At 53.3% G+C, this 57,671-nt stretch carries 51 protein-coding genes (2 of these 51 cut by a window edge); 36 read left to right on the top strand and 15 right to left on the bottom strand.

Going from position 1 to position 57,671, the window contains the following annotated elements:
- Nucleotides 1-557, bottom strand: the 5' portion of a protein-coding gene (gene moeA, locus RE418_RS23200) for a molybdopterin molybdotransferase MoeA (protein WP_089180698.1). The gene continues 682 nt to the left of window position 1, outside the view; 557 of the gene's 1,239 nt are visible here — the first part of the coding sequence; it begins with the start codon at nucleotides 555-557; its stop codon lies off the left edge, out of view.
- Nucleotides 558-714: 157 nt separating this feature from the next.
- On the opposite strand from moeA, the gene RE418_RS23195 reads away from it, so the two are divergent.
- From RE418_RS23195 to RE418_RS23160, 8 genes are all read left to right on the top strand, one after another.
- Nucleotides 715-1,251, top strand: a complete 537-nt coding sequence (locus tag RE418_RS23195) for a DUF924 family protein (RefSeq protein ID WP_089180699.1) — start codon at nucleotides 715-717, stop codon at nucleotides 1,249-1,251.
- Between the two features lie 356 nt (nucleotides 1,252-1,607).
- Nucleotides 1,608-2,564 (top strand): isoaspartyl peptidase/L-asparaginase family protein, encoded by a 957-nt coding sequence (locus tag RE418_RS23190; protein WP_089180700.1) that lies wholly within the window; start codon nucleotides 1,608-1,610, stop codon nucleotides 2,562-2,564.
- Nucleotides 2,565-2,583: 19 nt separating this feature from the next.
- Nucleotides 2,584-4,458, top strand: a complete 1,875-nt coding sequence (locus RE418_RS23185; protein ID WP_089180701.1) for a dipeptide ABC transporter ATP-binding protein — start codon at nucleotides 2,584-2,586, stop codon at nucleotides 4,456-4,458.
- 23 nt (nucleotides 4,459-4,481) lie between these two features.
- A complete protein-coding gene (gene gsiB, locus RE418_RS23180) occupies nucleotides 4,482-6,017 on the top strand; it encodes a glutathione ABC transporter substrate-binding protein GsiB (RefSeq protein WP_089180702.1) in 1,536 nt (511 codons plus the stop codon).
- A gap of 52 nt (nucleotides 6,018-6,069) precedes the next feature.
- Nucleotides 6,070-6,990 (top strand): glutathione ABC transporter permease GsiC, encoded by a 921-nt coding sequence (gene gsiC / locus RE418_RS23175; RefSeq protein WP_025302141.1) that lies wholly within the window; start codon nucleotides 6,070-6,072, stop codon nucleotides 6,988-6,990.
- Nucleotides 6,991-6,999: 9 nt separating this feature from the next.
- Nucleotides 7,000-7,908, top strand: coding sequence for a glutathione ABC transporter permease GsiD (gene gsiD, locus RE418_RS23170; protein ID WP_169540348.1), 909 nt, complete (start codon nucleotides 7,000-7,002; stop codon nucleotides 7,906-7,908).
- An 81-nt stretch (nucleotides 7,909-7,989) separates the two neighbouring features.
- A complete protein-coding gene (locus RE418_RS23165) occupies nucleotides 7,990-8,232 on the top strand; it encodes a type II toxin-antitoxin system CcdA family antitoxin (RefSeq protein ID WP_079449478.1) in 243 nt (80 codons plus the stop codon).
- Nucleotides 8,233-8,234: 2 nt separating this feature from the next.
- Complete coding sequence (locus RE418_RS23160) at nucleotides 8,235-8,543, top strand: CcdB family protein (RefSeq protein ID WP_049208872.1); 309 nt, start codon at nucleotides 8,235-8,237, stop codon at nucleotides 8,541-8,543.
- Nucleotides 8,544-8,582: 39 nt separating this feature from the next.
- Here RE418_RS23160 and fghA read toward each other — a convergent pair whose 3' ends face one another.
- The 3 genes from fghA to RE418_RS23145 are packed head-to-tail and all read right to left on the bottom strand — an operon-like array spanning nucleotide 8,583 to nucleotide 11,515.
- Nucleotides 8,583-9,425, bottom strand: a complete 843-nt coding sequence (gene fghA / locus RE418_RS23155; RefSeq protein ID WP_015377214.1) for an S-formylglutathione hydrolase — start codon at nucleotides 9,423-9,425, stop codon at nucleotides 8,583-8,585.
- 14 nt (nucleotides 9,426-9,439) lie between these two features.
- Nucleotides 9,440-10,564 carry an S-(hydroxymethyl)glutathione dehydrogenase/class III alcohol dehydrogenase gene (locus RE418_RS23150; protein WP_043142415.1) on the bottom strand — a complete coding sequence of 375 codons (1,125 nt, stop codon included), beginning with the start codon at nucleotides 10,562-10,564 and terminating at the stop codon, nucleotides 9,440-9,442.
- Nucleotides 10,565-10,594: 30 nt separating this feature from the next.
- Complete coding sequence (locus RE418_RS23145; RefSeq protein ID WP_089180703.1) at nucleotides 10,595-11,515, bottom strand: LysR family transcriptional regulator; 921 nt, start codon at nucleotides 11,513-11,515, stop codon at nucleotides 10,595-10,597.
- A 105-nt stretch (nucleotides 11,516-11,620) separates the two neighbouring features.
- On the opposite strand from RE418_RS23145, the gene RE418_RS23140 reads away from it, so the two are divergent.
- From RE418_RS23140 to RE418_RS23105, 8 genes are all read left to right on the top strand, one after another.
- Entirely contained in the window at nucleotides 11,621-12,778 is a 1,158-nt protein-coding gene (locus RE418_RS23140) for a YbfB/YjiJ family MFS transporter (protein ID WP_043142422.1), read from the top strand.
- 243 nt (nucleotides 12,779-13,021) lie between these two features.
- Complete coding sequence (gene folE, locus RE418_RS23135) at nucleotides 13,022-13,687, top strand: GTP cyclohydrolase I FolE (RefSeq protein ID WP_004938969.1); 666 nt, start codon at nucleotides 13,022-13,024, stop codon at nucleotides 13,685-13,687.
- A 79-nt stretch (nucleotides 13,688-13,766) separates the two neighbouring features.
- Nucleotides 13,767-14,939, top strand: coding sequence for a DUF418 domain-containing protein YeiB (yeiB, locus tag RE418_RS23130; RefSeq protein WP_043142424.1), 1,173 nt, complete (start codon nucleotides 13,767-13,769; stop codon nucleotides 14,937-14,939).
- A 126-nt stretch (nucleotides 14,940-15,065) separates the two neighbouring features.
- Nucleotides 15,066-16,103: an HTH-type transcriptional regulator GalS gene (gene galS, locus RE418_RS23125; protein WP_043142428.1), complete on the top strand. Its 1,038-nt coding sequence runs from the start codon at nucleotides 15,066-15,068 to the stop codon at nucleotides 16,101-16,103.
- 264 nt (nucleotides 16,104-16,367) lie between these two features.
- Nucleotides 16,368-17,360, top strand: a complete 993-nt coding sequence (gene mglB, locus RE418_RS23120) for a galactose/glucose ABC transporter substrate-binding protein MglB (protein WP_025302149.1) — start codon at nucleotides 16,368-16,370, stop codon at nucleotides 17,358-17,360.
- Between the two features lie 99 nt (nucleotides 17,361-17,459).
- Nucleotides 17,460-18,968 carry a galactose/methyl galactoside ABC transporter ATP-binding protein MglA gene (gene mglA, locus RE418_RS23115; RefSeq protein ID WP_004938959.1) on the top strand — a complete coding sequence of 503 codons (1,509 nt, stop codon included), beginning with the start codon at nucleotides 17,460-17,462 and terminating at the stop codon, nucleotides 18,966-18,968.
- An 11-nt stretch (nucleotides 18,969-18,979) separates the two neighbouring features.
- A complete protein-coding gene (gene mglC / locus RE418_RS23110) occupies nucleotides 18,980-19,990 on the top strand; it encodes a galactose/methyl galactoside ABC transporter permease MglC (protein ID WP_004938953.1) in 1,011 nt (336 codons plus the stop codon).
- Nucleotides 19,991-20,225: 235 nt separating this feature from the next.
- Nucleotides 20,226-20,618, top strand: a complete 393-nt coding sequence (locus tag RE418_RS23105) for a tautomerase family protein (protein ID WP_043142430.1) — start codon at nucleotides 20,226-20,228, stop codon at nucleotides 20,616-20,618.
- Between the two features lie 126 nt (nucleotides 20,619-20,744).
- Here RE418_RS23105 and sanA read toward each other — a convergent pair whose 3' ends face one another.
- The 8 genes from sanA to metG all read right to left on the bottom strand — a co-directional run bounded on the left by sanA (nucleotide 20,745) and on the right by metG (nucleotide 30,500).
- On the bottom strand, nucleotides 20,745-21,488 hold the full coding sequence (sanA, locus tag RE418_RS23100) for an outer membrane permeability protein SanA (RefSeq protein WP_004938948.1): 744 nt from the start codon (nucleotides 21,486-21,488) through the stop codon (nucleotides 20,745-20,747).
- A 169-nt stretch (nucleotides 21,489-21,657) separates the two neighbouring features.
- Entirely contained in the window at nucleotides 21,658-23,355 is a 1,698-nt protein-coding gene (locus RE418_RS23095) for an NAD-dependent malic enzyme (protein WP_025302151.1), read from the bottom strand.
- A 221-nt stretch (nucleotides 23,356-23,576) separates the two neighbouring features.
- Nucleotides 23,577-24,461, bottom strand: coding sequence for a cytidine deaminase (cdd, locus tag RE418_RS23090; protein WP_025302152.1), 885 nt, complete (start codon nucleotides 24,459-24,461; stop codon nucleotides 23,577-23,579).
- 137 nt (nucleotides 24,462-24,598) lie between these two features.
- Entirely contained in the window at nucleotides 24,599-25,294 is a 696-nt protein-coding gene (locus RE418_RS23085; protein WP_019454415.1) for a CidB/LrgB family autolysis modulator, read from the bottom strand.
- Nucleotides 25,291-25,698, bottom strand: a complete 408-nt coding sequence (locus RE418_RS23080; protein WP_049208868.1) for a CidA/LrgA family protein — start codon at nucleotides 25,696-25,698, stop codon at nucleotides 25,291-25,293. The genes RE418_RS23085 and RE418_RS23080 overlap by 4 nt, the downstream gene beginning before the upstream one ends.
- A gap of 138 nt (nucleotides 25,699-25,836) precedes the next feature.
- The gene (locus RE418_RS23075; protein WP_089180704.1) at nucleotides 25,837-27,051 is read right to left on the bottom strand and encodes an MFS transporter; all 1,215 of its coding nucleotides are present in this window, start codon (nucleotides 27,049-27,051) and stop codon (nucleotides 25,837-25,839) included.
- Nucleotides 27,052-27,182: 131 nt separating this feature from the next.
- Nucleotides 27,183-28,250, bottom strand: coding sequence for a sugar ABC transporter substrate-binding protein (locus RE418_RS23070; RefSeq protein WP_049205821.1), 1,068 nt, complete (start codon nucleotides 28,248-28,250; stop codon nucleotides 27,183-27,185).
- Between the two features lie 222 nt (nucleotides 28,251-28,472).
- The gene (gene metG / locus RE418_RS23065; protein ID WP_043142437.1) at nucleotides 28,473-30,500 is read right to left on the bottom strand and encodes a methionine--tRNA ligase; all 2,028 of its coding nucleotides are present in this window, start codon (nucleotides 30,498-30,500) and stop codon (nucleotides 28,473-28,475) included.
- 159 nt (nucleotides 30,501-30,659) lie between these two features.
- Here metG and apbC point away from each other — a divergent pair, with 159 nt between their 5' ends.
- Entirely contained in the window at nucleotides 30,660-31,772 is a 1,113-nt protein-coding gene (gene apbC / locus RE418_RS23060) for an iron-sulfur cluster carrier protein ApbC (protein WP_043142439.1), read from the top strand.
- A gap of 44 nt (nucleotides 31,773-31,816) precedes the next feature.
- Here apbC and RE418_RS23055 read toward each other — a convergent pair whose 3' ends face one another.
- Nucleotides 31,817-32,446: a phosphatase PAP2 family protein gene (locus RE418_RS23055; protein WP_025302159.1), complete on the bottom strand. Its 630-nt coding sequence runs from the start codon at nucleotides 32,444-32,446 to the stop codon at nucleotides 31,817-31,819.
- A gap of 230 nt (nucleotides 32,447-32,676) precedes the next feature.
- Here RE418_RS23055 and udk point away from each other — a divergent pair, with 230 nt between their 5' ends.
- The 4 genes from udk (at nucleotide 32,677) to dcuC (ending at nucleotide 37,430) form a co-directional block, all read left to right on the top strand.
- Nucleotides 32,677-33,318 carry a uridine kinase gene (gene udk, locus RE418_RS23050; protein WP_004938922.1) on the top strand — a complete coding sequence of 214 codons (642 nt, stop codon included), beginning with the start codon at nucleotides 32,677-32,679 and terminating at the stop codon, nucleotides 33,316-33,318.
- A gap of 125 nt (nucleotides 33,319-33,443) precedes the next feature.
- Nucleotides 33,444-34,025, top strand: a complete 582-nt coding sequence (gene dcd, locus RE418_RS23045; protein ID WP_019454407.1) for a dCTP deaminase — start codon at nucleotides 33,444-33,446, stop codon at nucleotides 34,023-34,025.
- A gap of 44 nt (nucleotides 34,026-34,069) precedes the next feature.
- Nucleotides 34,070-35,902, top strand: a complete 1,833-nt coding sequence (gene asmA, locus RE418_RS23040) for an outer membrane assembly protein AsmA (RefSeq protein ID WP_043142441.1) — start codon at nucleotides 34,070-34,072, stop codon at nucleotides 35,900-35,902.
- Between the two features lie 175 nt (nucleotides 35,903-36,077).
- Nucleotides 36,078-37,430, top strand: coding sequence for an anaerobic C4-dicarboxylate transporter DcuC (gene dcuC, locus RE418_RS23035; protein WP_089180705.1), 1,353 nt, complete (start codon nucleotides 36,078-36,080; stop codon nucleotides 37,428-37,430).
- Between the two features lie 31 nt (nucleotides 37,431-37,461).
- Here the strand turns inward: dcuC and RE418_RS23030 are convergent, their stop codons facing one another.
- The gene (locus RE418_RS23030) at nucleotides 37,462-39,045 is read right to left on the bottom strand and encodes a TerC family protein (RefSeq protein ID WP_043142445.1); all 1,584 of its coding nucleotides are present in this window, start codon (nucleotides 39,043-39,045) and stop codon (nucleotides 37,462-37,464) included.
- 609 nt (nucleotides 39,046-39,654) lie between these two features.
- On the opposite strand from RE418_RS23030, the gene galU reads away from it, so the two are divergent.
- The 14 genes from galU (at nucleotide 39,655) to RE418_RS22960 (ending at nucleotide 55,988) form a co-directional block, all read left to right on the top strand.
- Nucleotides 39,655-40,551, top strand: a complete 897-nt coding sequence (galU, locus tag RE418_RS23025) for a UTP--glucose-1-phosphate uridylyltransferase GalU (protein WP_043142457.1) — start codon at nucleotides 39,655-39,657, stop codon at nucleotides 40,549-40,551.
- 53 nt (nucleotides 40,552-40,604) lie between these two features.
- On the top strand, nucleotides 40,605-41,498 hold the full coding sequence (locus tag RE418_RS23020) for a sugar phosphate nucleotidyltransferase (protein ID WP_089180706.1): 894 nt from the start codon (nucleotides 40,605-40,607) through the stop codon (nucleotides 41,496-41,498).
- A 274-nt stretch (nucleotides 41,499-41,772) separates the two neighbouring features.
- Nucleotides 41,773-42,909, top strand: a complete 1,137-nt coding sequence (locus tag RE418_RS23015; RefSeq protein WP_049296027.1) for a polysaccharide export protein — start codon at nucleotides 41,773-41,775, stop codon at nucleotides 42,907-42,909.
- A gap of 17 nt (nucleotides 42,910-42,926) precedes the next feature.
- Nucleotides 42,927-43,361, top strand: a complete 435-nt coding sequence (locus tag RE418_RS23010) for a protein-tyrosine-phosphatase (RefSeq protein WP_049296029.1) — start codon at nucleotides 42,927-42,929, stop codon at nucleotides 43,359-43,361.
- Nucleotides 43,362-43,376: 15 nt separating this feature from the next.
- Entirely contained in the window at nucleotides 43,377-45,572 is a 2,196-nt protein-coding gene (locus RE418_RS23005) for a polysaccharide biosynthesis tyrosine autokinase (RefSeq protein ID WP_049295284.1), read from the top strand.
- 63 nt (nucleotides 45,573-45,635) lie between these two features.
- Nucleotides 45,636-46,745, top strand: a complete 1,110-nt coding sequence (locus tag RE418_RS23000; RefSeq protein WP_089180707.1) for a glycosyltransferase — start codon at nucleotides 45,636-45,638, stop codon at nucleotides 46,743-46,745.
- 336 nt (nucleotides 46,746-47,081) lie between these two features.
- Nucleotides 47,082-48,065: an EpsG family protein gene (locus RE418_RS22995; protein WP_049295286.1), complete on the top strand. Its 984-nt coding sequence runs from the start codon at nucleotides 47,082-47,084 to the stop codon at nucleotides 48,063-48,065.
- Nucleotides 48,066-48,096: 31 nt separating this feature from the next.
- Entirely contained in the window at nucleotides 48,097-49,086 is a 990-nt protein-coding gene (locus RE418_RS22990) for a glycosyltransferase family 1 protein (protein WP_072070336.1), read from the top strand.
- 4 nt (nucleotides 49,087-49,090) lie between these two features.
- Nucleotides 49,091-50,548, top strand: a complete 1,458-nt coding sequence (locus RE418_RS22985; RefSeq protein WP_049295287.1) for an MOP flippase family protein — start codon at nucleotides 49,091-49,093, stop codon at nucleotides 50,546-50,548.
- An 11-nt stretch (nucleotides 50,549-50,559) separates the two neighbouring features.
- Nucleotides 50,560-51,519, top strand: coding sequence for a polysaccharide pyruvyl transferase family protein (locus RE418_RS22980; RefSeq protein WP_072070337.1), 960 nt, complete (start codon nucleotides 50,560-50,562; stop codon nucleotides 51,517-51,519).
- Nucleotides 51,446-52,513: a glycosyltransferase family 2 protein gene (locus tag RE418_RS22975; RefSeq protein ID WP_089180708.1), complete on the top strand. Its 1,068-nt coding sequence runs from the start codon at nucleotides 51,446-51,448 to the stop codon at nucleotides 52,511-52,513. The genes RE418_RS22980 and RE418_RS22975 overlap by 74 nt, the downstream gene beginning before the upstream one ends.
- Before the next feature lie 5 nt (nucleotides 52,514-52,518).
- Entirely contained in the window at nucleotides 52,519-53,712 is a 1,194-nt protein-coding gene (locus RE418_RS22970) for a cellulase family glycosylhydrolase (RefSeq protein ID WP_089180709.1), read from the top strand.
- Nucleotides 53,713-53,739: 27 nt separating this feature from the next.
- Complete coding sequence (locus RE418_RS22965; RefSeq protein ID WP_049295289.1) at nucleotides 53,740-54,885, top strand: glycosyltransferase family 4 protein; 1,146 nt, start codon at nucleotides 53,740-53,742, stop codon at nucleotides 54,883-54,885.
- A 98-nt stretch (nucleotides 54,886-54,983) separates the two neighbouring features.
- Nucleotides 54,984-55,988, top strand: coding sequence for an acyltransferase (locus RE418_RS22960; RefSeq protein ID WP_049295290.1), 1,005 nt, complete (start codon nucleotides 54,984-54,986; stop codon nucleotides 55,986-55,988).
- 50 nt (nucleotides 55,989-56,038) lie between these two features.
- On the opposite strand, the gene RE418_RS22955 is transcribed toward RE418_RS22960, so the two are convergent.
- On the bottom strand, nucleotides 56,039-57,106 hold the full coding sequence (locus RE418_RS22955) for a glycosyltransferase family 1 protein (protein WP_089180710.1): 1,068 nt from the start codon (nucleotides 57,104-57,106) through the stop codon (nucleotides 56,039-56,041).
- A 528-nt stretch (nucleotides 57,107-57,634) separates the two neighbouring features.
- Between RE418_RS22955 and RE418_RS22950 the strand changes: the two genes are divergently transcribed.
- A protein-coding gene (locus RE418_RS22950; RefSeq protein WP_089180711.1) for a DUF4214 domain-containing protein crosses the window boundary here: on the top strand, nucleotides 57,635-57,671 show its 5' portion. It continues 2,603 nt past the right edge of the window; the window shows 37 of its 2,640 coding nt (coding positions 1-37); the start codon lies at nucleotides 57,635-57,637; its stop codon lies beyond the right edge, outside the window.

Here is a 57,671-nt window from a genome sequence, read left to right as displayed (position 1 = left end):
GAGAACACCGCCACCTTCAGCTTACGCATTACCTGCACTTCGGCGACCCCGAGCGAGGCCAGCAGCGGCAGCTGCGCGGCGCCCAGCTTCACGCCGGCCGGCAACACGCTGGCGCCTTGGCGAATGTCTTCACCCGCCAGACGGATATTCTGGCCGACTTCTGCCGGGGCGGTAAAACGCACGCCCTGCTCGCTCACTTCTGCCTGCTCCTGCATGATCACCGCGTCCGCCCCGGCCGGGATCGGCGCGCCGGTCATGATGCGCACGCAGCTGTTGGCCGGCCATTCACCGTCGAACGGCGCGCCGGCGAAGGCTTTCCCGGCGACCGGCAGCGGCGCATTGGCCGCCAGATCGGCGAGGCGCACCGCATAGCCGTCCATCGCCGAGTTGGCGAACGGCGGCACGTCGAGCGGCGAGACCACCGGGGCGGCGGTGATGCGGCCGGCGGCGGCGGTCAGGGCGACGGATTCGGTCTGCTGCAGCGGGGCGATCTGCCCGAGCATTTTTTCCAGCGCTTGCTCCAGGGAGATGAGATCGGAAGTATGGCAATGATCCATAAGGGGAACTCCGTAATCAGGGTGCGCATTGATAGCGACAAAGTGCGGGTATTATGGCAGAGAACGCCGGGGGGGAGAACGGGTTATGCCCGCCATCTTTCGCACTGCGCCGGAAGCGCGAACGGGTATAAACTGGGTAAAACAGAGGAGAATCATGATGCATAAACAGGTTATCGAGTTCTGGTTCGACGAGATCGAACCGGTGATGTGGTTCAAAAAGGACGACGATTTCGATCGTCTGCTGCACAGCCGTTTCGGCGAAATCTGGCGGGCGGCGGCGGCGGGGGAGCTGGCGCACTGGCGCGACACCATCGAAGGACGCCTGGCGGAGGTGATCGTGCTCGATCAGTTCAGCCGCAACCTGTTCCGCGGCACGCCGCAGTCGTTTGCCTGCGACGGCATGGCGTTGATTCTCGCGCAGGAGGCGATCCGCAGCGGCGAGTGCGAACGGCTGAGCCGCGAGCAGCGAGGTTTTCTCTATCTACCGTTCATGCATTCGGAATCGCCGCTGATCCACCAGCAGGCGCTGGTGCTGTATACCGAGCTCAATAACGGTGACCAGTTGGAGTTCGAGCTGCGGCATAAGGCGATCATCGATCGTTTCGGCCGCTACCCGCATCGCAATGCGATATTGGGGCGCACCAGCACGCCGGAAGAAGAGGCCTTTTTACGGCAGCCCGGCTCGGGTTTTTAATCGTTGGATTATCTGCGCCCGGCCGGGTAAAAACAGCAGGCCGGGCGCCGCAATAAGCGTGACTCAGCGCGAACGTTTATTTCATTACGCTCTACCGCTATTTCCTCTCGCGAAATTACCAATAATCCCAGCCGCACCACCAGCGGTTTACTGCTTTTTATAACCTGCTGTTTTTATTCCAATAAGCTATTTCAAGGTGCGAAATGGTCTAAGCGCGCTACGCTAAAAGCGGGACGTGGACGTTATGCTGTACTTCCACTGTAGGACTAAATAGAGTCGAAAAGACTGAATAATAATGATACCGCGCTCAGCTTATTCGCTGCGCAACGGCGGGATTAACACAGGGTGTCAGGCAAATGAGCAAACCAGTGATTGCCATTCATGGCGGCGCGGGCGCAATTACCCGGGCGGCGCTGAGTGCGGAAAAAGAACGGCAGTATATCCAGGCGCTGTCCGAGATCGTGGCCGCCGGGCAGGCGGTATTGGCACAGGGCGGCAGCGCGCTGGATGCGGTGACCGAAGCGGTGCGGCTGCTCGAAGAGTGCCCGCTGTTCAACGCCGGCAAAGGCTCGGTGTTTACCCATCAGGGCACCCACGAACTGGATGCCTGCGTGATGGACGGCCGCACCTGCGACGCCGGCGCTGTCGCTGGCGTCAGCCATATCCGCAACCCGGTGCTGGCGGCGCGCGCGGTGCTGGAAAACAGCGAACACGTGCTGTTTGCCGCCGAAGGCGCCGAGAAGTTTGCCGCCGCCCACGGCCTGGAAATGGTTACTCCCGACTTCTTCTTTACCCAAGAACGCTTTGATCAGCTGCACCGCGCCCAGGCGGAGCAGGGCCGGGTATTGCTCGATCACGACGGCGCGGCACGGGCCGGCGATCCGCTCGATCCCGATCGCAAATTCGGCACCGTCGGCGCGGTGGCGCTGGATGCGCTGGGCAACCTTGCCGCCGCCACCTCCACCGGCGGCATGACCAACAAGCAGGCAGGGCGAGTGGGCGACACGCCGATTATCGGCGCCGGTTGCTATGCCAACAACGCCACCGTGGCGGTCTCCAGCACCGGCACCGGCGAGATCTTCATGCGCGGCGTGGCGGCCTATGACGTCTCCGCCCTGATCGAATACGGCGGCCTCAGCCTGCAGGCGGCCAGCGATCGGGTGGTGATGGAGAAGCTGCCTGCACTGGGTGGCAGCGGCGGCATGATCGCCGTCGATCGCCACGGCAATATCGCGCTGCCGTTTAACTGCGAGGGGATGTATCGCGGTTTTGGTTATGTCGGCGATGCGCCGTCCGTCGGGATTTATCGCTAAGCGTTCACCGGGAGGGTGTATGACCGACGTTTCATTCCGGCCCGCCGGCGACGGGTTGTCATTGCCGCCGCAGCGGGTGCTGACGGTGCGCGATTTGAGCATCCGTTTTCCTCAAGCGGACGGCGCCGTGGAAGCGGTGCGCAACCTGTCGTTCGATCTCGATCGCGGCGAGACGCTGGCAATCGTCGGTGAGTCCGGCTCTGGCAAATCGGTGACTTCACTGGGACTGATGCGGCTGGTGGAGCAGGGCGGTGGGCGCATCGTCAGCGGCGCCATGACGCTGCGCCGGCGCGACGGCGCGTTGCTCGAGCTGGCGCATGCCTCGCAGAGCACGCTGCGCACGGTGCGCGGCGCCGACATGGCGATGATCTTCCAGGAGCCGATGACCTCGCTCAACCCGGTATTTCCGGTCGGCGAGCAGATCGCCGAATCGCTGCGCCTGCATCAGGGCATGGACCACCGCAGCGCGCGTCAGGAGGCGCTGCGCATGCTCGATCTGGTGCGCATTCCTGAGGCCAAAGAGGTGCTGGGGCGCTACCCGCATCAGCTTTCCGGCGGCATGCGCCAGCGGGTGATGATCGCTATGGCGCTCTCTTGCAAGCCGGCGTTGCTGATTGCCGATGAACCCACTACCGCCCTCGACGTCACCATTCAGGCGCAGATCCTGCAGCTGATCCGCGTGCTGCAACAGGAGATGCAGATGGGGGTGATCTTCATCACTCACGACATGGGCGTGGTGGCAGAGATAGCCGACCGGGTGCTGGTGATGCGCCGCGGCGAGCAGGTGGAACAGAATCGAGTGCGTGAATTATTCGCCGCGCCGCAACAGGCCTATACCCGGGCGCTGCTGGCGGCGGTGCCGAAGCTGGGGGAGATGGCCGATCGGCCGCTGCCGGCGAAGTTTCCGCTGGCGGATGGCGAGGGGGATACGGCGCCGCAGGATACCGTGCCGCCAGACGCTGCGCCGATCCTGCGGGTGGAGCATCTGGTCACACGTTTTGATCTGCGCGGCGGGTTGTTCAATCGGGTCACTCGCCGGGTGCACGCGGTAGAAAACGTCAGTTTCGATCTTTACCCTGGCGAGACGCTGGGGCTGGTGGGCGAGTCCGGCTGCGGTAAGTCCACCACCGGGCGCGCTTTGCTGAAGCTGGTGGACAGCCAGAGCGGCACCATCACCTTCGCCGGGCGGCGGATAGACCAATTGAAGGGGTCGGCGCTGCAGCATCTGCGGCGCGATATTCAGTTCATCTTTCAAGATCCTTACGCCTCGCTCGATCCGCGCCTGACGGTCGGTTTCTCCATCATGGAGCCGCTGTTGGTGCACAACGTGATGCGCGGCCGTGAGGCGGAACGGCGGGTGGCCTGGCTGCTGGAACGCGTCGGTCTGCAGCCGGAGCATGCGCGCCGCTATCCGCACGAATTTTCCGGCGGCCAGCGCCAACGCATCTGCATCGCGCGCGCGCTGGCGCTGAACCCGAAAGTGGTGATCGCCGATGAAGCGGTCTCGGCGCTGGACGTGTCGATTCAGGCGCAGATCGTCAATCTGCTGCTCGATCTGCAGCGTGAGTTCGGCATCGCTTTTCTGTTCATTTCACACGACATGGCGGTGGTGGAGCGTATCAGCCACCGGGTGGCGGTGATGTACCTCGGGCAAATTGTCGAGATCGGCCCGCGGCAGGCGGTATTCGACAATCCGCAGCACCCCTATACCCGCAAGTTGATGGCGGCGGTGCCGGTAGCCGATCCCGCTCATGCCCACAAACGGCAGCCGCTGCCGGCCGATGAGATCCCGAGCCCAGTGCGCGCACTGGGCGATGAACCCGTTACCGCACCGCTGGTGCAGGTTGGCGCCGGGCACTTTGTCGCCCGCCACCCGATCGCCGGTGCTTTTTAAAGACCTCAGGAGAGACAAGCGACATGAAGCACACATTCAAACGCAATGCGCTGTTGGCCGCCATACTGCTGGCGGCGGGAACCGGCCCGGTTTGGGCGGCGAAGGACGCGGTGATTGCCGTGGCGTCCAATTTCACCACTCTTGATCCTTACGACGCCAACGACACGCTGTCGCAGGCGGTGGCCAAGTCTTTCTATCAGGGGTTGTTCGGCTTCGACAAGGACATGAAGCTGGTGAACGTGCTGGCGGACAGCTATGAGGTCAGCAAAGACGGCCTGACCTATACCGTCAAACTGCGTCAGGGCATTAAATTCCACGACGGCACCGCGTTCAACGCCGAGGCGGTGAAGGCCAACCTCGATCGCGCCAGTAACCCGGACAGCCACCTCAAGCGCTACAACCTGTTCAAGATGATCGACAAAACCGAGGCGGTGGACGCCAATACGGTGAAGATCGTGCTGAAGGCGCCGTTCTCGGCGTTCGTCAACAATCTGGCGCACCCGGCGGCGGCGATCATCTCCCCGGCGGCGCTGAAGCAATACGGCAAAGAGATCGGTTTCCACCCGGTCGGCACCGGGCCGTATCAGTTCATGACCTGGAACCAGACCGATTTCGTCAAGGTGAAGAAGTTCGACGGCTACTGGCAGCCGGGGCTGCCGAAGCTCGACAGCATCACCTGGCGCCCGGTGGTGGATAACAACACCCGCGCGGCGATGCTGCAGACCGGCGAGGCGACCTTCGCCTTCCCGATCCCTTACGAGCAGGCCAAGGTGCTGGAGGGCAACGCCAAGCTGGACGTGGTGGCTGCGCCGTCGATCCTGCAGCGTTACATCAGCATGAACGTCACTCAAAAGCCGTTCGACAACCCGAAGGTGCGCCAGGCGCTCAACTACGCGATTAACAAGGACGCGCTGATCAAGGTAGCGTTCGCCGGTTATGCGGTGCCGGCGGAAGGGCCGGTGCCGCCGGCCATCGATTTCGCCGCCCGCTACAAGCCGTGGCCGTACGATCCGGCCAAGGCGCGCGAGCTGTTGAAAGAGGCCGGCTACCCGAACGGCTTCACCACCACGCTGTGGTCGTCCCACAACCACAGCACCGCGCAGAAAGTGCTGCAGTTCACCCAACAGCAGCTGGCGCAGGTGGGGGTGAAAGTGACGGTGACGGCGATGGATGCCGGGCAGCGCGCGGCGCAGGTGGAGAGCGTCGGGGTGAAAGACACCGGCGTGCGGCTGTTCTACACCGGCTGGTCGGCCTCGACCGGGGAAGCGGACTGGGCGCTGTCGCCGCTGTTCTCCACCCAGGCGGCGCCGCCGAAGCAGTTCAACACCGCGTTCTACAGCAACCCGCAGGTGGACAAGGATCTGACCGACGCGCTGGCGACCACCGATCGCGCCGAGAAGCAGAAACTGTATCAGGATGCACAGGATCGCATCTGGGCCGACGCGCCCTGGATCTTCCTGGCAACCGAACGTCTGTTGTCGGCCAACAGCAAACAGCTGAGCGGCTTCTACGTGATGCCGGATACCTCGTTCAACTTTGATAACGCCGATCTGAAATAAGGCGCCCATCCCCGCCTGCGGCCAGACGGCGGCAGGTGGGGGAAGGAATGAGATGCTCAATTATTTTCTGAAACGACTGCTGGGCCTGATCCCGACGCTGCTGATCGTGGCGGTGCTGGTGTTCCTGTTCGTCCACCTGCTGCCGGGTGATCCGGCGCGGCTGGCGGCGGGGCCGGAGGCCGACGAGGCGGTGGTGCAGCTGGTGCGCAAGGATCTGGGGTTGGATAAGCCGCTGCCGCAGCAGTTCGCGCACTTTTTCGTCAACGCGCTGCGGGGCGACTTCGGCATCTCGATGGTGTCCAAGCGCCCGGTGAGCGAAGAGATCGCCTCGCGCTTTATGCCGACCTTCTGGCTGACCGTCGCCAGCATGCTGTGGGCGGTAGCGTTCGGCCTGGCGATCGGCGTGGTGTCGGCGGTGTGGCGTAACCGTTGGCCGGATCGTCTCGGCATGACGCTGGCGGTATCGGGGATCTCGTTCCCGGCCTTTGCGCTCGGCATGCTGCTGATGCAGGTGTTCTCGGTCGAGCTGGGGTGGCTGCCGACGGTGGGCGCCGACAGCTGGCGGCACTACATTCTGCCTTCTATCACCTTGGGGGCGGCGGTGGCGGCGGTGATGGCGCGTTTTACCCGCGCTTCGTTCGTCGAGGTGTTGCAGGAGGACTACATGCGCACCGCGCGCGCCAAGGGCGTGCGGGAAAGCGTGGTGGTGATGAAACACGGCCTGCGCAACGCGATGATCCCGGTAGTGACCATGATGGGGCTGCAGTTCGGCTTCCTGCTCGGCGGTTCGATCGTGGTGGAGAAGGTGTTCAACTGGCCGGGGCTGGGGCGCTTGCTGGTGGACTCGGTGGAGATGCGCGATTACCCGGTGATCCAGGCCGAGGTGCTGCTGTTCTCGCTGGAGTTCATCCTGATCAACCTGCTGGTGGATATGTTGTACGCGGCGATCAACCCGGCGATTCGTTACCAATGAGGAGGCGGCATGATTAAGCATTGGCGGCGCAACGCCGCACTGAAGGCGATGCCGCTTATCGACCCCAACGCGGTACGCACGCCGTGGGGCGAGTTTTGGCGGCGTTTTCGCCGCCAGCGGGCGGCGCTGGTCGCCGGCCTGTTGGTGCTGCTGCTGATTGCGGCGGCGCTGCTGGCGCCTTATCTGGCACCGTTCGATGCGGAAAACTATTTCGATTACGACCGGCTGAACGAAGGGCCTTCGCTGATGCACTGGCTGGGGGTGGATTCCCTCGGACGCGATATTTTCAGCCGCATCCTGATGGGCGCGCGCATTTCGCTGGCGGCCGGGGTGTTCTCGGTGCTGGCGGGCGGGGCGATCGGCACCCTGCTGGGGCTGCTGGCCGGTTACTATGAAGGCTGGTGGGATCGCCTCACCATGCGCGTCTGCGACGTGCTGTTCGCGTTTCCCGGCATTTTGCTGGCGATCGGCGTGGTGGCGATCATGGGCAGCGGCATGGCCAACGTGATCGTCGCGGTGGCGATCTTTAGCATTCCGGCCTTCGCCCGCCTGGTGCGCGGCAATACGCTGGTGCTGAAGCACCTGACCTATATCGAGTCGGCGCGCAGCATCGGCGCCTCGGACTGGACCATCATCCTGCGGCACATCCTGCCAGGCACCCTGTCTTCGATCGTGGTCTATTTCACCCTGCGCATCGGCACCTCGATCATCACCGCCGCCAGCCTGTCGTTTTTGGGCCTGGGCGCCCAGCCGCCGACGCCGGAGTGGGGGGCGATGCTCAACGAAGCGCGCGCCGATATGGTGATCGCGCCGCACGTGGCGATCTTCCCCAGCCTGGCGATATTCATCACCGTGCTGGCGTTCAACCTGTTGGGTGACGGATTGCGCGACGCGCTCGATCCGAAATTGAAGGGGTGAGGGCATCGCTGAATTGGCATACCCCTGTTTTACGAGTATAATTGATGAAAATTTGACCCGTGTATATTACAGGGATGAGGTATGGATATGGCAAATAGCAATGTGACGAAAAAGACAGTCAACGTAACCATCGATCGCGATCTTTTCCAGCGCGCAAAATCCCTGGGCGTCAATGTGTCATCCGTATTGACGGACGCATTGAGCGTCCGCGTCAGGGATATTGAGATTCAACAGTGGCGCGAGCAAAATCGCGCGGCGTTAGAAGAACTTAATCGTATCACTGAAGAAAATGGTTTGTTGTCTGATGAATATCGGACATTTTAAATATGCAATTTACCGTATATGACAATACGTATCCGGCATCAGCCTATCCCTACTTACTGGACGTTCAAAGCGATCTTATTGATGTCCTCTCGACCCGGTTAATGATCCCCCTTTATGCTTTGGATAACGTCAGGGTTAAAATTTCTGCACGTTTATGCCCGGAGATTGAGGTCAACGGCGAAAAGTTTCTTGTTATGACGCATGAGATGGCTGCCATACGTATTTCGCAGATTGGGAAGGCCGTTGGTAATGTCAATGAGCACAGGAATCAAATTAAAGCCGCTATCGATTTTCTGATTGATGGCTTTTGAATAAATCCGGACGGGTTAATAACCGCCCGGATTTTTTTATTAGCGGAACAGGTGCTCGGCGTGGAAGCGCAGGTGATCTTCCACGAAGGTGGCGATGGTGAAGTAGCTGTGATCGTACCCCGGCTGAATGCGCAGCGTCAGCGGCCAGTCGCGCTGGCGCGCCAGCTCGGCCAGCCGCGCCGGCTGCAGCTGATCGGCCAGGAACTGGTCGTCATCGCCCTGGTCGATCAGGACCGGCATTTTTTCCGCGCCGCTGGCCAGCAGATGGCAGCTGTCGTACTGCAGCCACTGGCTCTCGTCGCTGCCCAGATAGGCGGTGAACGCCTTGCGGCCCCACGGCACCTGGCACGGGTTGACGATCGGCGCGAACGCCGATACCGAGCGGAAGCGCTGCGGATTGCGAAATGCCATCATCAGCGCGCCGTGGCCGCCCATCGAGTGGCCGAAGATCGACTGACGATCGCTGACGCTGAAGTGCTGTTCGATCAGCGCCGGCAGTTCGGCGCTGATGTAGTCGTACATGCGGAAGTGGCGATCCCACGGCGCCTGGGTGGCGTTCAGGTAGAACCCGGCGCCCTGGCCCAGATCGTAACCTTCGTCGTTCGGCACCTCGTCACCGCGCGGGCTGGTGTCCGGCATCACCAGCACCAGGCCCAGCTCGGCGGCGATGCGCTGCGCGCCGGCTTTCAACGTGAAGTTCTCGTCGTTGCAGGTCAGCCCCGACAGCCAGTACAGCACCGGCGGCGGGTTGTCATCGCGCGGCGGCGGCAGGTAGATGCTGAATGTCATGTTGCAATTCAGGCTCTGCGCCGCGTGGCGATAACGCTGTTGCCAGCCGCCGAACATGCGGTGCTCTTCGAGAAGTTCCAATGACAGCGTCATCTCTGCCTCCTGGCTTATTTGTCGAAGTGGATGACGGAACGGATCGATTTGCCTTCGTGCATCAAATCGAACGCTTCGTTGATCTGCTCCAGCCCCATGGTGTGGGTGATAAAGTCGTTCAGCGCGAATTCGCCGTCCAGATAGCGCTCGACGATGCCCGGCAGCTGCGAACGGCCCTTGACGCCGCCGAATGCCGAGCCGCGCCAGACGCGGCCGGTGACCAGCTGGAACGGCCGGGTCGAGATTTCTTCGCCGGCGCCCGCGACGCCGATGATCACCGATTCACCCCAGCCCTTGTGGCAGCACTCCAACGCGGAACGCATCACGTTGACGTTGCCGATGCACTCGAAGGAGAAGTCGACGCCGCCGTCGGTCAGCTCGACGATCACGTCCTGAATCGGTTTGTCATAGTCTTTCGGGTTGATCAGATCGGTAGCGCCCAGCTTGCGCGCCAGATCGAACTTGCTGGTGTTGATGTCGATGCCGATGATGCGGCCCGCGCCGGCCATCTGCGCGCCGATGATCGCCGACAGGCCGATGCCGCCCAGGCCGAAGATCGCCACGGTGTCGCCCGGCTGCACTTTGGCGGTGTTCATCACCGCGCCCATGCCGGTGGTGACGCCACAGCCCAGCAGGCACACTTCTTCCAGCGGCGCTTCCTTGTTGATTTTCGCCAGTGAAATCTCCGGCACCACGGTGTATTCGGAGAAGGTGGAAGTGCCCATGTAGTGGAAGATCGGCTTGCCGTCCTTGAAGAAGCGGGTGGTGCCGTCCGGCATCAGGCCTTTACCCTGGGTGGCGCGGATCGCCTGGCACAGGTTGGTCTTGCCGGATTTACAGAATTTGCACTCGCCGCACTCCGGGGTGTAAAGCGGGATCACGTGGTCGCCGACCGCCACGCTGGTCACGCCTTCACCGACCGCTTCCACCACGCCGCCGCCCTCGTGGCCGAGGATTGCCGGGAACACGCCTTCCGGATCTTTGCCGGACAGGGTGTAGGCGTCGGTGTGACAAACGCCGGTGGCGACGATCCGCACCAGCACTTCGCCTTTTTGTGGTGGCATCAGCTCGACTTCTTCGATCTTCAGCGGCTGGTTCGGGCCCCAGGCAACGGCGGCGCGGGTTTTGATCATCTCCATCATAGTCTCCTCAGTGGTTTTCTTTTTAAATCAGGCGATATCGACAACGTCTGATAAATCGTTGGGGGTGCTTTCATCAACAGCGGCGATTTCCGTCTGTTCAATAATCAATTCTTTCAGCGCGCGCACGTTCGGCCCGAACGCGTCGCGGCGCCACAGCAGCCAGGTGGCGGTGTCGGCCACGTCCGGCGGCAGGGTGTGAACCCGAACCCGCTCATGGCCCGGCAGCAGGCTGAGCACCGAATGCGGGATCATCGCCAGCCCGGCGCCGCTGGCGACGCAGGCCAGCATGGCGTGATAGGACTGGATCTCCATGATTTGCCCCGGCCGCGCGCCTTCGCGCTTGAACCAGGCCTCCAGCCGCAGGCGGTAGGAGCAGCTGGCGCGAAAGGCGAACAGCGTTTCGCCGTTGACGTCTTTGGCGCTGTGGATCGGCGCGTGATCGAGACCGGAGATCACCACCATATGTTCAGGATAGGCGATGCAGCCGTTCAGCTCGTCATAGGGCACCGGGCCGTCGACCAGCGCTGCCGCCAGCGTGCCGGCGCGCACCCGATCGGCGATTTCGCCGGAGGTGCCGGTAGTCAGCGACAGAGACACCTGCGAGAAACGCTGGTGGTAAGCCGCCAGCAGCGAGGGCAGGCGGGTGGCGGCGGTGCTCTCCATCGAGCCGAGGGCGAAGTTGCCCGCCGGTTCGCCGGCGTGGGTGATGCTCATCGCCTCGTCGCTGAGCGCCAGGATGCGGTTGGCGTAGCACAGAAAGTTATGGCCCATCGGCGACAGGCGCAGGCGCTGTTTTTCGCGGATAAACAGATCGGCGCCCAGCTCCTGCTCAAGCTGGCGCAGCCGGGTGGTCAGGTTCGACGGCACGCGGTGCAGCTGCTCGGCGGCGCGGGCGACCGAGCCGGTTTCCGCTACGCAGCAGAACATGCGAAGCTGGGTCAGATCCATAATATTCTCGTTTCGTGATGAACTTGATTAGTATTATTCAGTTTTTGTGAGTTTAATACTGCGGCATGATACTGGCAACTTTCTTTTAACCTTTTGGATACCGGTATGGCTTTACGTATTGCCTTGAGCGGTTTTGCCGCGCTGATCGTCGCAATGGGCATTGGCCGCTTCGCTTTCACCCCGCAGGTGCCGCTGATGATCGCGGAACATCAGTTCAGCCTCACCGGCGCCGGGCTGGTGGCGGCGATCAACTATTTGGGCTACCTGTGCGGCGCCTACGACGCGATGCGCGCCACGCGCCACGTCGAGCGGCGCCTGTGGCTGGGCGTATGGGGCGCGATGGCGCTGACGCTGCTGTCGGCGCTGGCGCAGGATGCATGGACGCACGGCGCGCTGCGCTTCGTCATCGGCTGGGCCAGCGGCTGGGCGATGGTGCTGGTGGCGGCCTGGACCAACGAGCGGTTGGCGCACTACGGCCGGCCGGCGCTGAGCGCGGCGGTATTTGCCGGGCCGGGCGCCGGCATCTTCCTTAGCGGCATGCTGGCGGTGGGCATCAACGCGCTGGGGCTGACGGCGGCGCAGGCCTGGCTGGTGTATGGCGGGCTGGCGCTGGTGCTGGTCGGGGGGATTAGCGCCTTTCTGCCGCGCAGCGGCGAGCTGCATCGCCCGGACGTGGCCCCGGAGCCGCTGCTGCTGACGCCGGCGCTCAAACGCCTGGTGTGGAGCTATAGCCTGGCCGGCTTCGGCTACATCCTGCCGGCGACCTTTTTGTCGCAGATGGCGGCGGCGCGCTTTCCCGCCAGCCTGTTCGCGCAGTTTGTCTGGCCGGTGTTCGGCGGTGCGGCGGTGCTGGGGATTGTCATCGGCATTCTGACCCGCCATCGGCTAACTACCCAGACCCGGTTGGCGATCACGCTGTGGATACAGGCGTTGGGCGTGCTGAGCGCCGAAGCGGTGCCGGGCGTGGCCGGCCTGGCGCTCGGGGCGGTGCTGACCGGCGGCGGCTTCCTCTGCGTGGTGCAGCTCGCCCTTCAGCACGGCCGTGAACTGGCGCCGCGCCATGCGCGCTACATGGCTGGATTGCTGACCACCGGTTATGCGATCGGCCAACTGGTCGGGCCGATGCTGTCGGCGCTGTCGACCGCCATGACTCATCGGCTGGAGCCGGCGCTGTACGTGGCGGTGGCGGCGCTGTTGGTGGCCGGTGCGCTGGTAGTGAATACCCCGGCGCGGCGGTTGGCGCAAAAAACGGCGATGCGCTGATTAAAATCCATACAAAAAAAGCGGGATCCCGCAGCCGGCCTGATTGTGCTAAATGCGAATATTTCACCTGCGGATGAAGCACAATCACTGGATAATCGCCGCGCTCTCATCTACAGTGGGGCAAAATCTTGACCGGGTTCACGTTATCCATCACGAAAACTCTGCCGTCACGAGAGCAAGCAATTCGCCGGCCGCACGCCCTACCAGGCCGCCGGCGGGTTCCGTCCGCAGGAGAACAAATACATGACATCATTAAGTAAAGAAGCCGCGCTGGTGCATGCGGCACTGGAAGAGCGTGGTCTGGAGACACCGCTGCGCGGGGAAGTGCTGGATCGCGAAACGCGCAAGCGTCGCATCAAAGAGCACATGACTGAAATCATGCAGCTGCTGAATCTCGATCTGTCTGACGACAGCCTGGCGGAAACGCCGCATCGCATCGCCAAAATGTATGTCGACGAGATCTTCTCCGGGCTGGACTACGCCAACTTCCCGAAAATCACCGTCATCGAGAACAAGATGAAAGTGGATGAGATGGTGACGGTGCGCGATATCACGCTGACCAGCACCTGCGAGCACCACTTCGTCACCATCGACGGCAAGGCTACCGTGGCCTATATCCCGAAAGACTCTGTGATCGGTCTGTCGAAGATCAACCGCATCGTGCAGTTCTTCTCCCAGCGTCCGCAGGTGCAAGAGCGTCTGACCCAGCAGATCCTGGTCGCGCTGCAGACCCTGCTCGGTACCAATAACGTGGCGGTATCGATCGACGCGGTCCATTATTGTGTCAAGGCGCGCGGCATTCGCGACGCGACCAGCGCCACCACCACCACCTCGTTGGGGGGGCTGTTCAAGTCCAGCCAGAATACCCGCCAGGAGTTCCTGCGCGCGGTGCGTCATCACCAGGGGTGATGGCGTTGCGGGGCGACTCGCAATAGCATAACAGGCGCCTGCGGGCGCCTTTTTCATGAGCGGAAGACAGCGATAAAAAATGAACAGTCATCCTCTGCCGCGCATCGCTACGCTGGACTGCGTGCGCGGCATCGCCATCCTCGGCATCTTATTGCTGAACATCAACGCCTTCGGCTTGCCGAAGGCCGCCTATCTCAACCCGGCCTATTTGGGGATGCCGTCGTCGCGCGATGCCTGGACCTGGGCGCTGCTGGATCTCTTCGCCCAGGCCAAGTTCCTGGCGATGTTCGCGCTGTTGTTCGGCGCCGGGTTGCACATGCTGCTGCGGCGCGGCAAAAGCTGGATCCGCGCGCGGCTGTCGTGGTTGGTGCTGTTCGGCCTCGCGCACGCCATCTTCCTGTGGGACGGCGATATTCTGCTGGCCTACGGGCTGATCGGCCTGGTGTGCTGGCGCATGATCCGCGAGGCCAAAGAAACTTTCCAGCTGCTGAAAACCGGCGTGGTGCTCTACCTGATCGGCGTGGCGGTGCTGCTGCTGCTCGGTTTTATCTCGCACGGTGAACCGGGCAGCTTCTGGCAGCCGGGCGTGGCGGAGTTGCAGTACGAGAAGTTCTGGAAGCTGCAGGGCGGTTTCGAAGCCTGGCGCAGCCGCGCCGATCTGCTCTCGTCCAGCCTGCTGGCCATCGGCGCGCAGTATGGCTGGGAGCTGGCGGGGCTGATGCTGTTCGGCGCTGGGCTGATGCGCAGCGGCTGGCTGCGCGGCAGCTATTCCTCCGGCTATTACCTGAGGCAGGCGGCGTGGCTGCTGCCGCTTTCGGTGCTGATCCAGCTGCCGGCGGTGGCGCTGCAATGGCAGGTGCAGTGGGACTATCGCTGGAGCGGTTTCCTGCTGCAGGTGCCGCGTGAGCTGGGCGCCCCGCTGCAGGCGATGGGCTATCTGGCGCTGTGTTACGGTTTCTGGCCCGCACTGTCGCGCCTGCGCATCGCCCACTGGCTGAGCCAGGTGGGGCGCATGGCGCTGAGCAACTACCTGCTGCAAACGCTGATCTGCACCACGTTGTTTTATCGCTTCGGTCTCTATGAGCAGTTCGACCGGCTGCAGCTGTTGGCGTTCGTGCCGCTGGTCTGGCTGGCCAACCTGGCGTTTTCCGTACTGTGGCTGCGTTATTTCGCTCAGGGGCCGATGGAGTGGCTGTGGCGCAAGCTGACGCAGCTGGCCGCCGGCGAAGCGGAGCCCAAAACGCTGAAATGAGTGCCCATCGGCAGGTTAAAAAAATGTATGTAAACGTTTTCTTTCCTGTGACGTAATTCACGCGAGCAGCGGGCCAATCGGGGTAGGATAGCGCCACCGGCCACTACCCCGATTTCAGGATCCCGCATGTCTCCAGTTCATCCGATCACCATTCGCGACGTGGCGAAACGCGCCGGGGTCTCCGTGGCGACCGTCTCCCGCGTGTTGAACCACAGCGCGCTGACCAGCAAGGAGACGCGCGAGCAGGTGCTGCAGGCGGTGGCGGATCTGGGCTATCGCCCCAACGCCAACGCACAGGCGCTGGCGACCCAAAGCAGCGATACCCTGGGCGTGGTGGTGATGGACGTCTCCGATCCGTTCTTCGGCGCGCTGGTGAAAGCGGTTGACACGGTGGCGCAGAAACACCACAAATACCTGCTGATCGGCAACAGCTATCATCAGGCGGACAAAGAGCGCCATGCGATCGAAGTGCTGATCCGTCAGCGCTGTAATGCCCTGATTGTTCACGCCAAAGCCCTGAGCGACGCCGAGCTGATCGGCTTTCTGGAGCAGGTGCCGGGCATGGTGCTGATCAATCGGATTATCCCCGGCTATGAGCCACGCTGCGTCGGGCTGGATAACGTCTGCGGCGCGGAAATGGCGATGCGTCTTTTGCTGTCGCAGGGCCATCGGCGCATCGGCTACCTGGGCTCCAATCACCCGATCGAAGACGGGCCGCTACGCCAGCGGGGCTATGCGCAGGCGATGGCCGCCGCCGGGCTGGCCACGCCGGACAACTGGCGCGCCTACGGTTCGCCGGATCTGCAGGGCGGCGAGGCGGCGATGGTGGAGCTGCTGGGGCGTAATCTACAGCTGAGCGCGGTGTTCGCTTACAACGACGCCATGGCCGCCGGCGCCATGGCGGTGCTGAAAGAAAACGGTATCACGGTACCGCAGCATTTCTCGCTGATCGGCTTCGACGACATTCCCATCGCGCGTTACACCAGCCCCAAACTCACCACGGTGCGTTACCCGATCGTTTCGATGGCCACGCTGGCCACCGAGCTAGCATTGCAGGGCGCAGCAGGCCTGGCGGAGCCGCAGGCCGCTCATCTGTTCATGCCGACGCTGGTGCGGCGCCATTCTGTCGCCCCCTGGCAAAGTGAGGCGACGGTCACTCTCTGACGATTTAATCCTGTGTAACCGTTTTCAATCTGTGAGAAAATTCACAGAATATTAACATCACGCCGTCTATGCTCTAGGCGTTTTCCGGCGCAAAGGCCCTTGCCGCTGCAACCTTTATCTCGCGCTGACACAGCATTTCTCGGAAATAACAAGATCCACGGACGACAGGTGTTGAGTGGAAATCGCCTGGCCTGGGGTGTGCGCACTGCCGGTGACCATTGGCTCAAAGACGAGTAATACCCTACACAGAACCGGAGACTGACAATGAATAAGAAGGTTTTCACCCTGGCCGCCATGGCCGCAGCCATGATGTTTGGCGCCGCAGCCCATGCTGATACCCGTATTGGCGTCACGATTTACAAATACGACGACAACTTCATGTCGGTGGTGCGCAAGGCGATCGAGAAAGATGCCAAGGCTTCGCCGGACGTCACTCTGCTGATGAATGACTCGCAGAACGACCAGTCCAAACAGAACGATCAGATCGACGTGCTGCTGGCCAAGGGCGTGAAAGCGCTGGCGATCAACCTGGTCGACCCGGCCGCGGCACCGGTGGTTATCGATAAGGCGCGCGCAAACGATATCCCGGTGGTGTTCTACAACAAAGAACCTTCCCGCAAGGCGTTGGACAGCTATGACAAGGCATATTACGTCGGCACCGACTCCAAAGAGTCCGGCGTGATCCAGGGCGAGCTGATCGCCAAACACTGGCAAGCCAACCCGGCCTGGGATCTGAACAAAGACGGCCAGATCCAGTTCGTGCTGCTGAAGGGTGAACCGGGCCACCCGGATGCCGAAGCGCGCACTACCTACGTGGTGAAGACGCTGAACGAAAAAGGCATCAAGACCCAGCAGCTGCAGATGGATACCGCGATGTGGGATACCGCGCAGGCGAAAGACAAGATGGACGCCTGGCTCTCCGGCCCGAATGCCAACAAGATTGAAGTGGTGATCGCCAACAACGACGCCATGGCGATGGGCGCGGTGGAAGCGCTGAAAGCGCACAACAAGACCAGTATCCCGGTGTTCGGCGTCGATGCGCTGCCTGAAGCGCTGGCGCTGGTGAAATCCGGCGCGATGGCGGGCACGGTGCTGAACGACGCCGACAACCAGGCGAAAGCCACCTTCGAGCTCGCGAAAAACCTGGCGGCAGGCAAACCGGCCACCGAAGGCACCCAATATAAAGTCGAAAATAAAGTCGTGCGTATCCCTTACGTCGGCGTAGATAAAGACAACCTGTCTCAGTTCGTTAAATAAGAATTGAGATCCCGCTAAGACCCCGCCTGCGGCGCCAACACCAGGGATACCGCCGGCGGGGATGTTTACGACTGCAAGATCGTTAAGCCAGGTGTATTTATGGCCGATAGCTCACGCGAATTTTTGCTGGAAATGACGGATATCTGTAAGTCATTTCCCGGCGTCAAAGCTTTGGACAATGTCAATTTACGCGTCCGTCCGCACTCGATTCACGCCCTGATGGGGGAGAACGGGGCGGGGAAATCGACGTTGCTGAAATGCCTGTTCGGCATTTATAAAAAAGACAGCGGCAGCATTGTGTTTCAGGGCCGGGAAATCGATTTCAAGAGCTCGAAGGAAGCGTTGGAACACGGCGTTTCGATGGTGCATCAGGAGCTGAACCTGGTGCTGCAACGCACCGTGATGGACAACATGTGGCTGGGGCGCTATCCGACCAAAGGCCTGTTCGTCGATCAGGACAAGATGTTCAAAGACACCCAGGCGATCTTTGACGAGCTGGATATCGACATCAACCCGCGCGAAAAGGTGGGCAACCTGTCGGTGTCGCAGATGCAGATGATCGAGATCGCCAAGGCGTTTTCCTACGACGCCAAGATCGTCATCATGGATGAACCGACCTCTTCGCTGACGGAGAAAGAGGTCAATCATCTGTTCACCATCATCCGCAAGCTGAAAGAACGCGGCTGCGGCATCGTCTATATCTCGCACAAGATGGAAGAGATCTTCCAGCTGTGCGACGAGATAACGGTGCTGCGCGATGGCCAGTGGATCGCCACCCAGCCGCTGGAAGGGCTGGATATGGACAAGATCATCGCCATGATGGTCGGCCGCTCGCTGAGCCAGCGCTTCCCGGACAGGCAAAACACGCCGGGTGAGGTGATCCTTGAGGTGAAGAACCTGACATCGCTGCGCCAGCCTTCGATCCGCGATGTTTCCTTCGATCTGCACCAGGGCGAGATCCTCGGCATCGCCGGGCTGGTGGGCGCCAAGCGCACCGACATCGTCGAGACGCTGTTCGGCATTCGTGAAAAGGTGGCGGGCACTATAAAGCTGCACGGCAAGGCGATCGACAACCACAGTGCCAACGAAGCGATCAACCACGGGTTTGCGTTGGTGACCGAAGAGCGCCGATCCACCGGGATTTACGCTTACCTCGATGTGGGTTTCAACTCGTTGATCTCCAATATCCGCAATTATAAAAACAAGCTCGGCCTGCTGGATAACGCGCGGATGAAGAGCGACACCCAGTGGGTGATCGACGCCATGCGGGTGAAAACGCCGGGGCATCACACCCATATCGGCTCGCTGTCCGGCGGCAACCAGCAGAAGGTGATCATCGGCCGCTGGCTGCTGACGCAGCCGGAGATCCTGATGCTGGATGAACCGACGCGCGGCATCGACGTGGGCGCCAAGTTCGAGATTTATCAGCTGATGACCGAACTGGCGAAGAAGGGCAAGGGGATCATTATCGTCTCGTCCGAAATGCCGGAGCTTTTGGGGATCACCGACCGTATTTTGGTGATGAGCAACGGTCAGGTTGCGGGCATCGTTAACACCAAACAGACCTCGCAAAATGAAATCTTACGTCTCGCCTCCCTGCACCTTTAAGGATCGGAATTATGAACGCGCTAAATAAAAAAACCTTATTTACCTATTTCAAGGAAGGCGGCATTTACGTGGTGTTGCTGGTGCTGTTGGCCATCATCATCATTCAGGATCCTACCTTCCTTAGCCTGATGAACCTGAGCAACATCCTGACGCAGTCTTCGGTGCGCATCATCATCGCGCTGGGCGTGGCGGGATTGATCGTGACTCAGGGCACCGACCTGTCCGCCGGGCGGCAGGTGGGGCTGGCGGCGGTGGTGGCGGCCACGCTGCTGCAGTCGATGGATAACGTCAACAAGGTATTCCCGCACATGGAAACCTGGTCGATTCCCCTGGTCATCTTGCTGGTGTGTGCGGTCGGCGCGGTGATCGGCCTGGTTAACGGCCTGATTATCGCCTATCTCAACGTGACGCCGTTCATCACCACCTTAGGCACCATGATCATCGTCTACGGCATCAACTCGCTGTATTACGATTCGGTCGGCGCGTCGCCGGTCGCGGGTTTCGATCCGAAGTTTTCCACCTTTGCCCAGGGCTTCTTGCGCTTCGGCGACTTTAAGCTGTCGTACATTACTTTTTACGCGCTGATCGCCATCATATTCGTCTGGATCCTGTGGACCAAGACCCGCTTCGGCAAGAACATCTTCGCCATCGGCGGCAACCCGGAAGCGGCTAAGGTGTCCGGCGTCAACGTGCCGTTGAACCTGATCATGATCTATGCGCTGTCCGGCGTGTTCTACGCCTTCGGCGGCTTGCTGGAAGCGGGGCGCATCGGCAGCGCCACCAATAACCTCGGCTTTATGTATGAGCTGGATGCCATCGCCGCCTGCGTGGTGGGGGGCGTCTCATTTGCCGGCGGGGTGGGTACGGTGTGGGGCGTGGTGACCGGGGTGATCATCTTTACCGTCATCAACTACGGCCTGACCTATATCGGCATCAACCCGTACTGGCAGTACATCATCAAGGGCAGCATCATCATCTTCGCCGTGGCGTTGGACTCGTTGAAATACGCCAAGAAGAAGTAGAGCTACCGCAGCACAGACAACAAGGCCGGCCTATTGCCGGCCTTGTTGCATTCTAGGAGGCAGGGCGCAGCAAAACAGTAAGGCATTATTTGGCAATGGCTGGCTGGGTTGTTTCGGGTAAGGGAATTGCCCGATCTTGAGGTTGGGTTGGTTACAGCGTGACACAGTTTTCGGGCTACCCACATGACATGAAGCCAGTAAACTGCTTTTATCTACCGTTCTCAGGGAGCAAACTATGCCTGTATTTACCATTACGCTGAAAAGTCGTAATACGCTTGATAAGAAAAGAATTTCATCAGCTATTCACGCGGCGGTAGTAAAAACCGGCTATCCTGCGAACGATCAATTCCAGCGCTTTATCCGTCTTGGGGAAGACGATTTATATGTGGACCCCACTTATCCCGATCTGGAATCCCCCCGCAGCGCTAACTTCGTGTTGATTGAAGCCATGCTTTCCTCTGGTTCCCCTGATGCCCGCAAACAATTGCTTTTGCAATCACTGGTACAGGAACTCGCCCTGATTGGACTGGACAGCAATGATCTGATGGTCCTTTTCATTGAACTGGATCGTTTGAATAGTTCATTCGGCGGCGGCAGAAGGGCATCGCCGCTTTCTATGTCGCAATAAGCTGTCAACGTACGTAGAGAGTGCTTTACGCAAATCATCCGGTATTCGTTAACACTGCGTATTTCTCGGATAATACGCCCTTTTAGCGTATTGCTGGGGACGCGTGTAAAACCCTCTGCCGGATGATTAAGGCTGTTTGGCTTTTTGCTTCTCTTCTTTCAGCTTGTGCTCCAGTTCCACCAACTGTTCCGGTGACACGGCGGGATAACCCTGGGCGTCTTCCGGCACGGTGTGCATGGCGGAGATCGGGATCAGCGGGCCGAGGAAGCGCGGCTCGCGCTTGAGGATGTACAGATCGGTCAGCGCGCCCAGGCGAGCGAAGATCTCGCGGGCGCGCACCGTCATCATGTCCTTCGGCGACGGCACCGCGTAGCACTGCGCCTGAATGCCCATGTGCAAGGCGATGAACAGCGCGCGCTCGCAGTGGAAGCGCTGGGTGATGATGATGAAATCGTTGGTGTCGAACACCTTGCGGGTGCGCACGATGGAGTCTAGAGTGCGGAAGCCGGCGTAGTCCAGCACGATATCGCTCGGCGCCACGCCGGCGGCGATCAGATCGCGACGCATGGTCATTGGTTCGTTGTAGCTTTGCTGGGCATTGTCGCCGCTCAGCAGCAGGTATTTCACCTTGCCGCTGTTATAGGCGTTGATCGCCCCTTGAATGCGGTAACGGTAGTACTGGTTGATCACCCCAGTGCGGTAATACTTGGCCGTGCCGAGCACCACGCCAACCTGGCGGTGCGGTAGCTCCTGCAGTTCGTCGTAGACGTAAGGCGCGGTTTTCCAGCTGATCCAGCGATCGAGCGCAATAGCCGAACCCATCAACACCGCAATGATGATGAACAGGCTGATGATCAGGCGTTTCCACATGTTGTTGCCTTACGCGCGCCGGGCTGAAAAAGATGGATCAAGGCTACTTTACCTGACCGATCGACGCAAGACGCGAACCGCCTGAAGCACGCGCAACGCCGCATTTTTCGGCGGTTTTGCCGCACAAAAAAGCCCGGCGGAGCCGGGCTGGGTCATTTCAGCGCGTTGATCAGAACGAGGTGCGCTTGTAGCTGCGGTACTGCGGCCGCCAGAAGTTGTGCTCGATGGCTTTCGACAGCGCGTCTTCGGAGGTGACGATCGCCACACCCTGTAGCTGCGCCGCTTTACCCACTTCCATGGCGATGCACTTCGACACGCCCTGAATATCGTCGATATTCGGCAGCAGTGCGCCGTGGCCGTCGGTGGCCAGCGGCGAACAGTCCGCCAGCGCTCGGCTGGCGGCCATCAGCATAGCGTCGGTGACGCGGGTGGCGCCGGAGGCCAGCACGCCGAGGCCAATCCCCGGGAAGATGTAGGAGTTGTTGCACTGGGCGATCGGGTACAGCTGCTCTTTATAGCTCACCGGTGCGAACGGGCTGCCGGTCGCGACCAGGGCGGCGCCGTCGGTCCAGTTGATGATGTCTTCTGGGCGGGCTTCCACGCGCGAGGTCGGGTTGGACAGCGGCATCACGATAGGGCGTTCGCAGTGCTTGTGCATTTCGCGGATCAGCTCTTCGGTAAACAGCCCCGGCTGGCCGGAAACGCCGATCAGAATGGTCGGCTTGGCGTTGCGCACCACGTCCAGCAGCGAGATGGCGTCGCTGGCGGTTTCCCAACCGGTCAGGTTGTCGCTCTTCTGTACCAGCTTGCTCTGGAAATCGAGCAGGTTCGGCAGTTTGTCGGTCAGCAGGCCGAAGCGGTCGACCATGAATACGCGGGCGCGCGCTTCGTCTTCGCTCAACCCTTCGGACTTCATCTGCGCGATGATCTGCTCGGCGATGCCACAGCCGGCGGAACCGGCACCGAGGAAGGTGACGGTCTGATCGCGCAGCTGGCTGCCGGCGGCGCGGCTGGCGGCGATCAGGCTGCCGAGGGTCACCGCGGCAGTGCCCTGAATGTCATCGTTGAAGCAGCAGATCTCGTCGCGATAGCGGTTCAACAACGGGGTGGCGTTGTTCTGTGCGAAGTCTTCGAACTGCAGTAGCACGTTCGGCCAGCGGCGTTTGACCGCCTGAATAAACTCTTCGACGAAGGCGTGGTACTCCTCGCCGGAGATGCGCGGATGGCGCCAGCCCATGTACAGCGGATCGTTGAGGCGCTGCGGGTTGTTGGTGCCGACGTCCAGCACCACCGGCAGGGTATAGGCCGGGCTGATGCCGCCGCAGGCGGTGTACAGCGACAGCTTGCCGATGGGAATGCCCATGCCGCCGATGCCCTGGTCACCCAGGCCGAGGATACGCTCGCCGTCGGTGACCACGATCACCTTGACGTTCTGCTTGGTGGCGTTTTGCAGCATGTCATCGATGCGATCGCGGTTCGGGTAGGAGATGAACAGCCCGCGCGCGCGGCGATAGATATCGGAGAAGTGTTCGCAGGCCTCGCCGACGGTCGGGGTGTAAATGATCGGCATCATCTCGCTCAGGTGCGAGTCCAGCAGGCGGTAGAACAGGGTTTCGTTGGTGTCCTGGATGTTGCGCAGGTAGATGTGCTTGTCGTTATCGTTCTTGAAATCCTGATACTGACGGTAGGCGCGTTCCACCTGTTCTTCGATGGTTTCCACCGCCTCCGGCAGCAGGCCGTGCAGGTTGAAGTGGCTACGTTCTTCCTCGGTGAAAGCGCTGCCTTTGTTCAGCAACGGAAATTCCAGCAGAATCGGGCCGGCGTAAGGGATATAGAGCGGGCGTTTGCTTTCGTATTCTAGTTCCATCAGTTTTACTCTTCACGTATCAGATAACTTTATTGCCGACGATCCTAAGAGATAAAGAGAAGATGTACAGCATTTGTTGCCAGATGATGAACCAGGTTGGCGTAATTATCGACAATCAAATGATTTTTTAACTAAAGAAAGTGTTTCTTGCGGCGTCGGGGCATTGTATTTGGCGGGCGGGGCTGTTAACGGCGGAACCGGATGGCCCCGCCGTGGTGCGCTTAGAAAGTGGCGCGGCTGACGTTCTGGCAGCCTAGCGCCGCCAGGGTGGCGCGGGTGGCGTCCCACTGGCTGAGGATCGCCTCCTGCGGCTCGACCAGTACGGCGCGGCGAATGTTCAGGCAATCGCCGCCGGAGAGGTTCAGCAGGATCAGCGCGGCCTGCAGCGGCGGCAGGCTAGGGTTGAAGGCGGCGTTTTCCGCATAACGGCCGGCATAGATAATGCCGTCTGTCGTTTCCAGCGCCACGCCGCTGTGGGCGTTGCTGTACGGTGCGTGACTCTGATTGGCCGCCGCCAGTGCCGCCTGTGTCAGTGCGTCGTCCAGCGCCAGCTGGTGACCGTGATCGACCTTGTCCATCAGCAGCGAAGCGATATCCAGATCTTTCGGGCCGAAGGCGTCCGGCAGATAGTCCGCCAGCGTAGCCGGCGCGCGGCCCGGCAGACGGATCTGCAGTTCGCCGCCGCTGTTCAGCTCATTCATAAACTGGCGGCAATGACCGCACGGCGTGTAATTGACGGTGACCGAGGCCAGCGCCGATTCACCGCGCAGCCAGGCATGGGTAACCGCGCACTGTTCCGCATGCACGGTTTGCTGCAGCGGTGCGCCGCTGAATTCCATATTGGCGCCGAAATAGAGGTTGCCACTTTGCCCGCGCGCGATGGCGCCGACGTGGAAATGCGATATCGGGGTTAACGAGCAGGCCGCCGCCAGCGGCAGCAGCGCGAATGCCAGCGCATCATCGTCCAGCCCGCAACCTGTGCGGATCGCCGCCGCTTGCTCGGCCGTGAACATCGCCGGAAAGTCAGGCGCGTCCAGATAGGGCCGCAGGGCGGATTGCAGTGTCGCGGGCAGTGCGCTGAAAGCGGTGTGAAAACGCGGATGCATAGAAGGTCTCTCTACGAGTTAACGGGGTAACATTCTAGGCAGGCCAGAGACATTAAAGTGTGACTAATGTCTCTTAATTGGTGAAATTAATGCAATGAAATAAATAAATGCGAGATGTATCGCAAGTTTCGCCGTATTCAGCCGAACAGATGCAGCAGCACCGGGAACAGGAACGGCGCCAGCAGTGAGGTGATGATGCCGCAGATCACCAGCGCCAGCGAGCCGAATGCGCCTTCCTGGTAGTCCATCTCCGCGCAGCGTGCGGTGCCCAGCGCGTGGGATGCGGTGCCCATCGCCAGGCCGCGCGCAGAGTGGGTGGTGATTTTCAACAGGTTGAACAGCGTATGGCCGAACACGGCGCCGAGGATACCGACGAAAATGACGCAGACTGCGCTGATCGCCGGAATACCGCCGAGCGAGTCCGCGACGGCCATGGCGATTGGCGTAGTGACCGATTTCGGCAGGATAGAGGCGGCGATTTCCGGCGTGGCGCCCAGCCACAGGGCGATGGCGCCGCCGCTGATCATGGCGGTCAGGCTGCCGATGAAGCACACCGCGATAATCGACTTCCAGCGCGCGCGGATCTGGTGCAGCTGTTCATACAGCGGGAAGGCCAGCGCGACAACCGCCGGCTGCAGCAGATCGTTGAGGATTTTGCTGCCCTGAAAGTAGCGCTCATAGGGGATGCCGGTGAGCAGCAGCAGCGGGATGATCACCGCCATGGACACCAGCAGCGGATTGAGCAGCGGCATGTTCAGTTTGCGCGCCAGCCAGCGCGCGGCGAAATAGACCGCCAGCGTCAGCGGCAGCGACCACCAGATTTCATGGATCATGAGTTGCCCTCCGTATCGTCGGGCTTACCGGCGATGCGGCGCTCGCGGTGAAAATAGTGTGAGGTATAGCCGACCACCACCAGCACCATCAGCGTGCTGATGAGGCAAGAGATGACCAGCGGGCCTAGATGCGCGACGATCTGGTCATAGTATTTCATCACCCCGACGCCGATCGGCACGAACAGCAGCACCATGTAGCGGATCAGCAAATGGCAGCCGGGTTTAACCCATTTGGCCGGCAGGATCTGGGTAGAGAGCAGGGCGAACAGCAGCAGCATGCCGAGGATGCTGCCGGGAATGGCGAACGGCAGCAGCGCCGCCACTGCGTTGCCGACGAACAGACACAGGTAGATGAGGAGCAGGGCTCTCAGGTATTTCCAGCACAGTGTGAGCACGTTGGCCATTGTCTTTCCCCGTTTAATCGCTGCATTCATCATACAATTAAACTGTGAGCCATGCCACAGATCGCACCATGAATTATCGCTATGGGTGCCATACCCGATCGGCGGGTTGACAGCCCGCAATGGCTGCCACGCGCGGGTTCAGCGCGTGTCTTCGGCCGCTGCCGCCGCGTGTTCTGCCAGCCGGTGGCCGAGGAAGAAAAACAGCAGGCTGAGCAGCGCGGCGACGATCAGCATCACGAACATCAGCGGCGGCGCGGCATAGCTGAGCAGCACCCCGCACAGTACCGGGTTGATGGCGCCGCCCAGCGCGCTGAGATTCTGCACTCCATAGTAGCTGCCTTTCAGGTGCGGGGGTGCGATAAAGTCGATGAACATGTATTCCACCGGGATCACGATGATTTCGCCGAGGGTAAACACCGCCATCGCCGCCAGCCACAGCCAGACCGCCTGGCCGGCCGCCATGAAACCGAGCAGCCCGACGATGAAAAACAGCGTGCCCAGCACCAGCCAGCGCAGCATGTTTTCCTGGCGCATACCGCGGCTGAGCAGGTATTGCAGGGCGATAACGATGCTGGCGTTGACGATCATCACCAGCCCGATGATTTTGTAGGCGAACTCGGCGCTGGAGACGGTGATCAGATACTGCGACAGATAGCCGGTGAACTGACCGAACACCACGGCGCCCAGGGTGCTGCCGAGGGTGAAGTAGATAAGCCGCCGATCGCTCCGCAGGATAGTCAGCGTCTGGCGGAAGTTGGGTAGCGCGGCCGGTGCGGCGGCGGCTGGCGTTGCGCGCTGTTCCCGGCCGCGCAAGCGCAGGCTTAGCGCCGCCACCGTCGCCAGCGCCAACCCGCCCGACAGGTAAAACGGCAGCAGTGGGCTAAGCCCGGCTACCAGGACGCCGAGCGCAGAACCGATCGCCCAACCGACGTTGACCAGCGTGTAGTTGATTGAGAAAGCCTTGATGCGCTGCTCGACCGGCAACCCGTCGGCGAAACAGGCCTTAATGGTGATGCTCAGCACCGAATAACAGGTATGCAAGATGGCCAGCACCACGATCACGCCGCCGGGGCGCGGGATCCAGGGAATGGCGAAGAAGCTCAGCGCAAACAATAAAATCGACAGCAGGATCAGGCGGTTCTTGCTGAATTTGTCAACCAGATAGCCGCCGTACAGGCTGGCAAGGATGCCGAGGGTCAGGCTGACGCCCAGGATCACGCCCACGCTCTTCGGCAGCAGATGGAAATGCTCGGTGAGGTAGATGGTAATGAACGGCAGCGTCACGCCGCGGCCGATGGTCAACACCAGCGAACTGGCCAGCAGCACGTTGATCAGCGAGGGGAATCCCTTCATTCGAAGCCTGTTTATGCATACAGTTATTGGGCGATGCAGATAACATAGCGTATTTTGGCGAGGACGGAAGGGGGAAGCCGAAAATTAGTTTAAAAACAGAGGCTGCGTCGGCAGCCTCGTCAAAAACAGCATTATTTACCGTGTTCGGCCTGCAGCGTGGCGAACCACGGTTGCACGAAGTCGCTGCTGCTGCCCCAGCCGGGGATGATCTTCGCCAGCCCGGCGACGTTGACCGGCCCCGGCTGCGCCAGCAGCAGCGCCTGCGGAATGACCGTCGCTTTGAACTGATAGCTGTCCGGCGTGCTTTCCCCGGCGATCTTGTTGGCCACCAGGCGCACGTTGACTGCGCCGATAAGCTTCGGATCCACCGCCACGCTGACCTGCCACGGGCTGCCGGCTTCGCGCATCAGCTGCAAGTCCTGGTTGGAGATATCGATGCTGTACAGCTTGATCTCGGTGCGGCCGTTCTCTTTCAACGCTTTGTAAGCGCCCTGAGTGAAGGCGTCCCAGGTGCCCCAGATGGCGTCGATCTTGCCTTTAGGGTATTTCGCCAGCACCGCGCCCACCTTGTTGGCGGTATCGCCCTGCACGTCGGATGAAACCGCGCCAATCGATTCCAGCTCGTGAATGCCCGGATGCTGTTTCAGCAGCTGCTGATAGGCGGCCTGGCGGCGTTCCATCGGTGGGAAGCCGGCTACCCAGAGTTTGATGATGTTGGCCTGGCCGTTGAAATCCTTCACTAACTGGCCGAAGGAGGCGTTGGCCAGCGAAGCGTCGTCCTGCTGCGAGACGGTGACGCCGGGAACGCTGCCACTGACGTCGGTATCGAACGCCGCGACGGCGATGCCGGCCGCCGCGATGCGTTTGACCAGCTCGGTGGAATAGGGGGCTCGCCCCTGTGAGAGAATGATGCCGTCATATTTCTGGCTGATAGCCTGGTTGACGAAGTCCTGGAAGCGCGCGTCGTCGCCGTTGCTGAGGAAGGTGTCCACCTTGAAGCCCAGCTTGCGTCCTTCCTGGATGGCACCCGCCAAAAATTGCGTGGTGTTGTCGTCGGAACCGAGGTTGCGGATCACCGCGATGCGCACCGGCCCCTGATGCTGAGCGATGGCAGCTGGCACGGCGGCGTTTTCCGCTGCCTGCAACGGCAGGGCAGCCAGCAGGCTGAGGGCGAGCAGCGAAGTCTTGACGTTTTTCATTATTATAGGCTCCAAAAAAGCAGGGAAACGATCCCGGTGAAGGTCTGTTATAGCAGTCTTTCTGTCTGGACGTCTATTTGTTGTTGCGGAGCATCATAGCGAGATGCGGCAGGCGAGGGAATCAGAGCGGTTATGACTTTTTCTTACTGCTTATAACGTCGGGTTTGAGACATTAAAAAAGGGCCGAGCAAGCTCGACCCTCGATGTTACGCACCGGTGCGGTTATTTGACCTGCATACCAGGCTGCGCGCCGCTGTCCGGGCTCAGCAGGAAGATCTCTTTCCCGCCAGGGCCCGCCGCCATCACCATGCCTTCCGAAACGCCGAAACGCATTTTGCGCGGCGCCAGGTTGGCGACCATGATGGTCAGACGGCCTTCCAGCGCTTTCGGATCCGGGTAAGCGGAGCGAATGCCGGAGAAGATCTGGCGCAGTTCGCCGCCCAGATCCAGCTGTAGTTTCAGCAGCTTGTCGGAGCCTTCGACAAAGTCGGCGCTCTTGATCAGAGCGATGCGCATGTCTACCTTGGCAAAGTCGTCGAAGGTGATGGTTTCCTGAATAGGATCATCGGCCAATGGACCGGTCACCGGTTTGGCGGCGGCCATGTCTTCCTTCGAGGCGTTGACCATCTCGCTGACCTTATCCAGATCGATACGGTTGAACAGCGCTTTGAATGCGTTCACCTGGTGGCCCAGCAGCGGTTGCGGGATTGCGTCCCAGCTCAGCTCGGCGTTGAGGAACGCTTCGGCGCGTTCGGTCAGCGAAGGCAGCACCGGCTTCAGGTAAGTCATCAGCACGCGGAACAGGTTGATGCCCATCGAGCAGATGGCCTGCAGATCGGCATCGCGGCCTTCTTCCTTCGCCACCACCCACGGCGCCTGTTCATCCACGTAACGGTTGGCCAGATCGGCCAGCGCCATGATTTCGCGGATCGCGCGGCTGAACTCGCGGCTGGCATAAGCTTCGGCGATGCTCTGCGCCGCGTCGACGAAGGTCTGGTACAACGCCGGATCGGCCAGGCTGTCGGCCAGCTTGCCGCCGAAGCGCTTGTTGATAAAGCCGGCGTTGCGCGAAGCGAGGTTCACCACCTTGTTGACAATGTCGGCGTTCACGCGCTGCACGAAGTCTTCCAGATTGAGATCGATGTCATCAATGCGTGAAGAGAGCTTGGCGGCGTAGTAATAGCGCAGGCAGTCGGCGTCGAGGTGCTGCAGGTAGGTGCCGGCCTTGATGAAGGTGCCGCGCGACTTGGACATCTTGGCGCCGTTCACCGTCACGTAACCGTGTACGAACAGGTTGGTCGGTTTGCGGAAGTTGCTGCCTTCCAGCATCGCCGGCCAGAACAGGCTGTGGAAGTAGACGATGTCCTTGCCGATGAAGTGATAGAGCTCGGTGGTGGCGTCTTTGCGCCAGAACTCGTCGAAGTCCAGATCGCCGCGTTTGTCGCACAGGTTCTTGAAGGAACCCATGTAGCCGATCGGTGCGTCCAGCCAGACGTAGAAGTATTTGCCCGGCGCATCCGGGATTTCGAAGCCGAAGTAAGGCGCATCGCGGGAGATGTCCCACTGCTGCAGGCCGGATTCGAACCACTCCTGCATCTTGTTCGCCACTTGCTCTTGCAGCGCGCCGGAGCGCGTCCACGCCTGCAGCATTTCGCTGAAGGCCGGCAGATCGAAGAAGAAGTGCTCGGAGTCGCGCATTACCGGCGTCGCGCCGGAAACCACGGACTTCGGATCGATCAGTTCCGTCGGGCTGTAGGTGGCGCCACACACTTCGCAGTTGTCGCCGTATTGGTCCGGCGATTTGCATTTCGGGCAGGTGCCCTTCACGAAACGGTCCGGCAGGAACATGCCTTTCTCCGGATCGTACAGCTGAGAAATGGTGCGGTTCTTGATAAAACCGTTTTCTTTCAGGCGGCTGTAAATCAGGGTGGACAGCTCACGGTTTTCATCGCTATGGGTCGAGTGATAGTTGTCATAGCTGATGCCAAAGCCGGCGAAATCCTGTTGGTGCTCCTGGCTCATCTGCGCGATCATTTCTTCCGGTTTTACGCCCAGCTGCTGCGCTTTCAGCATGATCGGCGTGCCGTGCGCGTCGTCCGCGCAAATGAAATGCACTTCGTGGCCGCGCATTCGTTGGTAACGCACCCAGATATCCGCCTGGATGTGCTCGAGCATGTGGCCGAGATGGATGGAACCATTTGCGTACGGTAGCGCGCACGTCACCAATAATTTTTTCGCGACTTGAGCCATAGTGAGAACTTGCTTTCTGTAATGAATAAAAGGGCCTTCGATGTTAACCGATCGCGCTCTTCGCTGCTAGGGCGGTTTCTTGCAGGTTATACGCGCCAGCCGCCGGGCAGTTCTGATATGCTTAGCCGGAAGCTACCCATTCAAAATCAAGGAGCCGGGATGAACGCAAAATCCCCTGAGCAGACCAACCCCGAAGTTCTGCGCGCCCTGGTGACCGGTGTACTGGCCGCCTTTGAACACCCGACGTTGAAAAACAACCTGACCGCATTGAAGGCTATCCATCACTGCGCGTTGCTGGACGATGTGCTGCATATCGAACTGACGATGCCGTTTGCCTGGCTGAGCGGCTTTGAAGCGCTGCAGGCAAGCGTTGGCCCCGAGCTGCTGCGCGTGACCGGCGCCAGCGCCATCGATTGGAAGCTTAAACACGATATCACGACGCTGAAGCGTGCCAACGGCCAGGCCGGTATCAAAGGCGTGCGCAATATCATCGCCGTCAGCTCCGGTAAAGGCGGGGTGGGGAAATCCACCACCGCCGTCAACCTGGCGCTGGCGCTGGTCGCCGAAGGGGCCAAGGTCGGCATTCTGGACGCCGACATATACGGCCCGTCGATCCCCAATATGCTGGGCACCGAACACGAGCGGCCGACTTCGCCGGACGGTCAACATATGGCACCAATCATGGCGCACGGCCTGGCGACCAACTCTATCGGCTATCTGGTGACCGACGACAATGCTATGGTGTGGCGCGGACCGATGGCCAGTAAGGCGCTGATGCAGCTGTTGCAGGATACGCTGTGGCCGGATCTGGATTATCTGGTGCTGGACATGCCGCCGGGTACCGGCGACATTCAGCTGACGCTGTCGCAGAACATTCCGGTGACCGGCGCACTGGTGGTTACCACCCCGCAGGATATCGCTTTGCTGGATGCCGCCAAGGGCATCGTGATGTTCGAGAAAGTGCATGTGCCGGTGCTGGGCATCGTGGAGAACATGAGCGTGCATATCTGCAGCAACTGCGGTCACCATGAGCCGATTTTCGGCACCGGTGGCGCCGAGAAGCTGGTGCAGAAATACAACAGTCGTCTGCTGGGGCAGATGCCGTTGCATATTTCGCTGCGTGAAGATCTGGATCGCGGTACGCCGACGGTGATCAGCCGACCGGACAGCGAATTCGCCGACATGTATCGTCAATTGGCCGGCCGTGTGGCTGCGCAGATGTATTGGCAGGGCGAGGCGATCCCGACAGAGATTGCGTTCCGCGCGCTGTAATCAGCCTATCGCAATGCAAGAACCCGGCTTAAACGCCGGGTTTTTTATAGGATGCGGGCAGGGTTGTGCAAATCTGCCCGGGTATAAGGACGTTCGATCTGTGCCAGCGTTTTGGCGATATGCTCCAGCAATCCCTGGGTGGGAGCCGGCTGCCGCTGTCCCATAAGCGCCAATGGCAAGGCCAGCGCGATGGCGAAGTGCGGCCAAGAGAGATGCGGGCGCGTTTTGCTCCGCTGCAACCACAGGAACAGTGCGCTGGCCAGGTAGCCTAAAATCAGCCCGCTGATCACCTCAGATACCGAGTGCACGCGAATTTCCAGCCGCGAAACGCCGATGGCGAAAGGTAATATCCACCCGGTCAGTAAAGCGATGCTACGTATGGGGTGGGAAAAGCGACCGGTCAACGTCCAAAGCAATGGCGGCCAGATGCTTGCCGCGAGGGCTGAATGGCCGCTGAATCCGGTGAAGTCATAACTTGCGCTACCAATGCCCCAGCCCATAAAGGCCAGTTTGGACAGGCAGACCAGCCCGCCGGTGAAACCGAAGATCAGCGCCCATTGCCAGCCTGCCGCGCGAGTGGCGGGAGACGCGATCAGCAACAAAAACAGAATCAGCGCGCAGGGCAGCAGCAGCATGCTGTCGCCGAAAAAAGTCAGAAAATACCAATCCAGCACATCAATCTCCGATGAAAGGGGGCGGGGAGCAAAAGTCAGCGCCGTGGAGTGTAACCCGTTACGGCGCGTTGCCCTAGGCGTGAGATTCTTAAAATGCCGCTTGCCCGTGGCGTGACAGCCCGAATTCGCCCGCCGTTGCGCAATATACAGTGGCGCAAACCCCGGCGACTCCCTATAATTGTCGCGTTTTAGTTCCCCCCTTCACACTATGAAATCAGGTCTTTAATTTTATGACTGACAATCCGCATCAGTGCGTCATTATTGGTATAGCTGGCGCATCTGCCTCCGGAAAAAGCCTTATCGCCAGCACGTTGTACCGCGAACTCCGCGAGCAGGTCGGCGATGAGCACATCGGCGTTATTCCAGAAGACAGTTACTATAAAGACCAGACTCACCTGACCATGGAAGAACGGGTCAAAACCAACTACGACCACCCGAGCGCCATGGATCACAACCTGCTGTTCCAGCATCTGCAGATGCTGAAGGCCGGTAAGGCGATCGAGCTGCCGCTGTACAGCTACACCGAACACACGCGCAAGAAAGAAACTGTCCACCTGGAACCTAAAAAAGTCATTATTCTGGAAGGGATCTTGCTGCTGACGGATATCCGCCTGCGCCAGGAAATGAACTTCTCGATCTTTGTCGACACGCCATTGGATATCTGCCTGATGCGCCGCATGAAGCGCGACGTCAACGAGCGCGGCCGCTCGATGGATTCGGTGATGGCGCAATACCAGAAGACCGTGCGCCCGATGTTCCTGCAATTTATCGAACCTTCCAAACAATACGCCGATATCATCGTCCCGCGCGGTGGCAAAAACCGCATCGCGATCGATATTCTGAAAGCCAAAATCAGCCAATTCTTTGAATAATGCCGCTTAATGGCCGGAAATGTGTATTTCCGGCCGGTGGCCAACTATTTGCACCCCGGCGTAGACCTTTCGCCCGTTGTGTGGCAATTTTTGTTTAGTTATGCGTTTTGATGGAGAAGAAAGACATGAGACTGTGCGACCGCGATATAGAAGCCTGGCTGGATAGCGAGAAACTGGTGATTTCCCCGCGCCCGCCGCTCGAACGCATCAACGGGGCCACAGTAGATGTCCGTTTGGGCAATCAGTTCCGCGTGTTCAGTGGCCATACCGCGCCTTTTATCGATCTTAGCGGGCCGAAAGACGAAGTCAGCGCCGCGCTGGATCGCGTGATGAGCGACGAGATTGTCCTGCCGGAAGGCGAGGCGTTCTTCCTTCATCCTGGCGAGCTGGCCCTGGCGGTGACGTTCGAATCCGTGACGCTGCCGGACGATCTGGTGGGTTGGCTCGACGGCCGTTCTTCTTTGGCGCGCCTGGGGCTGATGGTGCACGTCACTGCGCACCGTATCGATCCGGGTTGGCACGGCCGCATCGTGCTGGAATTTTACAACTCCGGCAAGCTGCCGCTGGCGCTGCGGCCGGGGATGCTGATCGGGGCCTTGAGCTTTGAGCCATTGTCCGGCCCGGCGGCCCGGCCATACAACAGCCGCCAGGACGCAAAATATCGCGATCAGCAGGGCGCAGTAGCCAGTCGAATCGACAAGGACTAACGGCGCGGAATGCACCGTCGGTGTGGCGCTGACAAGAGGGTGGCATGAGAAGATTACTGACGACATTGGCGATTTTACTGGTGGTCGTGGTGGCGGGGATGTCCGCGCTGGTACTGCTGGTCAATCCGAATGATTTTCGCGGCTACATGGTCAAAAAGGTCGAGCAGAAGAGCGGCTACCAGCTGACGCTCGAAGGCGACCTGCGGTGGCATATCTGGCCGCAGCTCAGCATCCTGGCCGGCCGCATGACGCTAACTGCACCGGGTGCCAAAGCGCCGGTGGTGAGTGCGGAAAACATGCGCCTCGATGTCAAACTGTTGCCGCTGCTGTCGCATCAGCTGTTTGTGAAGCAGGTGATGTTGAAAAACGCGGTTATTCGCCTCACGCCCGACAGCGAAGAGCACTCGCAGGTGGACGCCCCGATCGCACCCGCCGGTAGCGGTACTGACGCGGCAGACGCGGCCTGGAAGTTCGATATCGATAACCTTCGGGTGGTGGACAGCCTGCTGATTTGGCAGCGTGCCGATAACGAACAAATCAATGTCCGGAATATCAATCTCACTCTGCAACAAACGGAGAAACGCCAGGCGCAGCTGGAACTTTCCAGCCGGGTCAACCGCGATCAGCGTGACCTGACCTTCAGCATGGCGGCCGATGTCGATCTGCAGCAGTTCCCACGCCAGATTGGCGCCAAAGTGACCCAGTTCAATTACCAACTGGCGGGCGCGGATATTCTGAACGGCGGTATTCAGGGAGAGGGTAATGCGCAGGTGGTCTATCAGCAGACGCCGGCGCAGATTGCCGTCAGCCAGCTGAACGTCAGCGCCAATAACAGTCAGTTGACCGGCGATATCAGCGCCACGCTGGGACCCGTGCCCGGCTATGTGGTGAACCTCAATTCGGCTAACCTCGATCTCGACGCGCTTTCCGGCTGGCAATCCAGCACCACTACCGCCGAGCAGCCCGCCGTGACTTCCGCGCCGGTGATCGCCAGCCAGGTTGACGATCGGCAGCAAAACCTGGAGGCGCTGCGCGATTTCACTGCACAGTTGAACCTGCAGGCGGCACAGGTAACCTATCGCGGTATGAACGTTACCCAGTTGGCCGTTACGGCGGATAACCAACGCGGCCTGCTGACGTTGCACAAGCTTGCCGGGCAATTGGCCGGCGGAGATTTCTCCTTGCCGGGAACGCTCGACGCGCGCGGCAATAAACCGGTGATAAGCGTGCAACCGGTGCTGAATCAGGTTGAGCTTGGCACGGTGCTCAAGGCATTCGATATGCCGCAGATGCTCACCGGCAAGTTCAGCATGAACGGGGATCTGACCGGCGATCGCCTCTCTTCACAGGCATTTGAGCGCCGCTGGCGCGGTACGGCGCAGCTGGCGATGCAGGATGCCCAGCTGCACGGTTTGAATATTCAGCAGCTGATACAGCAGGCGGTGGCGCGTAATGATAACAGCGTGCGCGGGCAAGATAGCTATCAGCGCTATACCGAAGTCAAAAGCGTCTCGGCGCAGGCCAGCCTGAATCAGGGCACGGTCAAACTCAGCGGCCTGACGGCGGATTCGCCATTGCTGGCGCTGACCGGCGCCGGTAGCATCAATATGCCGGGCAAACAGTGCGACATGGCACTCAACGTGCGCGTCACTGGCGGTTGGCAAGGGCGCGGCGAGCTGATTGAGCAACTGCAAAAAACGCCGATCCCGCTGCGGGTCTATGGGCCTTGGCAACAGCTGAATTATCAACTGCAGGTCGATCAAGTGCTGCGCAAAACGCTGCAGGATCGGGCCAAGGATGCGTTGAACAAGTGGGCTGAAAAGAACAAGGATTCGCGCGAAGGCCAGGATCTGAAGAAGTTGCTCGACAAGCTGTAATTCCTCCTGACGCGGGCCGCATTGGGGCCCGCGTCAATATCGATGTTTCCCACGATAATTTCTCTCCGTTACCTTGATGAAGGTCATGAAGACTCGCGCGCAGTTTGTGCAGAGTAAGAGCCTGTTCTGCTAAGGCTATGCGCCTGAGCGCGAAAACATGACGAGTTGAGGAAACATGATAGAGCTTCTTATTGGCGCCGTAGTAGCGGCGGGCGTGGGCCGTTACATCATCAAAGGGTATTCCGCCACCGGCGTTTTGATGGTGGGCGGGTTACTGCTGCTCGGTATTAGCGCCCTGATGGGGAAAACGCTGTTGCCATCCGGCGCGGCGTCTACCGGCTGGCGCGCGACCGACATGATCGAGTACGTCAAGATCTTGCTGATGAGCCGCGGCGGCGATCTCGGCATGATGATCATGATGCTGTGCGGCTTTGCCGCGTACATGACGCATATCGGCGCTAACGACGTGGTGGTCAAGCTGGCCTCGCGCCCTTTGCAGATGATCAACTCGCCTTATCTGCTGATGGTGGCGGCCTATTTTGTCGCTTGCCTGATGTCATTGGCGGTCTCTTCCGCCACCGGCCTCGGCGTATTGCTGATGGCGACGCTGTTCCCGTTGATGGTGAACGTTGGCATCAGCCGTGGTGCGGCGGCAGCCATTTGCGCTTCGCCGGCGGCGATTATTCTGGCGCCGACCTCCGGCGACGTGGTGTTGGCGGCCAAGGCGGCGGAGATGCCGCTGGTGGACTTCGCGTTCAAAACCACGCTGCCGATCTCGATTGCCGCCATCGTCTGCATGGCCGTGGCGCACTTTTTCTGGCAGCGCTATCTCGACAAAAAGAACAATGAACAGCATCACATCATGGACGTCAGCGAAATCAACACCCACGCGCCGGGGTTTTATGCGATTTTGCCGTTTACGCCGATCCTCGGCGTGCTGATTTTCGACGGAAAATGGGGGCCGGAGCTGCACATCATTACCGTACTGGTCGGGTGCATACTGTTGGCAGCCGTGATCGAGTTTGTGCGCAGCTTCAGCGCCAAACAGGTGTTCAGCGGCCTGGAAGTGGCCTATCGCGGCATGGCGGACGCTTTCGCCAGCGTGGTGATGTTGCTGGTGGCCGCGGGTGTGTTCGCGCAGGGGTTGAGCACCGTCGGCTTTATCAGCGGATTGATCGGGCTGGCGCAGTCGTTCGGCACCGGCGGTTTGATCATGATGTTGGTGCTGGTGGTGATCACCATGCTGGCGGCCATGACCACCGGTTCCGGCAATGCGCCGTTCTATGCGTTTGTCGAACTGATCCCGAAACTGGCGGCGCAGATGGGCGTGAATCCGGCCTATCTGGTGATCCCGATGCTGCAGGCGTCTAACCTCGGCCGCACGCTGTCACCGGTCTCCGGCGTGGTGGTGGCGGTTTCCGGTATGGCGAAAATCTCGCCGTTCGACGTGGTGAAACGCACGTCGGTGCCGGTGATTGTCGGGTTGGTAGTCGTGATCGTGGCGACCGAGCTGTTGGTTCCCCAGTAAAAGAAAGGCCGGGCGATACCCGGCCTCAATGCTAAACCTCGTAGTCCTCCGGTGGGGGAGGCGGGGTGATCTTCACTTTCAGGATGCGGTGGCTGTTGACCTCCAGCGGTTCGAACAGATAGTCACCGATCTTGATTTGCTCGCCTTCTTGCGGCACACGCTGGCTGTGCTCCATCAGCAGCCCCGCCAGCGTGTGGTATTCGCGCTTTTCTTCCAGCGGCATCGGCAGGTACAGCACCAGATCTTCCAGCGGCATATAGCCGTTGGCAATCCAGCTACCGTCTTCGTTTTGCTGAATGTCATGGCGTGCGTCCACCTCTTCGCCAGCCTCCGGCAGATTGCCGGCGATGGTTTCCATCACGTCCGTCAGGGTGACGATACCTTCGACGGAGCCGAACTCGTCGACCACAAAGGCAAAGTGCGTCTGCGCCTGGCGGAACTGCTCCAGGGCGCTTAACAGCGTGAGCTGTTCCGGGAAGATCAGCGGTTGGCGTATCAGCGCGCGCAGATCCAGCGGCGCCTGCGCCAACTGCTGTTTGAGGACGTCGATAGTATGGATAACGCCCAGCGGTTCGTCGCTGGCGCTGCTTTCCACCACCACGATGCGCGTGTGCTGATTACGCTCCAGCAACTGCGTCAGTTTCTCCTGCGGATCGTTTAGCTCAAGGTATTCGACGTCGTGACGCGAGGTCATGATGCTGCTGACCGTGCGCTGCGCCATGCCGAGTACGCGTTCGATCATGCGCCGTTCCTGCTGATTGAAGATCTCGCCGCTTTCGCTGTCGCTATCGGCCAGCAGGTTCGCGGAGTGGCTGTCGACCTCTGCTTCTTCATGTTTGCCGCTCAGCATACGCAACACCGCCTCGGCGGTGCGTTCGCGCAGTGGCCGCACCTTTGACAGGAAGCGACGGCGGTTGAACTGCGCCAGCTGGTTCAGCGCCTCGATCATTACCGAGAAGCCGATCGCTGCGTAGAGGTAGCCTTTCGGAATATGATAGCCGAAGCCCTCCGCCACCAGGCTAAAGCCAATCATCAGCAGGAAGCTCAGGCACAGGATAACGATAGTCGGGTGAGCGTTGACGAAGCGTGTCAACGGCTTGCTGGCCAGCAGCATCAGACCGATGGCGATGCAGACCGCGATCATCATCACCGCCAGATGATCGACCATGCCGACCGCGGTGATCACCGAGTCGAGCGAGAAGACGGCGTCCAGCACCACGATCTGCGCCACGACCGGCCAGAAACGTGCGCCTTTGCGCGCGCCATGCTGCTCTTCATCCTTGCCTTCCAGCCGCTCATTGAGCTCCATGGTGGCTTTGAACAGCAGGAATATCCCGCCGACCAGCATGATCAGATCGCGGCCGCTGAAGGGGTGCTCCGCGACGATGAACATCGGTTTGGTCAGCGTCGCCAGCCACGAGATGGAGGCGAGCAGAGCCAGACGCATGACCAGCGCCAGCAACAGACCGACGACACGGGCCTTATCTCGTTGTTGTTTCGGTAGTTTGTCCGCCAGAATGGCGATGAAGACAAGGTTGTCTATACCCAGCACGATTTCCAGCACGACCAAAGTGGCCAGGCCGGCCCAAATTGTTGGATCAGCGATCCATTCCATACGCCCAATTTCACCTGTAAGTTCTACGGCTTATGCCGCACGGGAATGATGGGCGCTGAGGCGGCAAAATTCAACTTTAATCGGGAGGACGTGGATCAGCACAGGCGTATTGCCGTAAACATCGATCGGCGCCGAGTGGCCCAAGGAATCAAGGGCCGAGGGAGCAAATATCTGCCGGGATGCCATGCGCTCAGAAAAGAAACGTCTTATTAAATATATTTAAATCAAAATATTAAAACAATTTTCTTCAACTATGATTCTTATCGGTATGTGGCATGAGTAGTCTTATTCTGAAAACGGCTGACTGGGGGGATCTAAGGCTTGTATCACTTAGGCATTAGTATAAGAATCTTAGTCATATAACGGCAGTAACTAACATCGTTTGGTTATAAAGGCACCGATTTTTTTATTTTTTTGTGAACAGCATGGCAGTTCAAACGAAGAATGAGTGCCGTTTTGCATAAAAATTACTGGCTCATACAATGACGTGGGTGGATGCGTCAATACAGTACTTTGGTAGCTGCAAGCCAAGGGCGGTAGCGTGCCTGATTGAATCCCCTTGTTCACGCTGCACAGGTGAGTGCAGCGCTACGATGAATTGGAATGAAAATGCAAACAAGACTTAAGGCAGTGATCCCCGTTGCGGGCTTGGGAACCCGTATGTTGCCAGCGACCAAGGCTATTCCTAAAGAAATGTTGCCCGTGGTCGATAAGCCCTTAATCCAGTACATTGTTGCTGAATGCGTCGCGGCGGGGATTAAAGATATCGTATTGGTCACGCATTCATCGAAAAACGCGATTGAAAACCATTTTGACACTTCTTTTGAGCTGGAGGCCATGCTCGAAGCGCGCGTGAAGCGTCAGCTCCTGAGTGAAGTGCAAAGTATTTGTCCGCCGGATGTTACCGTGATGCAGGTGCGTCAGGGACAGGCGAAAGGGTTGGGGCATGCGGTGCTTTGCGCCAAACCAATGGTGGGTGATTCTCCTTTCGTTGTGCTGTTACCCGATGTTTTATTGGATGATTCTACGGCGGATTTGCGTAAAGAAAATCTGGCTAAAATGATCCAACGTTTTGATGATACGGGTTATAGCCAAATCATGGTTGAACCGGTGCCGGAACAAGATGTGTCCAAATATGGTGTGGTAGATTGCGCAGGCGCGACGATAGCTGCTGGAGAAAGCGCACCGATGACGGCGGTGGTTGAGAAGCCGGCCCGTGAGGATGCACCTTCCAATTTAGCGGTTGTCGGCCGGTATGTACTTTCAGCAGAAATTTGGCCGCTGCTTGAAAAGACCGCTCCTGGCGCAGGCGACGAGATCCAACTGACCGACGCGATCGCGATGTTGATGAAAGAGCAAACGGTGGAAGCGTTCCATATGAGCGGTAAATCCCATGATTGCGGTGACAAGCTTGGTTATATGAAGGCGTTTGTGCAATATGGTCTGCGTCACGGTTCGGAAGGCGAAAACTTCACCCGCTGGTTGAAGCAGACGTTGGGAAAGTAACAGGTTGTCGCCACCGCGGCTGAGAGCGAACACGAGAATGAATGAGGTTTACCATGACGAAGTTGAAAGCGGTTATTCCCGTTGCCGGATTGGGCATGCGCATGCTGCCGGCGACCAAAGCGATTCCGAAAGAGATGTTGCCAATCGTTGATAAACCGTTGATTCAATACATTGTCAACGAATGCGTCGCGGCAGGGATCAAAGAGATCATCCTGGTGACGCATTCTTCCAAGAACGCCATCGAAAACCATTTCGATACCTCATTCGAGCTGGAGGCGATGCTGGAGGCCCGTGTGAAGCGGCAGCTGTTGGATGAAGTGCAGTCGATAACGCCAAAAGGCGTGACGCTGATGCACATTCGCCAGGGGCAACCAAAAGGACTGGGACATGCCGTTCTCTGCGCTAAACCGTTGGTCGGTGATTCGCCGTTTGTTGTTCTGTTGCCAGATGTTTTGCTTGACGATGCCAAGGCTGACCTGAGAAGAGATAATTTGCCGCATCTTATTTCTCGTTTCGAAGAAACGGGCCATAGCCAGATACTGGTTCAAACGGTCGACGAGCATACTCTGCGTGAGTATTCTGTTGTCGAATGTGAGAATAACGCACTGCAACCTGGCGATTCTTCACGTATCAGTTCAATAATCGAGAAGCCGGGACGCGATGTTCCGCTAAAATCAAACTACTCAGCCGTTGGGCGATATGTGCTATCTGCGGATATTTGGCCTATTCTCGAGAAAATTGAGCCGGGCGCTTGGGGACGCATTCAGCTGACAGATGCTATTGCTGAGCTGACTCAGCAGCAAATAGTAGAGGCCACTGAATTGGTTGGTGAGTCGTTCAATTGCGGTGAGAAGATGGGCTATCTGCGGGCATTCGTGACTTACGGATTGCGCCATCCTACGCAGGGTAAAGCCTTCCGCGAGTGGGCAGAAGAACTTTCTTTGTAAAGCTTCTCTCGATACCTCCATGGCTGTCGTGGCACAGTATTGAAGCGATTGTGGCTAAGTTTAAGGCAAAACGATGGGACGGTCTTTTTTTTTAGAACTATGCAATAATGCTCCGAGAGTCTAAGCCTAACAAATCTGAATTCAACGCTTGCTCAATGAAAGTGTCTTTTAAAGCGACTTGCGCAAGTGTTGATAACTCATTTTGCTAAGTGCCATGGTTGGCCTGGGGCTTGGCATTGCATGCATTTTTTACTTTGAAAGTGATGATAACTCGATGGCAAAAAAACAATGGAAACTGATACCGCTCTTGGTATCCATCAGTGTGGTTAGCGGCTGTACTATCGTGCCGGGCTCTCATCTTTCAACCAGTGGTAAAGAGGTTGTCAAACAGCAAGATAGCGATTTTAACCTTGATAAATTGGTTAATATTTACCCGGTGACGCCAGGTCTAATCGAGAAGCTACGATCGAAACCAGTGGTTGCACAGCCTAATTCCTCGCTTGAACGGGAATTGCAAAATTACGAATACCGCATTGGTGTCGGCGATGTGTTGATGGTGACAGTATGGGATCACCCAGAACTGACGACTCCTGCGGGGCAGTACCGTAGCGCGAGTGATACAGGCAACTGGGTGAACTCAGACGGAACAATTTTTTATCCTTACATCGGTAAAGTTAAGGTGTTAGGAAAAACAGTTAATCAAGTACGCAATGACATTGCCTCTCGGCTAGCACAGTATATCGAGAGTCCGCAGGTTGATGTCAGCATCGCAGCATTTCGTTCTCAAAAAGCGTATGTGACGGGAGAAGTAACAAAATCCGGTCAACAGCCGATTACCAATGTGCCATTGACGGTAATGGATGCGATCAACTCAGCGGGGGGACTATCAGAAAACGCAGATTGGCGAAATGTTGTGCTCACCCACAATGGGCAAAAAATCAGTATTTCGCTGCAAGCATTGATGCAAAAAGGGGATCTCACTCAGAACCGTTTGCTTTATCCTGGGGATATCCTTTATGTCCCTCGAAACGATGACTTGAAAGTATTCGTAATGGGTGAAGTTAAAAAGCAGACCACGTTGAAAATGGATCGCAGTGGTATGACGTTGACTGAGGCATTAGGAAATGCAAATGGGATGGACCAAACGTTTTCTGATGCAACTGGTGTATTTGTCATCCGTCCGCTAGGAGGAACTGAAGGTAAGAAATTGGCAAATATTTATCAGTTGAATGCATCCGATGCAGCGGCAATGGTAATGGGGACAGAATTTCATCTTAAACCCTACGATATCGTATATGTTACAACAGCGCCAGTTGTTCGTTGGAATCGGGTCATTAGTCAGTTAGTACCTACAATTTCTGGCTTCAACGACCTTACCGAAGGAACGCTTCGTATCCGTAATTGGCCTTAGAAATAAATGGTATGGGTATGTTTAATTCGATTCTAGTTGTTTGTGTTGGCAACATTTGTCGCTCTCCTACAGGAGAGCGGTTATTGCGAAACTGTTTGCCCGAAAAAAAAATTAGTTCTGCAGGCCTTGGTGCTATGGTAGGAAAGCCAGCTGATGAAATGGCTCAAGAGGTGGCTTTATCGCATGAGTTGTCTCTAGAAAATCATGAAGGCAAGCAATTAACGGCGAAGATGTGCCGCGAATTTGATCTTATTCTTGTTATGGAGAAAAGTCATATCGAGGCCGTATGTCGTTTAGCTCCCGAGGTGAGAGGTAAAACGATGCTTTTCGGCCACTGGATAGGGCAGCGTGAAATTGCGGATCCATATCGCCAAAGTCGAGAAGCTTTTGAGTTCGTTTACGGCCTTCTTGAACAGTCAGCTCAGAAATGGGCTTTAGCATTACGCCGATAGTCAGTGGGATTTATAATGTTAAACAAGAATACAGTAAAAAACGTCGGTAACGAAAAATCCGATGAATTTGACTTGGGAAGGTTGCTTGGTGAGATAATTGATCATCGTTGGTTAATTACTGGCATTACTACGGCCTTCTTAACTTTAAGTATACTATTTTGTGTTTTTTCTACTCCTATATATCGTGCAAATGCTTTAATTCAAGTCGAGCAAAAGCAGGGCAATGCGATTTTGGACAACTTAAGTCAAATGTTGCCTGACAGACAACCTCAGTCTGCTCCCGAAATTTCTTTGTTGCAATCACGAATGATTCTTGGAAAAACTGTCAGTGATCTGAATCTACAAATAGTCGCAGAACAGAACTACTTCCCACTATTTGGTCAGGGGTTTAATCGTTTAGTCGGGAATAAACCTGGTGAGATTAAGATTAGTCACTTAAGCATTCCGAAACTAAATGACGAAGATAAAAATCGTGATTTGAAAATTGTGGTGTTAGAGGGGGGGAAATTCAAAATAGTGAGTGACCGCTTTGAGGATGTTGCTCAGGTTGGTGTTGACTTCAACAAAGATGGTGTTTCTCTGACTGTTGACAAAATAGATGCACCAGTCGGGACGGAATTTAACGTTCAACTTTTAACTCAGCTAGAAGCGATCGTTAATTTACAAAAAGATTTTACCGTTGAAGAGCAGGGCAAAGATACAGGGATGCTTAATCTGGCCATGACAGGGGACGATCCTCAATTAATCGGGAAGATATTAGAAAGTATCAGTCGGAATTACTTACAGCAAAATATTGATCGCCAGGCAGCGCAAGACTCAAAAAGTCTTGATTTCCTAGATCAGAAAATCCCTAAGGTACGTTCTGAACTTTATTTAGCTGAGGACAAACTAAATTCTTATCGGCGCCAAAAAGATTCTGTTGATTTAAATTTGGAAGCTCAATCTGTACTGAATCGTATAGTTAATGTGGATAACCAGTTAAATGAACTGACGTTTAAAGAAGCAGAGATCTCTCAACTTTATACAAAGGATCACCCGACATATAACGCGCTGATGCAGAAAAGGGAAACGTTGCAACAAGAGAAGTCAAAACTTAATAAGCAAATCTCGGCAATGCCAGCAACTCAACAAGAAGTGTTGAGACTCAGTAGAGATGTAGAATCTGGTAGAGCTGTCTATATGCAGCTCTTAAATAGGCAGCAAGAGTTGAATATTGCTAAGTCGAGTGCTATTGGTAATGTTCGAATCATTGACAATGCTATTACTGAGCCTAAACCAGTAAAACCCAAAAAAGCATTGATAGTTATTATTGGTGTCTTCTTGGGTGGTTTTATTTCTATCGGTGTTGTTTTGGTTAACGTCTTCTTACGCAGAGGAATTGAATCTCCAGAACAATTGGAGGAGCAAGGAATTAATGTGTATGCCAGTATTCCTGTTTCTGAATGGCTGCAAAAAAACACCCTGAGCAAGGCAAAAAGTAAGCGGCTGACGATGAGTCAGAGACGAATAAATGAATCTGGAGCATTCCTGGCCGTTGAGAACCCTGCAGATTTAGCTATCGAGGCTATTCGTGGCCTTCGGACAAGTTTACATTTTGCGATGATGGAATCAGCAAATAATGCAGTTATGATTTCAGGTGCGAGCCCAAGTGCTGGTAAGACTTTTGTCAGCACGAATTTAGCTTCAGTTATTGCTCAAAGTCATCAGAAAGTATTACTTATCGATGCCGATATGAGAAAGGGTTACGTACATAAACTCTTCAATGTAAATAACGATAACGGTTTATCTGACTACCTTGTAGGGAAAGCCAAGTTAGAAGATGCTATCAAACCTGTAAAAAACGCTGGTTTTGATTTCATCTCAAGAGGGCAAGTACCGCCAAATCCAGCTGAACTACTAATGCATGATCGTTTTAAAGAGTTGCTGGAGTGGGCTACAAAAACATATGATTTGGTCATGATCGATACACCACCGATTTTGGCCGTAACAGATGCCGCGATTATAGGTCGATATGCAGGGACCACTCTACTTGTTGCACGCTTTGAAAATAATACAGTTAAGGAAATTGATGTTAGTATCAAGCGTTTTGAGCAAAGTGGTGTTCCAGTAAAAGGATGTATCTTGAACGGCGTCGTGAAAAAAGTAAGTAGTTATTATGGCTATGGTTATAACTACTATGGATATAATTACGACGACAAGAAAAGCAATTAGATGATGGTAGCTGCCACTATTTGAAAAGTAGTGGCAGCTGTTTTCATATGATAAGGTGATTAAGTGATCTCGGGAAAAAAAATACTTATTTTAAGTCACACCCCCTCTATCTCTAATTTCAAAATTGGCAGCCATCATTATGCAAATCAATTGGCAAGAGCTGGGCATAATGTGACGTTCATGGGAACACCTTTCTCGTTAATGCACAAACTCACAGGAAAGAAATGCGTTGGTTTAGTTCAGATAAACGACTCTGTGAGGATTGATGAATTTAAGTTCATATTTCCAATAACGACCAAAAGAAATTGGTTCTTTATCTTCGTGAATAAGATAACTGACTTTCTTATTAGAATGGCTCAAGGTAGAAAATCACAGTACGACATTATTATTTGTGATTATCCATTTTTTGAACCATATATTAACGTCTTTAAATATAAAAATATCATTTATAGACCAACGGATAACTACAGTACGATGTCTGGAATTAAGGTGTTAACATATGAGAAAAAATTGATAGCTAAGGCAGATGCTGTCATTGCCACTTCAAATGAAGTCGCTGAATTCCTAAGCGAAAAAAATAAATTGAATAAAGACATTAAAGTTATAAATAATGGTTATGATGCTGAGTTTTTTTTCTCAGATGACAGCATTGAAAAGAAAGGTGCGATATATATAGGTGCAATAGATTATCGGTTTGATATAAAAGCAATGGAGTGCTTGGCAAGTAATTTTAAAAATGATGTTTTTGATATATACGGACCAATTTCAACAGAAATGGAAATCGAAATTAAGAGGATTGAATCTGAACATAGTAATATAAAATTCCACGGTCCGATCAGTTATAACAAAACAGCTGAGAAATTAAGACAAGCTAAAGTCGGTTTGCTGCCGTTGAATGATTCTGATGCTAACAAAGGTCGAAGCCCAATGAAGTTATGGGAATATGCGGCATCTGGATTGAATGTTTTATACAGAGGGGTTAATCTTGATTATAAAAAAGATGTTTCCTTCTTATATGAATATGCAGACTATGATGATTTATTGCTTATGTATAAAAATGCATATTCAGCTGATTTTACAAAATCAAACCAAGACATGGTGGAAAAACAATCTTGGGTTGAGAAGACAAATAAATTGCAAGATATTATAAAAGAAATATTTAATGGGAAATGAGTCTGTTCTTGTCAGTTTTAATTGGGTGCTAAATATGATGAGTAATAACGCGGATGGTTTTAAAACTGCATGGCTCTTATGTGTTGAATTTTAAAGGTTCGGATGATGAATATAAATAAAATAGAGCTAAGATCATATGAGTTATTATTTGGCACTCTACTGATATCATCAGTTTTAGTGGGGGTATTTTCTCCCGTACTAGCATTCTATCTCTCTCTATCTCTTCTTGTTGTGTTTCCGACTTTTTTCTCAAATAGATATTTGAGAGTCTATTTAAGTGTCTTTGCAATCGTTTGTGGTTGCTTGATATTTGCGTCAAGATCGTACTTCCAATCTATGAGTGATGATTTTGCACATTACTATTCTGCATACCAAGAATTATTAAAAGGTGGCAGCATAGCCCAGTATTCGCAGGGGATAGAATTTCTAATATCACTATATTTCAAGATAACTATCATTCTGTTCGGAGAGCTAAAACCTGCTGCACTATTTTTCTTGGTTTCCTTTTTTAGCTGTTTTACATTTTATGTATGGCTTGAAAAATTCGGACTTGAGCAACTGGAAGAAACGAAACGGTCACTTTGTATCGCTTCATGCATTGGTTTCTTCATGTTTGCGCTATCGACGCAACTGATGCGCCAAATGATCGCGACACCTTTCCTTTTATTTGCTTTAAGCTACGGTCTTAGAAATATAAAAGGAATAATATTTATGTTTTTTGCTATAGGAGGACACCTATCGTCTCTTCCTATTTATGTAGTACTTAAAATATTTTTAAGTGACAATAAGAGAAGGCAATTTATAACGTTAGGGTTATTCCTTTTCTTTGGATTATTGTTTTCTTTACTTCTTAGTCAGTTGACGATTTTTTTCAACATCCCCGTAATCGGTGAGTTGGCAGCTAAATTACAGTATTATAATAACATAGCCAATAGAAATAGCGCGGAAGTTGGTAATACATTCTTAAAATATATGTTTGTTATGCTTGCTGGTTTCTTGCTTTTTGGACCTAAAAGTTCCAATTTCGAAATAATAAAAAAATTCTTTTATTTTTCTTGCCTCTCGTACTTATTCTTACTACCGATACCATTGCTGTCATCAAGAATATTCTTGGTTATGTCGGCAGTTGGATTAGGCTATTTCATGTTCTTCGCCTTTTACCGCATGGCCAATATATATAGAATACTTCTAATTTTGTATTTTATTGTGAGAGTTATAACATTAGGGCCATATTACACAGATAGAATGGATGGATTCGATCTTTGGTATAGTTACCCGTGGTATTCAACAGAGGCTTTTTACTATATCTACGCGCTCTAATGGATTAAAATAAATTAATTTGAGGTGGTTAATGGGAAATGTTATATTTGATAGCCGGTGGATCGGGGAGCATGGAATAGGTCGTTTTGCAAGGGAGGTATATTCTGCAATAGACGGTTTGGAAAAAATAAAGCTGAATGGTGATCCAGCGAGTAAATATGATAGCTTTAAACTCACACAATACCTGAGTAAAAACAGTGGGTATTTTTTTTCACCAGGATACAATTCGCCATTGTGTTTCTTGGAACGTTGCATTATTACGATACATGATTTAAATCATATTGATGTCGCGCCTAATACGACACTACTTAAGAAAATTTATTACAATACTATTCTTAAAAATACATGTCGGAAGGCCGCAAAAATATTCACTGTGTCGCAGTTCTCAAAGGCCAGGATCTGTGATTGGGCAGGAGTAAGCGCCGAGCAGGTCGTTGTTGTTGGCAATGGTGTTTCACCGTCATTTCATTCCCAAGTTGAAAGCTTTGGCACTAATCGGCCCTATATCCTCACTGTCAGTAATCGTAGAGCTCATAAAAATGAGATGAAGGCTTTACAAGCATATGCAAACTCGCGTCTTGTAAAAACTCATAACTATATATTTACTGGACTTGTTAGTTCCGAACTTGCCTCAGAATTGAACAGACTTAGAATAACGGATAAGGTACTGTTTACAGGGAAAATAACTGATGATGAATTGGCAACGATATATAAAGGTGCCTCGTTATTATTTTTCCCTTCTTTATATGAGGGTTTCGGCTTGCCGGTGATAGAGGCTATGGCCTGTGGTACTCCGGTGATAACATCTAACAGTACTTCTTTAAGCGAGATAGCAGGTGGCGCTGCATTACTTGTCGATCCTCAGAACATAGACGAAATGGTCATTTCATTAGAAAAAATTATTGACTCTCAGTCTTTAGTGAAAGAATTAAGGATACGAGGTTTTTCACAAGTCAATCAGTTTTCCTGGGAGAAAACAACAGACAGAATACGCAAAGAATTGAAAGAGATAGTTGGATAAAAATATGGGATTAAAAGCAAAAGCGTTTAATGGAGCAAAATGGACCGCATTCTCAACTGCTTGTATTGTGGGTATCGGTCTGTTACAGATGGCAATCTTAGCGAGACTCATAGGACCAAAGGAATTTGGTTTGCTTTCCGCAGCCATGGTTATTATTGCTTTAGCTGATACTCTTTCAGATTTTGGAATCTCAAACTCTATAATACAAAAAAAGGATATATCTCAAGATGAACTAACCTCTCTTTATTGGTTTAATGTCGGAGTGGGTTTTCTTGTTTTCCTTATTTTTTTCGTCTGTGGTAAGCAGATAGCTGCCTTTTTAAACCTTCCGGGGTTAAATAAACTAATTGAGTTAATATCGATAGCATTTTTATTTATACCTCATGGGCAACAGTATAGAGCGTTACTGCAGAAAGAGTTGGAGTTTTCGATAATAGGAAAGGTTGAGGCGATAAGTTTTCTGCTAGGATTTTTATTCACAGTTTGCATTGCTTTCTATTATCCATTTGCAATTTCGGCAATATGGGGGTATCTAATCAATGCGGCATCGAGAACAGTTTTGTTTTATGTTCATGGTGTTAAAATGTATAAACCCACACTTTCATTTTCACTTTATAAAATTAAAGGGAATTTGAAATTTGGTGCTTACCTTACAGCTGATAATTTGGTTAATTTCATCAATGTAAACATTTCAACAGTTGTGCTCGCAAAACTGTTAGGACCAATTGCAGTCGGCGGTTATAACCTGGCGTATAATATGACGGTAATACCACCGATGAAATTAAATCCAATTATAACAAGGGTTTTGTTTCCTGCATTCTCTAAAATTCAGGACGACATCGAAAAATTAAGGCTTAATTTTTACAAGTTGCTCTCCTTAGTTGGGATTATTAATTTCCCGCTTTTGCTTGGGCTGATGTTAGTCTCAGACAACTTTGTCTTGTTTGCTTTTGGTGAGAAATGGAAATTCATCATACCGACAATGCAAGTACTATGTGTGGTAGGTTTATTACGGTCCATTGGTAATCCTATTGGTGCATTATTAATGGCGAAAGCTAGGGTTGATATTAGTTTTAAATTCAACGTATTTAAAACTGTTTTATTTTTGCCCACATTGTATATCGGTGGTTTATATTACGGCGTGGAAGGTGTTGCGATAGGGTTTTTGATCGTTCAAATAGTTAACACATTCTTAAGTTATTTCATTTTAATTAAACCCGTTTTAGGTAATAGCTACAGAGAGTATTTGCTCAGTTTGTTGATACCTCTAAAAATTTCCCTGCCAATGTTAATGTCTGTCTGGTTATTTAAGTTTTTCATGGGGCACTATTTTAGTCTCAATAATACATTTACACTATTTTCTTCTATTGTTATTGGTGGTTTTATATTCGTAATAACTATTTTTTTATCATCTTCGCCATTGTTAGTTGAGTTAAAGAAGATAATCAAAGGAAAATTTTAACAGGCACTTTTATGAATAAAATGCACGTGTTGTACAAAGATCTTTTTACTATAAAAAATGTAGTTCCTAAAGGCAGCAAGATCATTTATCTGGATTTTCCTTTGCATCTAAATGTAGGAGATCTTTTGATTTTGAAGGGGGCTGAACAATTTTTCTTCGAAATGGAATATAATGTCGTTGCTCGCTATTCAGATCTTGGTTCACATCGATTTTTTAATGATTATAAGACTGTTCCTGACAATGTAACTATTATTTTACATGGTGGCGGTAATTTTGGTGATCTATACCCGGCGCATCAGCGACTACGAGAAAAAGTGATATCGAGCTATCCAAATAACAAGATAGTTATCCTCCCTCAGACAGTTCATTTCTCGAACGAAAGAAACATGCTTTCATCGGCCGAGATCTTCTCTAAGCATAAAGATTTACATATATTTTGCAGAGATACTCGTAGTCTCGATATATTGAGAAATTACTTCTCAAAGAAGACAGTCCTATGTCCTGATATGGCCCATTCACTTTACTATGCATTCCCTAAAAAAACCAATTCGAAGGAAAAAAATAATCCGCTTTGGATGCTGAGAAAAGATATTGAAATAAGTAAAATACCAAGTGGCTTGACTAAAGATAACTGTATAAAAACAGAAGACTGGATGGATATTTGCAATGGTAAAGATCGGGCTATACTGAAGTTATGTCATCATGGCGAGCTCGTTAATAACAAGCTTGGTTTCAGTCTTATTCCAGTTAATCTCATATGGTATAAATACACCGATGCATTAGTTCAACGCGTAAATAAGTATTTTATGGTTCACAGTGAGATTATAACGTCGAGAATGCACGGACATATCTTAGCATGCTTGCTTGGGATGAAAACGATATTAATAGATAATTCGTATGGCAAAAATTCCGGTTACTACGAAGCGTGGACAAAAGGAGTGGATGGATGTGAGATTGCAAATGAAGAGTGAAACTTCCGATATTGTAGATCTGACAATTGTAATTCCAGTTTACAATGTAGAAAATTATGTGTTTGAGGCTGTGCAATCTGTTATTAATTTGAATCCACGCCCGGCTCAGGTTGTAATTATAAATGATGGTTCTACTGATAAGTCTCTCGATATTCTCAATTCTGAATTTGCTAAATATGAATTTGTTGAGATTCATTCGACAAAAAATAATGGGTTGGGCGTTGCGAGAAACATAGGGACATCATTTGCTAGATGCAAATATGTTTACTATTTTGACTCTGATGATTTATTAGATCCTGGTCTTACAGCCAAGTTTTCTATGGTATTAAACGAAACCCCTGATCTTGAACTTTTCGTGTTCTCAGCTAAATCTTTTTACGATAGTGAAATCAGCAATACGAAGGATATACGTAAACTTCCTGATTACGCAAGAAACATGATAGCGCGATTCAATACGGGAGAGGAATGTTTTATAGCGCTATCAAAGCAGAAGAGGTTCTTTCCTAATGCCTGGATGTATATCTTCAAGAAAAGTATCATTGAAGACAACGAATTAAAATTTAAACCTATCATTCATGAGGATGAAGATTTTACACCACAACTTTTCTTTAAATCAAAATTGACCTACGTCTGTAATGACAAGTTCTTTCTAAGACGGATTAGAATGGGCTCCATTATGCAGTCACGGTTTACAGAAAAAAACATTATAGGATATATTGAATCTATATATTCACAAGGAGAGTTGTTTATGTATCCAGGATTAGAAAAGGATTCTAGAAGATTGTTGTTACAGAGGATTAGAGGGAATTTAATTAATATTTTAGCAATTAAAAGAAGTTCTAATTTAACATTGAGCAGTAAAGTTAACGTTCAAGTAACGGAGCTTTTTGATAAATATGCCACCGTATTAGAAAAAATCGCTGTTAATAACTTTATTTTTTATAAGATTATTAATATACCCATTAAAGCTTTAAGAAAGTTAACTTATAGGTAAAAATCATGAACTCCTCTAAATTAGGAAAATTTACTTCGATTCTAATGCTAATGGTGGTTGTACCGAGTTATGCTTTCGAATTTGGCGTAGGTGTCCATTTAAGAAGCTATGGAGAGGAGGCGAAAAAATATGTGGATCTTGTAAAGCAAAGTAACTTTAATGCGATAAGGGAGGACTTTACTTGGGATCAAGTTGAGAGAGTTCCTGGTGAGTATAGTGTTAATGGGAAGATGCGGAAAGTTGATGATTTCATTAATAGCTCCAGGAAGTACGATATCAACACTCTTTTAGTATTAGATTATGGAAATAAAAATATTACTGGCAGAAATTACCCTACCTCCGATGATGAAATTAAAAAGTTCGCGGATTATGCACAGTGGACTGCTGAGCGGTACAAAGGTAAAGTCAAATATTACGAAATTTGGAATGAATGGTTAGTTGGAAGTGGGGTCCCTAAGAATTTCAGCCGACCTGACGATAGTGTATACTTGAAACTGGTGAAGATAACGTCTATGGCTATCAGGAAAGTGGATCCTGAAGCCATCATTATTACTGGCTCTCTTAATCCTCTCGTTCATCGTGATAGAAAATGGATGCTGGATCTGATAAAGAATGGGCTATTAAATTATGTCGATGGAATCTCCTTGCATCCCTATTCCTATATGTTGCCAAACAAACAGTTAAATACGCCAAAAAATGCTATTTTAAACATATCCTCATTTGAAAATCAGGTTAGAAAAGAAGCAGGGAGAGATGTGCCGTTTTATATCACTGAAATGGGATATCCTACTTATTCAGGTGCTTCTGGAATTAGCGAGGTTGATGCGGCGAATTGGATTGTAGAATACTCGATATTGGCTAAGCAAACTGGCTATATTAAAGGCGTTTGGTGGTATGATCTAATAAATGATGGTAATAGTGCTGAAAATAAAGAGTTTAACTTCGGATTTTATACGCATGATCTTCAAGAAAAAAAATCTGCCGTGCAAATTAAAAAATTAGGGAGTGTTATCCGAAGTTCAACCTTATCTGCGCAAAGTGAGAGAAGCACAGTGCCTATGAAAAGTTATCAGTTAAGTTCTGAACCGCAGAGTAGCTGGTCTGTGTATAACTTGCAAAGTGATAATGGAAATATCACTATACGTTGCCCCAGTGTAGCAACAGATAATTCGGATTCTTTGTGTGAAATTAGTAAGTAAAATTTTAATATATAAGTTTAAGAGGTTATCTTGAATAATTACGATTTAGGAGTTGTTGCTGACTGGTTGGTCACTTATGCTGGTGCTGAACGAGTCATAAAAGAATTTGTTGATTTATATCCTGATTCTACATTGTACTCAATTGTTGACTTTCTCTCGGATAATGATAGAGCAAACTTTCACAATAAGAGAGCGATAACCTCTTTAATTCAAAGGTTGCCTCTCGCAAAAAGAAAATATCAGAATTACCTTCCCATGATGCCTTTTGCCATTGAGCAATTAGATGTTTCAAAGCACGATATAATCTTATCCAGCAGTCACGCAGTAGCCAAAGGAATTATTACAGGACCTAACCAGCTGCATATCAGCTATGTGCATTCACCTATTCGATATGCCTGGGATCTTCAACATCAATACTTGAAAGAATCTGGCTTAGATTCAGGGGTAAAGGGACTATTGGTTCGTTGGCTATTACATAAAATAAGGTTGTGGGATTACCGTACAGCTAATGGGGTTGATCATTTCATTGCAAACTCACGTTTTATTGCTCGGCGTATACAGAAAGTTTATGGCCGGCAGGCTGATGTGATTTATCCTCCGGTGTCTGTTAGAAATTTTGATGTTTGTGATAATAAGGATGATTTTTATCTCACCGCTTCGAGAATGGTTCCCTATAAAAAAATTGACCTTATCGTTGAAGCTTTTAGTCACATGCAGGATAAAAAACTGGTCGTTATTGGAGATGGTTCTGAAATGAAAAAGATAAGATCTAAAGCGACTAAAAACGTAGAAATAATGGGCTACCAAACTAATGATGTAATGAAAGAACATATGCAGAAAGCAAAGGCTTTTGTTTTTGCTGCTGAGGAAGACTTTGGCATTACACCTGTCGAAGCTCAAGCTTGTGGTACCCCAGTGATAGCCTATGGTCGTGGAGGCGCTCTGGAGACGGTTGTTTCGACAGCGCATCCTAATCCAACAGGAGTGTTTTTCGATAAACAAGATGTATCGGCAGTGGTCGAAGCGGTGAAAACATTTGAATCTTCGGCGAGTCTATTTGAGCCACAGAGTTGTAGGAATAACGCCATTAGATTCTCAGATGAACGCTTTAGGAATGAAATCAGCAACTATATAAACGATAAATGGGAATTTTTCGAAAATGAAAGATCCTGACGGTATGTAAGTTATTTCCTTGGCTTGTGTCGCTATAAAGCAGATTGTCTTTAGTCAGATGGTATTACCAGCCATAATTACATAGGGTAAGGTAGGAGATGCAAAGAAACAACATAGACCAAATTCAATGGCTGAGAGGTATTGCTGCCCTTTCAGTCGTATTTACACATTTGACGGCTAAGGCTTACTCCGTTGGAATGACTGATTTTTCTTTTACTAAAGGCAGTATAGGCGTAGATATATTTTTTATAATCTCTGGGTTTATAATGATGTATGTCTGTGACCGAAAAGAATACAAATTTCTCGCCTTTTTAGAGAATAGGGCTGTCAGAATACTTCCTCTCCATTATCTTTTGCTGCTCCCTCTTGTTATTGTATATATTATTAAGCCTGTTTTAATAAATAGTAGCTCTTCGGGTACATTTGTTTGGGAATCCTTTTTTCTTATTCCGGTAAGTGAAGATGGTTATGAGTATTTAAATCCTGTTGTTTGGACGCTGTGCTACGAATTCTTGTTTTATTTAATATTCGCGTCATTCCTTTTTTTGAAAAATATTTACTTGGTTTCTATGGGAACCATTTTTTCTATAGCAGTCATTGTTATTTTGGGTGGATGGTATAGGGGTAGTAATCCCTTTGTTGTTGGGGTTACAGACAGTATCTCTTTGGAGTTCTGTTACGGTATTATATTATATTTACTTTATAAGCATAACAAACTTTCTTGTAGTTCAGTTCTATTTTTTATCTTTTCTGTTGTTGCGTATTTCGCTTTAGCTAAGTTTCAGCTTCCCCGATTTATCAAAGATGGCATTCCTTCACTTTTATTTTTTATTTCTATCGTAAACATTAGAAACTTAGAACTTAAGTGGTTGGCCTTTTTAGGTGATATCTCTTATGAGATATACCTCTGCCATATCGTCGTTTTATCAGGGATCTATGTTGTGCTCAGCAAGATGAACCTAAACATTCTTTGGATGTATTATACTATATCTTTACTGACAATTATTCTTGTGGGTTATCTCATGAAGTCAATGATTTCTGATAGAGTGAGCTTGAAATTCAAGAGCGTAACTAAAGCAAGGCGGCAGTCAAACCCTATTTAAAATGGTTTATTATATGGCGGGTGTTTAATATCACCCGCAGCATTTCATGTTTAAACAAATTTGTTGATTATTTTTATTAACTCTTCCGCAGACTTCTCCCACGAAAATCTTCTTGTGTTTTTTAATCCCTTCTGACTTAAACTCCCCCTTAAATTTTCATCCATCATTATGCGATTAATTTTTTCACTCATATCTTCCAGACTGTGTGGATCGAAGTATAAGACACTTTCAGCCAAAACTTCAGGCATTGATGCAGCATTTGATGATATGACAGGGCAACCGCAAGACTGAGCCTCTAGAGGTGGAATACCAAACCCTTCATAAAATGATGGGAAAATAAATGCTGTTGCATTCTGATATAGGTTAATTAGTTCCTCGTCGTTGACCCTTCCTAAAAACTCTATATTATCTGAGTTGCACTCGAGTGCATATCCTTGCTTTGAAAACGATCTTGCTGTTTTTCCTATAATTTTTATTTTTATATTTTTGTTCTCAGGTGAAATTTGTAATGCCCTTTTAAAAGCACCAATCATACCATGATGATTTTTGTGATAGTTACGTGATGAAACTGATAATAAGTAACGATCGTCGTTAGGAGTTTCTGTTGTACTTGCGGGGCGAAACGACTCATCTGTTGCATTGTATACTACTGATATATTTTCCTTGGGGTAGTTATACGCGTTAACTATTTCTTCTCTTGAAAATTGACTCACAGTTATCAAGTGGCGTGAGGTTCTCAGTATGAATGGCATTACTATCTTGTAAAATATCAAGAATGCTACTGAATAACTACGGGGGTACTTTAAGTACGTAATATCGTGGTGTGTAACTATTTTGTTTCTGTAAAAAATAGGACCTGTGCTGCCTAAGTTTATTAAAAGTGGAGAGCCGTTTTTTTTCAAGAATAGGGGGAGTTCTACTTGTTCCCAAAAGTGTCCCTGACAGTTCCCTATAAGCTTTACGTTCAATTTTTTTCCTACAGATTCCCGTAGCACACCTGATGGACAAAGGAAGGTGATGTTATTAATTTTATTATTTAGGCTTAAGGATATCATTTCTGCAAATCTTTGAACCCCTGTCACCTCTTGCGTGAGAAATCGCGCATTAACATATATCATGATTTATACTCTGTAATTACATAACTGTGGTGTGCGTTTTTTATCACTAAGGAACTTTTTTTGTTCTTAATTAAAATACTGTATGGATGTTGAGTGATTTAAATTATTGATAAATATAAGTGCAATCGCATTGGATACGTCGTAATCTATAAATATAGTTAGTTATTTAATAATACTCCACCAAATTAGATGCTTGTTGAGTGCCTTTCCTATCTAACGTCTTGCTCTTCTTTATTCTATTTCAATACCATAGCATTCTGCACTTGTCTACGTGATTTCAATGAGACCTCCTTCGCCTTGTTAATTTCTATGGCACGTTTTTGTTTTTGTTTTTGTTTTTTAAGAATTTTTTTATTTGTAGTGAGTGTTTTTTTATTTTTGGTTGACAGTTGTTTTTTTATGGACTTTGCTTACTCAAGCATGCTTTGCATGTCTTTTGCTATTGAATAAGAGTTCATCGATGGTATCAGCTCTACTCTTATTCGAATTTTAGACTTTTAGTTAAACGTTTATCCTAAGGATACGATTATGGCCTCTCTAGCATACCAGAAGGAAGTTGCCGCAA

The sequence above is a fragment of the Serratia sp. szju genome (assembly GCF_044594185.1).
In the GTDB taxonomy this organism is placed as follows: domain Bacteria; phylum Pseudomonadota; class Gammaproteobacteria; order Enterobacterales; family Enterobacteriaceae; genus Serratia; species Serratia bockelmannii.
The sequence above is the reverse complement of the archived record's forward strand: the minus strand, read 5'-3'. Positions and strand labels throughout refer to the sequence as shown.

Excerpts from the sequence above, each read along its gene's own strand:
- RE418_RS23195 (WP_089180699.1), top strand. The coding sequence starts at position 715 with ATGCATAAACAGGTTATCGAGTTCTGGTTCGACGAGATCGAACCGGTG.
- RE418_RS23190 (WP_089180700.1), top strand. The coding sequence starts at position 1,608 with ATGAGCAAACCAGTGATTGCCATTCATGGCGGCGCGGGCGCAATTACC.
- RE418_RS23185 (WP_089180701.1), top strand. The coding sequence starts at position 2,584 with ATGACCGACGTTTCATTCCGGCCCGCCGGCGACGGGTTGTCATTGCCG.
- gsiB (WP_089180702.1), top strand. The coding sequence starts at position 4,482 with ATGAAGCACACATTCAAACGCAATGCGCTGTTGGCCGCCATACTGCTG.
- gsiC (WP_025302141.1), top strand. The coding sequence starts at position 6,070 with ATGCTCAATTATTTTCTGAAACGACTGCTGGGCCTGATCCCGACGCTG.
- gsiD (WP_169540348.1), top strand. The coding sequence starts at position 7,000 with ATGATTAAGCATTGGCGGCGCAACGCCGCACTGAAGGCGATGCCGCTT.
- RE418_RS23165 (WP_079449478.1), top strand. The coding sequence starts at position 7,990 with ATGGATATGGCAAATAGCAATGTGACGAAAAAGACAGTCAACGTAACC.
- RE418_RS23160 (WP_049208872.1), top strand. The coding sequence starts at position 8,235 with ATGCAATTTACCGTATATGACAATACGTATCCGGCATCAGCCTATCCC.
- fghA (WP_015377214.1), bottom strand. The coding sequence starts at position 9,425 with ATGACGCTGTCATTGGAACTTCTCGAAGAGCACCGCATGTTCGGCGGC.
- RE418_RS23150 (WP_043142415.1), bottom strand. The coding sequence starts at position 10,564 with ATGGAGATGATCAAAACCCGCGCCGCCGTTGCCTGGGGCCCGAACCAG.
- RE418_RS23145 (WP_089180703.1), bottom strand. The coding sequence starts at position 11,515 with ATGGATCTGACCCAGCTTCGCATGTTCTGCTGCGTAGCGGAAACCGGC.
- RE418_RS23140 (WP_043142422.1), top strand. The coding sequence starts at position 11,621 with ATGGCTTTACGTATTGCCTTGAGCGGTTTTGCCGCGCTGATCGTCGCA.
- folE (WP_004938969.1), top strand. The coding sequence starts at position 13,022 with ATGACATCATTAAGTAAAGAAGCCGCGCTGGTGCATGCGGCACTGGAA.
- yeiB (WP_043142424.1), top strand. The coding sequence starts at position 13,767 with ATGAACAGTCATCCTCTGCCGCGCATCGCTACGCTGGACTGCGTGCGC.
- galS (WP_043142428.1), top strand. The coding sequence starts at position 15,066 with ATGTCTCCAGTTCATCCGATCACCATTCGCGACGTGGCGAAACGCGCC.
- mglB (WP_025302149.1), top strand. The coding sequence starts at position 16,368 with ATGAATAAGAAGGTTTTCACCCTGGCCGCCATGGCCGCAGCCATGATG.
- mglA (WP_004938959.1), top strand. The coding sequence starts at position 17,460 with ATGGCCGATAGCTCACGCGAATTTTTGCTGGAAATGACGGATATCTGT.
- mglC (WP_004938953.1), top strand. The coding sequence starts at position 18,980 with ATGAACGCGCTAAATAAAAAAACCTTATTTACCTATTTCAAGGAAGGC.
- RE418_RS23105 (WP_043142430.1), top strand. The coding sequence starts at position 20,226 with ATGCCTGTATTTACCATTACGCTGAAAAGTCGTAATACGCTTGATAAG.
- sanA (WP_004938948.1), bottom strand. The coding sequence starts at position 21,488 with ATGTGGAAACGCCTGATCATCAGCCTGTTCATCATCATTGCGGTGTTG.
- RE418_RS23095 (WP_025302151.1), bottom strand. The coding sequence starts at position 23,355 with ATGGAACTAGAATACGAAAGCAAACGCCCGCTCTATATCCCTTACGCC.
- cdd (WP_025302152.1), bottom strand. The coding sequence starts at position 24,461 with ATGCATCCGCGTTTTCACACCGCTTTCAGCGCACTGCCCGCGACACTG.
- RE418_RS23085 (WP_019454415.1), bottom strand. The coding sequence starts at position 25,294 with ATGATCCATGAAATCTGGTGGTCGCTGCCGCTGACGCTGGCGGTCTAT.
- RE418_RS23080 (WP_049208868.1), bottom strand. The coding sequence starts at position 25,698 with ATGGCCAACGTGCTCACACTGTGCTGGAAATACCTGAGAGCCCTGCTC.
- RE418_RS23075 (WP_089180704.1), bottom strand. The coding sequence starts at position 27,051 with ATGAAGGGATTCCCCTCGCTGATCAACGTGCTGCTGGCCAGTTCGCTG.
- RE418_RS23070 (WP_049205821.1), bottom strand. The coding sequence starts at position 28,250 with ATGAAAAACGTCAAGACTTCGCTGCTCGCCCTCAGCCTGCTGGCTGCC.
- metG (WP_043142437.1), bottom strand. The coding sequence starts at position 30,500 with ATGGCTCAAGTCGCGAAAAAATTATTGGTGACGTGCGCGCTACCGTAC.
- apbC (WP_043142439.1), top strand. The coding sequence starts at position 30,660 with ATGAACGCAAAATCCCCTGAGCAGACCAACCCCGAAGTTCTGCGCGCC.
- udk (WP_004938922.1), top strand. The coding sequence starts at position 32,677 with ATGACTGACAATCCGCATCAGTGCGTCATTATTGGTATAGCTGGCGCA.
- dcd (WP_019454407.1), top strand. The coding sequence starts at position 33,444 with ATGAGACTGTGCGACCGCGATATAGAAGCCTGGCTGGATAGCGAGAAA.
- asmA (WP_043142441.1), top strand. The coding sequence starts at position 34,070 with ATGAGAAGATTACTGACGACATTGGCGATTTTACTGGTGGTCGTGGTG.
- dcuC (WP_089180705.1), top strand. The coding sequence starts at position 36,078 with ATGATAGAGCTTCTTATTGGCGCCGTAGTAGCGGCGGGCGTGGGCCGT.
- RE418_RS23030 (WP_043142445.1), bottom strand. The coding sequence starts at position 39,045 with ATGGAATGGATCGCTGATCCAACAATTTGGGCCGGCCTGGCCACTTTG.
- galU (WP_043142457.1), top strand. The coding sequence starts at position 39,655 with ATGCAAACAAGACTTAAGGCAGTGATCCCCGTTGCGGGCTTGGGAACC.
- RE418_RS23020 (WP_089180706.1), top strand. The coding sequence starts at position 40,605 with ATGACGAAGTTGAAAGCGGTTATTCCCGTTGCCGGATTGGGCATGCGC.
- RE418_RS23015 (WP_049296027.1), top strand. The coding sequence starts at position 41,773 with ATGGCAAAAAAACAATGGAAACTGATACCGCTCTTGGTATCCATCAGT.
- RE418_RS23010 (WP_049296029.1), top strand. The coding sequence starts at position 42,927 with ATGTTTAATTCGATTCTAGTTGTTTGTGTTGGCAACATTTGTCGCTCT.
- RE418_RS23005 (WP_049295284.1), top strand. The coding sequence starts at position 43,377 with ATGTTAAACAAGAATACAGTAAAAAACGTCGGTAACGAAAAATCCGAT.
- RE418_RS22995 (WP_049295286.1), top strand. The coding sequence starts at position 47,082 with ATGAGTGATGATTTTGCACATTACTATTCTGCATACCAAGAATTATTA.
- RE418_RS22990 (WP_072070336.1), top strand. The coding sequence starts at position 48,097 with ATGGGAAATGTTATATTTGATAGCCGGTGGATCGGGGAGCATGGAATA.
- RE418_RS22985 (WP_049295287.1), top strand. The coding sequence starts at position 49,091 with ATGGGATTAAAAGCAAAAGCGTTTAATGGAGCAAAATGGACCGCATTC.
- RE418_RS22980 (WP_072070337.1), top strand. The coding sequence starts at position 50,560 with ATGAATAAAATGCACGTGTTGTACAAAGATCTTTTTACTATAAAAAAT.
- RE418_RS22975 (WP_089180708.1), top strand. The coding sequence starts at position 51,446 with ATGGCAAAAATTCCGGTTACTACGAAGCGTGGACAAAAGGAGTGGATG.
- RE418_RS22970 (WP_089180709.1), top strand. The coding sequence starts at position 52,519 with ATGAACTCCTCTAAATTAGGAAAATTTACTTCGATTCTAATGCTAATG.
- RE418_RS22960 (WP_049295290.1), top strand. The coding sequence starts at position 54,984 with ATGCAAAGAAACAACATAGACCAAATTCAATGGCTGAGAGGTATTGCT.
- RE418_RS22955 (WP_089180710.1), bottom strand. The coding sequence starts at position 57,106 with ATGATATATGTTAATGCGCGATTTCTCACGCAAGAGGTGACAGGGGTT.